At 40.1% G+C, this 57671-nt stretch carries 56 protein-coding genes and 1 tRNA gene (1 of these 57 running past the window's edge); 40 read left to right on the top strand and 17 right to left on the bottom strand.

Annotated features, from left to right (window positions below):
- The 7 genes in view from RMB13_RS00925 to RMB13_RS00895 are tightly spaced (at most 53 nt apart) and all read left to right on the top strand, a layout consistent with a single transcriptional unit that may run on beyond the window.
- Positions 1–960, top strand: the 3' portion of a protein-coding gene (locus RMB13_RS00925) for an acyl-CoA dehydrogenase (protein ID WP_311084209.1). The gene continues 816 nt to the left of window position 1, outside the view; only the last 960 of its 1776 coding nucleotides appear in the window; the start codon falls outside the window, past its left edge; it ends in the stop codon at positions 958–960.
- Positions 957–1217, top strand: coding sequence for an acyl carrier protein (locus tag RMB13_RS00920; protein ID WP_056483985.1), 261 nt, complete (start codon positions 957–959; stop codon positions 1215–1217). The genes RMB13_RS00925 and RMB13_RS00920 overlap by 4 nt, the downstream gene beginning before the upstream one ends.
- Positions 1214–5173, top strand: coding sequence for an amino acid adenylation domain-containing protein (locus RMB13_RS00915; protein WP_311084146.1), 3960 nt, complete (start codon positions 1214–1216; stop codon positions 5171–5173). Before RMB13_RS00920 ends, RMB13_RS00915 begins: the two co-directional genes overlap by 4 nt.
- 24 nt (positions 5174–5197) lie before the next feature.
- Positions 5198–8839, top strand: a complete 3642-nt coding sequence (locus RMB13_RS00910; RefSeq protein WP_311084145.1) for an outer membrane lipoprotein-sorting protein — start codon at positions 5198–5200, stop codon at positions 8837–8839.
- The gene (locus RMB13_RS00905; protein ID WP_311084144.1) at positions 8836–10110 is read left to right on the top strand and encodes a porin; all 1275 of its coding nucleotides are present in this window, start codon (positions 8836–8838) and stop codon (positions 10108–10110) included. The genes RMB13_RS00910 and RMB13_RS00905 overlap by 4 nt, the downstream gene beginning before the upstream one ends.
- A 53-nt stretch (positions 10111–10163) precedes the next feature.
- The gene (locus RMB13_RS00900) at positions 10164–12017 is read left to right on the top strand and encodes an alpha/beta fold hydrolase (protein ID WP_311084143.1); all 1854 of its coding nucleotides are present in this window, start codon (positions 10164–10166) and stop codon (positions 12015–12017) included.
- On the top strand, positions 12017–12766 hold the full coding sequence (locus RMB13_RS00895) for a 4'-phosphopantetheinyl transferase superfamily protein (RefSeq protein ID WP_311084142.1): 750 nt from the start codon (positions 12017–12019) through the stop codon (positions 12764–12766). Before RMB13_RS00900 ends, RMB13_RS00895 begins: the two co-directional genes overlap by 1 nt.
- A gap of 92 nt (positions 12767–12858) precedes the next feature.
- Here RMB13_RS00895 and RMB13_RS00890 read toward each other — a convergent pair.
- A tRNA-Gly gene (locus tag RMB13_RS00890) sits at positions 12859–12934 on the bottom strand.
- 229 nt (positions 12935–13163) lie between these two features.
- Between RMB13_RS00890 and RMB13_RS00885 the strand changes: the two genes are divergently transcribed.
- The 5 genes from RMB13_RS00885 (at position 13164) to RMB13_RS00865 (ending at position 15997) form a co-directional block, all read left to right on the top strand.
- Positions 13164–13472, top strand: a complete 309-nt coding sequence (locus RMB13_RS00885; protein ID WP_000051228.1) for a BolA family transcriptional regulator — start codon at positions 13164–13166, stop codon at positions 13470–13472.
- An 11-nt stretch (positions 13473–13483) separates the two neighbouring features.
- Positions 13484–13876 (top strand): SirB2 family protein, encoded by a 393-nt coding sequence (locus RMB13_RS00880; RefSeq protein WP_045437026.1) that lies wholly within the window; start codon positions 13484–13486, stop codon positions 13874–13876.
- A 76-nt stretch (positions 13877–13952) separates the two neighbouring features.
- On the top strand, positions 13953–14795 hold the full coding sequence (locus tag RMB13_RS00875) for a ParA family protein (protein WP_003655596.1): 843 nt from the start codon (positions 13953–13955) through the stop codon (positions 14793–14795).
- A gap of 10 nt (positions 14796–14805) precedes the next feature.
- Complete coding sequence (locus RMB13_RS00870; protein WP_004795328.1) at positions 14806–15192, top strand: hypothetical protein; 387 nt, start codon at positions 14806–14808, stop codon at positions 15190–15192.
- 214 nt (positions 15193–15406) lie between these two features.
- Positions 15407–15997, top strand: a complete 591-nt coding sequence (locus RMB13_RS00865; protein WP_005037489.1) for a LysE family translocator — start codon at positions 15407–15409, stop codon at positions 15995–15997.
- 7 nt (positions 15998–16004) lie between these two features.
- On the opposite strand, the gene RMB13_RS00860 is transcribed toward RMB13_RS00865, so the two are convergent.
- Positions 16005–16646 carry a DedA family protein gene (locus RMB13_RS00860; RefSeq protein ID WP_042898425.1) on the bottom strand — a complete coding sequence of 214 codons (642 nt, stop codon included), beginning with the start codon at positions 16644–16646 and terminating at the stop codon, positions 16005–16007.
- A gap of 194 nt (positions 16647–16840) precedes the next feature.
- Here RMB13_RS00860 and RMB13_RS00855 point away from each other — a divergent pair, with 194 nt between their 5' ends.
- Positions 16841–17278: a DoxX family protein gene (locus tag RMB13_RS00855; RefSeq protein WP_213033739.1), complete on the top strand. Its 438-nt coding sequence runs from the start codon at positions 16841–16843 to the stop codon at positions 17276–17278.
- Between the two features lie 68 nt (positions 17279–17346).
- Here the strand turns inward: RMB13_RS00855 and RMB13_RS00850 are convergent, their stop codons facing one another.
- Positions 17347–18564, bottom strand: a complete 1218-nt coding sequence (locus tag RMB13_RS00850) for a DUF445 domain-containing protein (protein WP_171058524.1) — start codon at positions 18562–18564, stop codon at positions 17347–17349.
- Between the two features lie 385 nt (positions 18565–18949).
- Here RMB13_RS00850 and guaA point away from each other — a divergent pair, with 385 nt between their 5' ends.
- The 8 genes from guaA (at position 18950) to RMB13_RS00810 (ending at position 26433) form a co-directional block, all read left to right on the top strand.
- Positions 18950–20518 (top strand): glutamine-hydrolyzing GMP synthase, encoded by a 1569-nt coding sequence (gene guaA, locus RMB13_RS00845; protein ID WP_004640513.1) that lies wholly within the window; start codon positions 18950–18952, stop codon positions 20516–20518.
- A 225-nt stretch (positions 20519–20743) separates the two neighbouring features.
- Positions 20744–22666: an acyltransferase family protein gene (locus tag RMB13_RS00840; protein ID WP_311084141.1), complete on the top strand. Its 1923-nt coding sequence runs from the start codon at positions 20744–20746 to the stop codon at positions 22664–22666.
- A gap of 218 nt (positions 22667–22884) precedes the next feature.
- Positions 22885–23412, top strand: coding sequence for a PadR family transcriptional regulator (locus RMB13_RS00835; RefSeq protein ID WP_311084140.1), 528 nt, complete (start codon positions 22885–22887; stop codon positions 23410–23412).
- Positions 23413–23425: 13 nt separating this feature from the next.
- A complete protein-coding gene (locus RMB13_RS00830; protein ID WP_311084139.1) occupies positions 23426–23815 on the top strand; it encodes a transcriptional repressor in 390 nt (129 codons plus the stop codon).
- A 22-nt stretch (positions 23816–23837) separates the two neighbouring features.
- A complete protein-coding gene (locus RMB13_RS00825) occupies positions 23838–24143 on the top strand; it encodes a DUF3861 domain-containing protein (RefSeq protein WP_311084138.1) in 306 nt (101 codons plus the stop codon).
- 157 nt (positions 24144–24300) lie between these two features.
- Positions 24301–25248, top strand: a complete 948-nt coding sequence (locus RMB13_RS00820) for a pirin family protein (protein WP_005037471.1) — start codon at positions 24301–24303, stop codon at positions 25246–25248.
- A complete protein-coding gene (locus RMB13_RS00815) occupies positions 25245–25652 on the top strand; it encodes an OsmC family protein (RefSeq protein ID WP_003655574.1) in 408 nt (135 codons plus the stop codon). The genes RMB13_RS00820 and RMB13_RS00815 overlap by 4 nt, the downstream gene beginning before the upstream one ends.
- Positions 25653–25764: 112 nt before the next feature.
- Positions 25765–26433, top strand: a complete 669-nt coding sequence (locus RMB13_RS00810; RefSeq protein WP_311084137.1) for a glutathione S-transferase — start codon at positions 25765–25767, stop codon at positions 26431–26433.
- Positions 26434–26472: 39 nt separating this feature from the next.
- Here the strand turns inward: RMB13_RS00810 and RMB13_RS00805 are convergent, their stop codons facing one another.
- Positions 26473–27087: an SPOR domain-containing protein gene (locus RMB13_RS00805; RefSeq protein ID WP_311084136.1), complete on the bottom strand. Its 615-nt coding sequence runs from the start codon at positions 27085–27087 to the stop codon at positions 26473–26475.
- A 156-nt stretch (positions 27088–27243) separates the two neighbouring features.
- Positions 27244–29034 (bottom strand): arginine--tRNA ligase, encoded by a 1791-nt coding sequence (gene argS / locus RMB13_RS00800; protein WP_311084135.1) that lies wholly within the window; start codon positions 29032–29034, stop codon positions 27244–27246.
- 495 nt (positions 29035–29529) lie between these two features.
- Between argS and RMB13_RS00795 the strand changes: the two genes are divergently transcribed.
- Positions 29530–31227 (top strand): NAD-dependent malic enzyme, encoded by a 1698-nt coding sequence (locus RMB13_RS00795; protein WP_311084134.1) that lies wholly within the window; start codon positions 29530–29532, stop codon positions 31225–31227.
- 43 nt (positions 31228–31270) lie between these two features.
- Here RMB13_RS00795 and RMB13_RS00790 read toward each other — a convergent pair whose 3' ends face one another.
- Positions 31271–32191, bottom strand: a complete 921-nt coding sequence (locus RMB13_RS00790) for a Dyp-type peroxidase (RefSeq protein WP_311084133.1) — start codon at positions 32189–32191, stop codon at positions 31271–31273.
- Positions 32192–32348: 157 nt separating this feature from the next.
- Here RMB13_RS00790 and RMB13_RS00785 point away from each other — a divergent pair, with 157 nt between their 5' ends.
- Positions 32349–32975 (top strand): LysE family transporter, encoded by a 627-nt coding sequence (locus RMB13_RS00785; protein WP_005037459.1) that lies wholly within the window; start codon positions 32349–32351, stop codon positions 32973–32975.
- Position 32976: 1 nt separating this feature from the next.
- Here the strand turns inward: RMB13_RS00785 and znuB are convergent, their stop codons facing one another.
- From znuB to RMB13_RS00770, 3 genes are read right to left on the bottom strand one after another with little or no spacing between them, the layout of a single operon-like run.
- Entirely contained in the window at positions 32977–33786 is an 810-nt protein-coding gene (znuB, locus tag RMB13_RS00780; protein ID WP_026057177.1) for a zinc ABC transporter permease subunit ZnuB, read from the bottom strand.
- Positions 33787–33789: 3 nt separating this feature from the next.
- The gene (gene znuC, locus RMB13_RS00775) at positions 33790–34578 is read right to left on the bottom strand and encodes a zinc ABC transporter ATP-binding protein ZnuC (RefSeq protein ID WP_311084132.1); all 789 of its coding nucleotides are present in this window, start codon (positions 34576–34578) and stop codon (positions 33790–33792) included.
- Positions 34551–35048 (bottom strand): transcriptional repressor, encoded by a 498-nt coding sequence (locus tag RMB13_RS00770; protein WP_311084131.1) that lies wholly within the window; start codon positions 35046–35048, stop codon positions 34551–34553. Before RMB13_RS00770 ends, znuC begins: the two co-directional genes overlap by 28 nt.
- Before the next feature lie 127 nt (positions 35049–35175).
- Between RMB13_RS00770 and RMB13_RS00765 the strand changes: the two genes are divergently transcribed.
- The 10 genes from RMB13_RS00765 to RMB13_RS00720 all read left to right on the top strand — a co-directional run bounded on the left by RMB13_RS00765 (position 35176) and on the right by RMB13_RS00720 (position 43352).
- Positions 35176–36015 carry a metal ABC transporter solute-binding protein, Zn/Mn family gene (locus RMB13_RS00765; protein WP_005037453.1) on the top strand — a complete coding sequence of 280 codons (840 nt, stop codon included), beginning with the start codon at positions 35176–35178 and terminating at the stop codon, positions 36013–36015.
- A gap of 170 nt (positions 36016–36185) precedes the next feature.
- Positions 36186–36584, top strand: a complete 399-nt coding sequence (locus tag RMB13_RS00760) for an ATP synthase subunit I (protein WP_003655545.1) — start codon at positions 36186–36188, stop codon at positions 36582–36584.
- 104 nt (positions 36585–36688) lie between these two features.
- Entirely contained in the window at positions 36689–37564 is an 876-nt protein-coding gene (atpB, locus tag RMB13_RS00755) for a F0F1 ATP synthase subunit A (RefSeq protein WP_005037450.1), read from the top strand.
- 84 nt (positions 37565–37648) lie between these two features.
- Complete coding sequence (gene atpE / locus RMB13_RS00750) at positions 37649–37894, top strand: F0F1 ATP synthase subunit C (protein ID WP_000424060.1); 246 nt, start codon at positions 37649–37651, stop codon at positions 37892–37894.
- Between the two features lie 38 nt (positions 37895–37932).
- Positions 37933–38403 carry a F0F1 ATP synthase subunit B gene (locus RMB13_RS00745; protein ID WP_003655537.1) on the top strand — a complete coding sequence of 157 codons (471 nt, stop codon included), beginning with the start codon at positions 37933–37935 and terminating at the stop codon, positions 38401–38403.
- A gap of 12 nt (positions 38404–38415) precedes the next feature.
- Positions 38416–38952: a F0F1 ATP synthase subunit delta gene (locus RMB13_RS00740; protein ID WP_003655534.1), complete on the top strand. Its 537-nt coding sequence runs from the start codon at positions 38416–38418 to the stop codon at positions 38950–38952.
- Positions 38953–38998: 46 nt separating this feature from the next.
- Entirely contained in the window at positions 38999–40543 is a 1545-nt protein-coding gene (atpA, locus tag RMB13_RS00735; protein WP_005037448.1) for a F0F1 ATP synthase subunit alpha, read from the top strand.
- Between the two features lie 77 nt (positions 40544–40620).
- Entirely contained in the window at positions 40621–41490 is an 870-nt protein-coding gene (gene atpG / locus RMB13_RS00730; RefSeq protein ID WP_003655530.1) for a F0F1 ATP synthase subunit gamma, read from the top strand.
- Positions 41491–41520: 30 nt separating this feature from the next.
- Positions 41521–42915 carry a F0F1 ATP synthase subunit beta gene (gene atpD, locus RMB13_RS00725; RefSeq protein ID WP_003655528.1) on the top strand — a complete coding sequence of 465 codons (1395 nt, stop codon included), beginning with the start codon at positions 41521–41523 and terminating at the stop codon, positions 42913–42915.
- A 17-nt stretch (positions 42916–42932) separates the two neighbouring features.
- Complete coding sequence (locus tag RMB13_RS00720; protein ID WP_003655525.1) at positions 42933–43352, top strand: F0F1 ATP synthase subunit epsilon; 420 nt, start codon at positions 42933–42935, stop codon at positions 43350–43352.
- Positions 43353–43415: 63 nt separating this feature from the next.
- Here the strand turns inward: RMB13_RS00720 and RMB13_RS00715 are convergent, their stop codons facing one another.
- From RMB13_RS00715 to RMB13_RS00700, 4 genes are all read right to left on the bottom strand, one after another.
- Complete coding sequence (locus RMB13_RS00715; RefSeq protein ID WP_198496881.1) at positions 43416–44012, bottom strand: hypothetical protein; 597 nt, start codon at positions 44010–44012, stop codon at positions 43416–43418.
- 141 nt (positions 44013–44153) lie between these two features.
- On the bottom strand, positions 44154–44699 hold the full coding sequence (locus RMB13_RS00710) for a glutathione peroxidase (protein ID WP_311084130.1): 546 nt from the start codon (positions 44697–44699) through the stop codon (positions 44154–44156).
- A 121-nt stretch (positions 44700–44820) separates the two neighbouring features.
- The gene (locus RMB13_RS00705) at positions 44821–45585 is read right to left on the bottom strand and encodes a helix-turn-helix transcriptional regulator (RefSeq protein ID WP_311084129.1); all 765 of its coding nucleotides are present in this window, start codon (positions 45583–45585) and stop codon (positions 44821–44823) included.
- 21 nt (positions 45586–45606) lie between these two features.
- Entirely contained in the window at positions 45607–46821 is a 1215-nt protein-coding gene (locus tag RMB13_RS00700) for an MFS transporter (RefSeq protein WP_311084128.1), read from the bottom strand.
- Between the two features lie 135 nt (positions 46822–46956).
- Between RMB13_RS00700 and RMB13_RS00695 the strand changes: the two genes are divergently transcribed.
- Together RMB13_RS00695 and RMB13_RS00690 are read left to right on the top strand one after the other, a co-directional pair.
- A complete protein-coding gene (locus RMB13_RS00695; RefSeq protein ID WP_080026137.1) occupies positions 46957–47610 on the top strand; it encodes a TetR/AcrR family transcriptional regulator in 654 nt (217 codons plus the stop codon).
- A gap of 105 nt (positions 47611–47715) precedes the next feature.
- On the top strand, positions 47716–48636 hold the full coding sequence (locus tag RMB13_RS00690) for a DMT family transporter (RefSeq protein WP_311084127.1): 921 nt from the start codon (positions 47716–47718) through the stop codon (positions 48634–48636).
- A gap of 389 nt (positions 48637–49025) precedes the next feature.
- Here RMB13_RS00690 and RMB13_RS00685 read toward each other — a convergent pair whose 3' ends face one another.
- The 3 genes from RMB13_RS00685 to RMB13_RS00675 are packed head-to-tail and all read right to left on the bottom strand — an operon-like array spanning position 49026 to position 51952.
- Positions 49026–49595 carry an L-threonylcarbamoyladenylate synthase gene (locus RMB13_RS00685; protein WP_005037429.1) on the bottom strand — a complete coding sequence of 190 codons (570 nt, stop codon included), beginning with the start codon at positions 49593–49595 and terminating at the stop codon, positions 49026–49028.
- A gap of 51 nt (positions 49596–49646) precedes the next feature.
- Positions 49647–50777 carry a DNA-processing protein DprA gene (gene dprA / locus RMB13_RS00680; RefSeq protein ID WP_311084126.1) on the bottom strand — a complete coding sequence of 377 codons (1131 nt, stop codon included), beginning with the start codon at positions 50775–50777 and terminating at the stop codon, positions 49647–49649.
- A 20-nt stretch (positions 50778–50797) separates the two neighbouring features.
- Positions 50798–51952, bottom strand: coding sequence for a LysM peptidoglycan-binding domain-containing protein (locus RMB13_RS00675; RefSeq protein WP_311084125.1), 1155 nt, complete (start codon positions 51950–51952; stop codon positions 50798–50800).
- Between the two features lie 122 nt (positions 51953–52074).
- On the opposite strand from RMB13_RS00675, the gene def reads away from it, so the two are divergent.
- From def to RMB13_RS00655, 4 genes are all read left to right on the top strand, one after another.
- A complete protein-coding gene (gene def, locus RMB13_RS00670) occupies positions 52075–52605 on the top strand; it encodes a peptide deformylase (protein WP_004795267.1) in 531 nt (176 codons plus the stop codon).
- A gap of 43 nt (positions 52606–52648) precedes the next feature.
- Positions 52649–53074, top strand: a complete 426-nt coding sequence (locus RMB13_RS00665; RefSeq protein ID WP_003655503.1) for a DUF2946 family protein — start codon at positions 52649–52651, stop codon at positions 53072–53074.
- Positions 53075–53146: 72 nt separating this feature from the next.
- A complete protein-coding gene (locus RMB13_RS00660; RefSeq protein ID WP_311084124.1) occupies positions 53147–55261 on the top strand; it encodes a TonB-dependent copper receptor in 2115 nt (704 codons plus the stop codon).
- 54 nt (positions 55262–55315) lie between these two features.
- On the top strand, positions 55316–55522 hold the full coding sequence (locus RMB13_RS00655; protein WP_017391506.1) for a hypothetical protein: 207 nt from the start codon (positions 55316–55318) through the stop codon (positions 55520–55522).
- 67 nt (positions 55523–55589) lie between these two features.
- On the opposite strand, the gene RMB13_RS00650 is transcribed toward RMB13_RS00655, so the two are convergent.
- The gene (locus RMB13_RS00650) at positions 55590–56804 is read right to left on the bottom strand and encodes an oxygenase MpaB family protein (RefSeq protein ID WP_311084123.1); all 1215 of its coding nucleotides are present in this window, start codon (positions 56802–56804) and stop codon (positions 55590–55592) included.
- Positions 56805–56893: 89 nt separating this feature from the next.
- Between RMB13_RS00650 and RMB13_RS00645 the strand changes: the two genes are divergently transcribed.
- A complete protein-coding gene (locus RMB13_RS00645; protein ID WP_311084122.1) occupies positions 56894–57490 on the top strand; it encodes a TetR/AcrR family transcriptional regulator in 597 nt (198 codons plus the stop codon).
- Positions 57491–57671: the final 181 nt, after the last annotated feature.

Here is a 57671-nt window from a genome sequence, read left to right as displayed (position 1 = left end):
AACAAAAAAGTAATAAGCATTCCGTTGGTGCGTGAGCAACTTGCTACAGCTTATGCCTATCTATTAGCAGCTGAGGTGTTATCACTCGTTGGTGCGCGCGGGTTACATGTCTGTATCAATCAGTTCAGCACATGGTCACCTATCATCAAGGTACTGGTACCTGAGTATGTAGAGTCACTGGCCAAAATTACTTCCTCAGTGCTTGGGTCGCGTTTTTTCTTAAGAAATGCATATGCTGATGGAATGTACCAGAAAGCTTTCAGAGATCATCTGATCGTTAGTGTATTTGACGGCAGTAGTACCGTCTGTCTAGACAGCTTAAGTTTTCAACTCAAATCTGCCAATAAAGGGCGTAGCAAAAAAGCCGACCATCTCGACCAAGCCGAAGCTAAAGAGCGCTATCGCCAGTTGTATGACTTGCAGGTGGAAACCGACGCTATTGATTTCCGCGAGCTTGAGATTTTCAACCGAGATGGTGACTTGGTGATGGAGTCACTGGGAACGATCATCGAGATGCTCAATGATGCTGACGTTACAGTGGGATTGACTGCTGAGACCCTGTTCATGCTACGTGAGCGTGCTGATCAGCTTCTTATCGAGCAGCGTACGCTAGATCAAAAAATCCAAGATTATTTCTCAAGTACAGAAGCAGCTAAAGAGTTCGAAACATTACGTTTCAGCTTAGCCCGCGACTATGCCGAGCTGTTTGCTCGCATTGCTGTGCTGGGGTTCTGGGTCTTTAACCGTCATGGCTTAAGACCTGCTTTGCAGGATGGTGCATGGCTGATCATTTTCCTAAATGCTGCTGAAGGGCAGACGTCCCCTCCAATGACATCACTACGTGAAAACACATTGGCAGATCTGCTAGACCGAATTTCAAACAACCATATGTTATCTGTCATCGATTTTGCACTGGCACCGCGTGATGCCAAACCGGTTAAAGAGGATATTACCCCATGAATAAGGATAAAGCTTACTGGAGCGAAATCATTCGTACGCTAGTAGCCAAAGAAATGCGTGTAGAGCCCCAGACTCTTGATCCACAGCAAAAATTTACCAGTTACGGCCTTGATTCTATCGTCGCTTTGTCGGTGTCTGGGGATCTAGAGGATCTAACACAACTGGAACTTGAGCCGACACTACTATGGGATTACCCAACCATTAATGCGTTGGCTGAATATATCGTTTCTCAGTTGGAGCAGGGAGTTGCTTCGTGAACAACCTTGTACGACTGGAACCTGCAATTATATCGCGCCATGCGATTTCTGCAGAACAGCTCGGCATCTGGTATATCCAGCGGCTTGAGTCAACTTGCAGTGCCTACAATATGGTGGTGGCCTTTGATGTGAAGGTCAACCAACCGTTGGGCAATAAGCCGATGGAGATTCTAGAGGCGGTAATGCATGATTATCCGCTGCTGCGTGTAAGCATGCCTGCCAATGATCAGGGTATTGAGCAACTTATCTGGGATCGTATCTATCCTAATATTATCGTGTCGGATGCCCGCCATGTCGATGCATCTGATTTGACGCAATTAGTCGAGCAGGATACGAAGCAGCCCTTTGATCTGACCCAGCCACCGCTGTGGCGTATTCATTGCTATGAGCGCGGTCAAAATCACTATGTGATTGCGGTTGTGATTCATCATGCCTTAATGGATTTCTGGTCGATTGGTCTCTTGTTGCGTGATGTTTGCAAACGTTTTGGACTAGTTACAGAGTCGGATACAGTGAACGGAATCGAGTTTGCACAGTATGCAGATAAGCAGCAGAGTACTGTGACCGATGATGCTGATGAGAGTCTACTCTTCTGGAAAAATGCGTTGCAACATGCACCACACGTGCATAGCATTCCGCTTGATTATCCACGTCCTGCTGTGCAGCAACATAAAGGCAGCTCACTGGTTTTCCGTGTGCCTGAGTCAGTGTCTTCTGGTCTTGTGAACTTGGCGAAAGATTATGAGATCACGCTGTTTGGACTCGTACTATCTGGCTTTTATATCCTGCTACACAAGCTATCGAATGAAAATGATCTTGTTATTGCCACACCAGTAGCTGGTCGACTTGAACGTTCTCTGCGCAATGCACTGGGACAGTTTGTCAATACGATTGCTATTCACATGAACATCGATGCTGATCAGACTTTACGTCAATTTACACAGCAGGTGCAGGAACAATTAAGACAAAGTCTCAAGCATCAAAAAGTTGCCTTTTCCAGAGTGGTTGAGGCTGTTTCACCAAAGCGTGATGGCAGTATTAATCCATTGGCGCAGGTGGGAATGTTCTGGGAACGTCTAGGTGGTATGGATGAGTTTAAAGAATTACTCTTGCCAATCCAGACTCCAGCGACTTTGGTCGGTCAAGACCTGACGTTAGGAAGTTTTCCGGTTCGCCAGCAAGAAGGTCAATTGGATCTTACACTGGAAATGGGCGGTGAATATCAAGGCGAACTCGTTGGCGTACTGAAATACAACTCCGAGCTATTTTCTGCACAATCTGCCGATAATATGGTGCAACTGCTGCAAGCTGTACTATCAGAAATGGTGGCTCATCCTGAGCGTAAGATCGTTGAGTTAGATATCGCACCTGATTATAAGGATGGTATCCAGTTCGATGCCCTACGTGGACAGGCTACTGATTATCCTCAACATGATCTATTAGGAATGCTTTTAAAGCAGATTGATGAGCGTGGTGACAATCATGCTCTGACCTCGAAGGATCATGCGGTTAGCTATCGTGAGTTAGGTCAACATATCGCTGGTATTGCTGAATATTTGCGTGCGCACGACGTTACCCATGGTGATCGTGTAGGTCTGATGTTAGACCGTACAGCTTTATTGCCAGCAGCAATCCTCGGGATCTGGGCGGCAGGAGCAGCTTATGTACCGCTAGATCCTAATTTCCCAAGTGAACGTTTGCACAACATCATCGAAGATGCTGAACCTAAAGTCATCTTAACTCAAACCGAGTTGATGGATGCTCTTAACGTTTCTGTGCCGCGTTTAGATATCAATCAAGCTGGCGTTGTGCCCCTTGAGCAAGTGCGCGAGACGCTGGCCTTTGGTGAAACCGCTTATGTGATGTACACCTCTGGCTCGACAGGTAAGCCTAAAGGTGTGCGTATTGGGCATCCTTCAATCATCAATTTCTTGCTATCTATGAATGATAGATTGCAAGTAACGACTGAGACTCAGTTGTTAGCAATCACCACTTATGCATTTGATATTTCAATTCTTGAGTTACTGATTCCACTGATGTACGGCGGTGTAGTACATGTTTGCCCACGAGAGGTATCACAAGACGGCAATCAATTGGTAGATTATCTAAATGCTAAATCTATCAATGTCTTGCAGGCAACACCTGCTTCTTGGAAAATGCTCTTAGACAGTGAGTGGAGCGGCAATGTAGGGTTGACTGCACTCTGTGGCGGCGAAGCGCTAGATACTATTCTGGCAGAAAAACTGCTGGGTAAAGTTGGCTGTCTCTGGAATGTTTATGGCCCGACTGAAACTACGGTATGGTCAAGTGCGGCTCGTATCACTGATGCAAAATTTATTGATTTAGGCGAACCACTGGCGAACACCCAGCTTTATGTCCTTGATGAACAGCAGCGTTTAGTCCCGCCAGGCGTTATGGGAGAGCTTTGGATTGGAGGTGATGGTCTGGCAGTTGATTACTGGTATCGACCTGAACTGACAGATGCGCAATTTAGAACTTTGCCATCTCTACCAAATGCTGGTCGACTCTATCGCACCGGAGATAAAGTCTGTCTGCGTACGGATGGACATCTGACTCATCATGGACGTCTAGATTTCCAAGTCAAGATTCGTGGATTCCGTATTGAACTAGGCGAAATCGAGAATGTTCTCAAACAGATCGACGGTATCACAGACGCAGTTGTGTTGGTTAAGACGACTACCAGCAATGATCAGAAACTGGTGGCCTATTTAACCGGACATGAGATTGACATTGCTAGTTTGAAAAAGACGATGCAAATCCATCTACCAGCTTACATGGTGCCAAATACGTTTATTACATTGGACCAGTTTCCAATGACGGCTAACAATAAGCTAGATCGTAAAGCGTTTCCTGAGCCTGTGTTTGAGCAAAGCAATGATTATGTTGCGCCACGTGATCCGATTGAAATTGAACTCTGTACTACCTTTGAGCAGATTTTGTCGGTTAAACGGGTTGGTATACATGATGACTTCTTTGACTTGGGTGGACATTCGTTACTGGCTGTGAAGCTTGTTAATCACCTCAAAAAAGCATTTGGTACCGAACTATCAGTTGCTTTGCTGGCCCAATATTCCACTGTGGCGAGTCTGGGCGAGATCATTCGTGAAAATAAAGAAATTAAGCCTTCCATCGTAATTGAACTGCGCCGTGGAACTTACGAGCAACCGCTGTGGCTCTTCCATCCAATTGGTGGCAGTACCTTCTGTTATATGGAACTTTCGCGTCATCTCAATCCGAATCGTACCTTGCGCGCTATTCAGTCTCCTGGACTGATTGAAGCAGATGCTGCAGAAGTGGCAATCGAAGATATGGCGACGCTCTATATTGCTGAAATGCAAAAGACACAGCCTGAGGGACCTTATTTCCTTGGTGGCTGGTGCTTTGGCGGTGCGATTGCATACGAGATCAGTCATCAGTTGCGTCAAATGGGGCAGCAGGTCACAGGGATTGTCATGATCGATACCCGAGCTCCAATTACAGAGAATGTGCCTGAAGATGCCGACGATGCAATGCTTTTGTCTTGGTTTGCCCGTGATCTGGCTGCACCTTATGGTAAGAAGTTGACGATCCCAGCGCAATACTTGCGTGAATTGAGTCCAGATCACATGTTTGATCATGTGCTTAAAGAAGCCAAGGCCATCAATGTTCTACCTCTAGATGCAGATCCATCAGATTTCCGACTTTACTTTGATACCTATTTGGCGAATGGCATCGCACTCCAGACTTATTTCCCAGAGCCTGAAGATTTTCCGATCCTCTTGGTTAAGGCTAAAGATGAGCTGGAAGATTTTGGCGAAAGTCTAGGCTGGGACCAACTGGTCAAAGACACATTTACACAGGTAGATCTGCCTGGTGACCATTCATCAATTATGTACGCTGAGAATGTCGTGGCTGTTGCCCAGACAATTGATCAGATGTATCCAATTCCCGCATAAGAAATACAAGAAGGTAGAACCACAATGGTGACCATAGAACATGCTTTCCTCATACCGGCCGAGATTGACAAGGTTTTCAACTATCTTGCAAACCCGGCCAATGATGCAGGCTGGCAATTGTCGTGTAAGCATTCTGAACTGCTAGACAATACTCCGCGTGTGGGCAGCAAGTACGAAATCGGTTTTAGCTTTATTGGACGTGAGATGTCCTTTAAAGGTGAAATCACCCATCTAGTACCGAATGAATTGTATGCGTTTAAAGTAGTGGAAGGACCTTTCCATTACACAGGTACTTACCGCTTCAAACCACATCCAGAAGGTACATGGATTGAGTGGGTATTTGAGGCAGAGCCAGGTAGCTTTTTTGGTGTATTGCCCCCAGCGCTGCTAAAAAAGATGGTTCTTGCCCAGTTCAAGAAAGACGTTGCTAATCTTGAAGCATTGGCTCAGAAGGGCGAAGCCTATGAGTCGGTTGGTAAGCAGACGCACGAGACCAATAAACCACGCCGTAAGACTCATCAGGTGATGGAACAATATGCGCGTTGGATTCTCAAACATCGCCGTATTGTACTGACGGTGGTGATGCTCTTGACGGTTGCACTGGCGTATCTCGCATCTGGCGTAAAAATTATTATTGATCCAGATGCGCTTGCGCCCAAAGGACATCCTTATATCACCTCGACCAAGCTGATAGAAAAGAAATTCGGCTCCAAGTACATGGTCGTGATTGGTATTACACCGAAGCAGGGTGATATTTATCAGCCGCAAGTGTTAGAAAAAGTCAAACGTATTACCGAAGAAGTGGATAATGCACCGGGTGTGGTTCGATCTACTCTGATGAGTCTGGCTGCACGTCAGGCCAAAGGGATCACGGCCAATTCGGATGGATTTGATGCCAAGAAACTACTGCCGAACAGTTCTGTAACTGAAAGTGATGTCGATCAGCTGAAAAAACTGCTGGCACTGAATCCAATCTACATGAATTCAGTCGTATCTAAAGATCAGAAAACTGCTGCTATTTTGCTTGAGCTTGAGGAAAGTCCAGAGGGCTTCCAAAAGATGATGGGCCCAATCAACAAAATCGTAGCGGCTGAACAGTCTAAGGATATGACCATCAGTGTCGGCGGCAATCCTGTTTATTTGGATAAAGCCGAAGATTACTCTAAACGGATCAATATCTTGTTCCCGATTGCCATACTGGTCATTGGGTTATTGCACTTCGAAGCATTCCGCAGTAAGCAGGGTTTGATCCTTCCACTCGTTACAGCTTTACTGGCTGTGGCATGGGGTATGGGTATAATGGGGCTGTTCAAACAGCCAATGGATATCTTTAACTCTCCTACACCTATTCTGATTCTGGCCATTGCGGCAGGGCACGCCGTGCAGTTGCTCAAGCGATACTATGAAGACTTTGATCGACTGACTGCCCAAGGTATGGAACCTAAAGCTGCGAATAGCGAAGCCGTGGTGCAGTCTATGGTTCGTGTTGGTCCGGTTATGATATTGGCTGGCGGAATTGCAGCGGCTGGATTCTTCTCGCTGTTGACCTTTAATATTCCGACCATCCGTTCATTCGGTATTTTTACAGGAATCGGGATTATCAGTACGCTGATCATTGAGATGACTTTTATTCCTGTACTTCGCTCAATGTTACCACCACCTTCGGTTACTAAGGTTGCACGCAAAGGTTTGCCGATCTGGGACTGGATTCCAAAACGCATTGGTGATGTCATTTTGTCAGTTCGTCCGCGAATGATGCTAATGACTGTGATTGCAGTACTGGGCGTTTTTCTTGCTCTCGGCACGAGTCGTATTGTGGTGGATAACGATAGCCGCAACTTCTTCTCGCGCGATCTACCAATGCAGCAAGACGACAGATTTTTGAATCAGTCTCTTGGTGGCACAAACAGTCTCTACATCATGGTCGATACCAAAGTTCGTGATGGTATTGAAAACCCAGAAATCCTAAAAGCGATTGATAATACAGAGAAGTTCGCGAATTCAATTCCAGAAGTTGGTAAAACCATCTCTATTGTGGACTATATCAAGAGAATGAATCAGGCAATGAATGCCGATCAGCCACAGGCATTTCAGGTTCCAGCAACTAAAGATGTTGTTGCTCAATATCTGCTGTTGTACTCAATGTCTGGAGAGCCGACTGATTTTGAATCTTACATTGATACAACTCAGCGCTATGCCAAGATCACGATTCTGCTAAAAACAGGTAGTAATCACCGCATCAAAGAAATCCTTGAGTCGCTAAAAACATATATGGCGGGTCAGTTGGGTGATAAAGCAGTCGTGAGTTTTGGTGGTGATGTGACTCAGACTATTGCTTTAACTGAAACGATGGTTCACGGCAAACTCATGAATATTCTACAGATTTCATTTGCCGTATTCTTTATCTCTGCCTTAGTTTTCCGTTCGTTCTCTGCTGGACTCATTGTCCTAACACCACTTCTATTCTCGATTCTTGCGATCTTTGGTGTGATGGGCTGGCTCGACATTCCCCTCAATATTCCGAACTCTCTGATCTCAGCCATGGCGGTTGGTATTGGTGCAGATTATGCCATTTACTTCCTCTATCGCTTGCGAGAAATCTTGAGTGAAGAGGGTAGTGATATCAAAGATGCTATTCGTAAAACTTTAAGTACTGCTGGTAAGGCTTCGCTTTTTGTTGCGACTGCTGTTGCTGGTGGGTATGGCGTATTGTCCTTATCGCAAGGCTTCCATGTGCATCAATGGCTAGCGATGTTTATTGTGATTGCGATGCTTTTCAGTGTATTTGCAACCTTAATTATGGTACCTACAATGATTCTAATGTTGAAACCTCGTTTTATCTTTCCCTCAAATAAGAAGAACATTACCGTTGCACAAACTGTTGTGACAAGTCTCTTGTTGGGTACAGCGCTTACAATGTCGATGCCTAAAACATCTCATGCAGATGAAGTTCAAGACATTGTTAACCGTAGTGATGATGCCTCTAAGTTCTTGTCTTCAAGTGCTAGTGCTAAATTTGTGCTGACATCTAAAAGCGGCGAGCAACGTGTACGTTTGACTAAAAATATGACTAAGCTTGCTGGAAATACTCAGAACAATATGCGTTTGACTGAATTCATCTCACCAGCAGATGTACAGGGAACCACGACGCTGTTGATTGAGAATGCAAAAGGCAGTGATAGCATGTTTGTCTATTTGCCTGCATTGAAAAAAGTACGTCGTTTGGCATCAGCGAATAAGGGCGATGCTTTTATTGGTACGGACTTTAGTTATGGTGATGTACTTGGTTATAAGCTAAGTGACTGGAAGTACACTAAACTGGCAGATGGCAAATTTAATGGCAAAGATTGCTACACGATTGAAGCAACGCCAATCAATAATACTGTGAAGAGTGACTTTGGTTATAGCAAACGTCGCATGTGCATCCTCAAAGACAACTTTGTTACAGCAACCATCGACATTTGGGATACAGCAGGCAAGCCTTTAAAACACATTGAATTCACCGATATCCGTCCTTATGGCAAAGTGAAACCAAGATGGCAGGCCATGAAATCTATGGCAAAGAATCTACAAACTCAGCATATGACACAAGTTATCGTCAGTGATTTTGTCGCAGAAAAAACCTTATCTGATAAGATTTTCTCACCGCAGAGCCTTGAAAAATGACGCAAGGTGCCTATTGGGTATTTGCATGCTGCAGTAGCTTTATGCTACTGCAGCATGCTTATGCAGATGACAGCGAAATTAGTTTTGTGAGCCAGAACTCAGCCAGATTCGATGTATGGTCATCGGATCGTGATCTAAGCTCGTTAAAAAACATTGGGCAAGCAAGTTTCTGGTCCAATGGTACACTCAAGTTTAACCCTGAGTTTAAGATCCATTACGACATAAATATTGGAGACGAAACGGACTATACTGTAAACCCTGATCAGGTAAGTAAGGTGAATCGCAACTTACGTGAGTTGTACGCATCTTATAACTGGGATCAGACGTTTTATCTCGACGTTGGTCGCCAGATTGTAGTCTGGGGGAGAGCTGACGGGATTAACCCAACGGATAACCTATCGCCCCGTGACTATACGCGTCTAGTGCCAGATGAGACAGATCAACGTCTTGGAAATGATGCTCTCAAATTGACGTATATTCCTGAATCTGGAACCAATAAATGGACCGCATTGTGGTATCCGCGTAGTCGTTCAGATGTGATTCCATTGCGTCAGATTGCTGGTGTTCAGTATGACATAGACCGTAAGAGTCGTCCTGCGTTTGCAATGCGTTGGGATTATTCTGTGGATGGTCTAGATGTTGGGGCATCGTATTTCTCAGGTTTGGATCATATGCCCGATCTGTCAGTTCTTTCAGCATCTCCAACAGGGGAGGCAACATTGCAACTGAAAAATAATCCGATTTCCGTCTATGGCTTTGATTTTAGTTATAACCATAACGATCTCGTGTGGCGAGGTGAAGCTGCGTATACAAAGACAGACTCGGATGGCAGTGAAGATATTTCACATAAGAAAAATAATTTAACTGTGGTCATGGGACCGGAATTGTCATTAAAGAACTCCACGCTGAGTTTAGTAGGCGTGTACAAACATACGGAGGACTTTAGATCTGCCGACAGTCTAACAAATCCATTATGGAGAGAAGTTTACCGTTATCAGCAAACAATCAGTGACCAATATGAGCAGGATCAGTATGGAGCTATGCTGCGCTATGCACTTAACTTGCTGAACGATAATCTAAAGCTGGAAGTAACAGGATTCTATTTTGCACCAGAGCCTAATGAATTGTTGAGAGTACGTATTAATTACAGCCTCAATGATCACTGGCAGTTGAATGCAGGTGGAGATCGCTTCTGGGGTAAAAATGATACGGTGTTAGGACAATTTAGAGATAACAGTCTGGTGTATGCCCAGATTCGATATAATTTTTAAGATAATTCGCTCCAAAACAATGCTGGAGTGCCCAGTCCCTAATAAGGTGATTTATGGATAATTTAAATAACGCAAAAAAAGATAATTTTTCACGGAAGACCATATTAGTAACAGGTGCAGCAGGTTTTATTGGCAGCAGACTGATCGTTGAACTTTTACGTGAAGGTCATCAGGTGATTGCTGCGCTGCGTAATGCCGCAACCAAGAAAGATAAGCTGTTAGGTTTCATTGCAACGCAAGGGTTAGTTGATCCCTCTATTTCGTTTGTCGAATATGATTTAAGCCGCGATTTTAAGCTGGACTCTCTGCTAGCGGATGCTCAGGCAAAGATCCATGTGATTTATCATCTTGCCGCATCATTTAATTGGGGCATTAGCAAAGCTGAAGCTGAGCGTACCAATATTAAGTCAGGACTTGCCTTAATTGAATGGGCTGCAACATTGAAGCAGCTTGAGCGATTTATCTGGATTGGCGGATATCGTGTGGCTGCTCCACCGCAAGAATCGGCTGATCAGTTGTATTGCAAACATGGTGGCTATGAGGCTTCGAAAATTTTGGGTTATCAAGCTTTTATTGAGGCCTGTAAGCGTTTAAATGTACCATGGACTGCGATAAATCCAGCGACAGTCATTGATGGTTTTTATACTTATGGCGATATGCAGTATATAGGTGTCGCCGACATGATTGATAAGCTATATCAGGGCCGCTTGCTGGCATTGCCAGGTGGGCGTGACACATTCCTGCCGCTGTGCAATATGCAGTATATCGTGAGCTTTCTGATCCGAACGATGTCTTATCCTGAGACCATTGCTCAGGAGTATATGCTGCTTGATCCTGCGACACCGAAATTTCATAGCCTAGTTCATCTAGCTGCCGAGCACTTGGGAGTCAGCTCACCACATTTACAGGTACCCAAAGGTCTGCTCGAGAAATTACCTGAGGTATTACTTGACGGTTCTAAAGAGCAACTCTCTTTCATTTCTACCGAGCACTATCATGTTGCTGGGGCAGAGGCGATGGCGGCGAAGATGGGTATCGCTGACCTGATCAATATCAGTCCTTATTTCTCTCGCTGGATTGATCGCTTGGTTCTTACACGTTTTGGTCGCATGCAAGTACCTACACCTAGTGGTTTTGGCTATCAGAGTCGATATTGGACAGAAATTTATACTAAACAGCCAGTTAAATCAGAAAAATCATCTGCATTATTTTTACATGGGATTCCATTCGATAGTGCATGCTGGTCTCCAATAATTAATAAAATCACATACGATCAAGTCGCTATGATGGACTTGCCGGGACTTGGGCGTTCAGGCAGTTATGAGGTGGTGGAGGATAACAACCGTCAGTTTATCGACACTGCTGCAAAGCTTTTAGCGCCAAATAGTGTTGTTATTGCACACTCGCTAGGGTGTCTCTTTGCATTGAATCTTGCAAAGAAATATCCAGATAAAGTTGCACGCCTTATCCTCATATCGCCTTATTTTGTTCAGGCGCAGGCCGCTAAAATGTTTCAGATACAAGCTATATCTAATCTGATTTTCCGTTTTGTGCCAAAAGATATGATTGCTAAAGACCTACATCCAGATGGACAACAAAATCCGTCTGTTGGTTATGCGATGGATTCATTACGTCGAGTTTCGGTAGCCAAACATATTAGTGAATATATGCACCGTATTAGTTTGCCGCAGCAGCGAGCAACTCAGACAGCTTTGTTAAATGAGCTTAGCTCTAAAGTTGAAATCATTGTGGGAGATAAAGATCCAATTGTTACCACAATAAGCGCAAATATCCCTATACATATTATCGCTGGCGCAGGCCATAATCCACACGTTACACATGTAGATGCGGTTTCTGACTACCTCGCGCCGGTTCTGACGAAATACATCAGCACTACAGCTTCCTAATGCAAGTACAGGTTTATGTCTGCCCAGTTTCACGGGTACCACAAGACCATTTGGTATTGAGTCATTATCTCGGCTTTCTTAGTTCGGCAGAGAAGCTGAGATATGATCAATATCACCCTAAGGCAGCTCGCCTTTTCTTGATCTCTCGTGTATTAGTGAAGTCTGTGTTGGCAGATAAACTAGGTATCGCACCCTATAAGGTCAACCTCCAATTTCATCCCAACGGCAAGCCTTTTGTGCAAGGCAGCAAGGCTGTGTATTTTAATCTTACTCACTCAGCGGACGTTATTATCCTTGCTGTGACTGAAGAAGGGGAAATAGGAGTTGATATTGAACGAGTAGATCGTGAGTTCGATTGGATGCGTGTTGATAGTGTATTAGCACCAAGTGAAATTGAATGGATTAAGGGGAATGAACTTATTGATCCAATCAGTGTATATCAGCGGTTTTTTCAAATTTGGACGCTAAAAGAGGCTTATATCAAATGTACTGGTGATGGAATGAGTCGTCATTTAAAGATGCTCAACTTTCATGTGTTGTCCGAACATATACAGTTTCTCGACTCAACCAATAATGCTCAAAAAACAGAAGAGTATTATTTTAAAAGCTATATCTACGATTCTAACTTCATCTTTTCCATATGCTTACAGCAGAGCCACAATATAGAATGCTTTAATCTGGATTGTTTTCAATTATTACCATTTATATCTATGCATCGGATAACCCCAACACCTTGCAAATATAACTAGATTAAATCACTCCAATGGGTGATTTTAAAAGTATAGATATAAAGAAATCAAAAGAAAAAGGCCCCAGTCTTTCGACTAGGGCCTTTTAAATTTGGAGCGGGAAACGAGACTCGAACTCGCGACCCCAACCTTGGCAAGGTTATGCTCTACCAACTGAGCTATTCCCGCGTGCCGCTTATAATACATTAAGCGAAACATGGGTCAACAACTTTATGCAAATAAATATGCTGATTGCATAAAATAAAATCAGAAATGAGCAATTAGATGTATTTTTATCGTTAAGTTGCCGAATAAATAGACATTTTGTTTGAGGCCAAAGCATACAAGAGCAACTTTTGTTTGTGTGCAGACAGGGTATACTAGGTTCAAATATACGAATAATCGTAAAGGAAAAGCTATGAGTCTTGAACAACAATTGATTGAACGGTTACAAACCCTTGCACCTAGCCATTTGGAAGTTATCAATGAGTCTGCTGGACATGGTGGTTATTTCCCAGGTAAAGAGTCACATTTTAAAGTGATTGTAGTGAGTGAAGAATTTAACGGATTACGTTTGGTTCAACGCCATCAAAAAGTTTATGCCTTAGCTTCAGATTTAATGAATCCAGGGCAAATTCATGCTTTAGCAATTCATGCTTATTTACCAAGTGAGTGGCAAGGTCAGGCACCTGCTAGCCCAGAATGTGCACATGCACCTAAAAGCTAAGGGTTAATTTCATGGATGCACATTTACTGACTAAAATTATTCACATGACCGCGGTGGCTGCCGCACTTATAGTTTTTGTATTACGCGCTTCAACTCTGTTTGTAGGCGTGCAAGGTGAACAACCAAATCCGGCGGGACGTAAAATATTAGTTGCCTTACAACATCTATCATTTACCGTAGTTTTTATTACTGGCGCAATTTTATTGGTCATGAAAGACTTTCAGGTACAGCCGTGGTTTTACGCTAAAATTATTCTATTTTTAGTCTTGTTATCTTCCCTTATGAAAGCCTTTAAAAAAGATGACACTCTTTTATTAGCGCAACGTAGGGCCGGTTTAATGATTAGCGCTATCGCATTTATTGCTATTATTATTTTAGTGATTGTGAAGCCTGTTTTTGCTTAATTGTTCTACATTCTTTGCCTTTTTGCTTAAGCTCTAGGTTAAACTGCGTACAGTAAAAAAATATGCAGAGGGAAACATGTTAACTCGTGTGGTGTTTAACCAAAAAGGCGGTGTAGGGAAATCAAGTATTACTGTAAATTTGGCCGCAATTAGTGCCAAACATGGCTTAAGGACATTGGTCATTGATCTTGATCCTCAAGCCAATTCTAGTCAGTACCTTTTAGGGGATGACGCAACCTATTCTGCTGAAAAATCAATTATAGAACCAAATATCGAAAATTTCTTTGATGATGTGTTGGGAAACAATCAACAAAAGGGTTTAATCGGTAATGCGTTAGGTTCGATTTTAAAAGCCCCACGAAATAAAGATATTGATAGCTTTGTACACTCAACTCCCTTTGCAAAATTAGACGTGCTTCCTGCCAGCCCAACACTTGGTGCTCTTGAACATGCACTTGAAAGTAAACATAAAATTTATAAATTACGTGATTCAATTCAAAACTTAATTGGACGATATGATCGTATCTATATAGATACACCACCTGCATTTAACTTTTTTACTTTGTCAGCACTGATAGCCGCAGATAAAGTCTTAATTCCCTTCGATTGTGATGTCTTTTCAAAGCGCGCGTTACAAACATTGATTGAAAATGTTCTCGAAACGCAAGATGATCATAATGATCGCTTGGAAATTGAAGGAATTGTCGTCAACCAATTTCAAGCTCAAGCAAAATTACCTCGGGAAGTGGTTCAGCAGTTGAAAGATGAAGGGTTGCCTGTACTTAATAGCATGTTACCGCCTTCGGTTTTAATGAAAGAATCACATCAGAAAAATTTACCTTTGGCTCATTTGGCACCAGAACATAAATTGACTCAAGCTTATGAGACATTGTTTGGTGAGATTGAGCCAAAACGATAAGAGAAAAATGATGAAAGGCTTATATATTGCGCCTTTGGTGGCAGCCACTTTATTACTAGGCGCTTGTGCGACGACGGTAAAACCGACTTACGTGTCTCCGACACAATATCAATCTTTGGGCTGCCAGCAGCTACAAAGTGAATATAACCGTATTCAACAATATATCGATAATGGAGTACAAACTCCGAAAAGTACCGGTATGGGTGTTGGACTTGGACTCGGTGGCGGCTGGGGACGAGGCGGTTGGGGATTCGGTCCATCTATCTCTGTAAATATGGGACAATCTTCTTCAACCAAAAATACTGAACTTTCACGTGTTTTAGGTCAGCAAGAAGCAATAGTTCAGGCTGCCCAGTTTAAGAATTGCCCGATTATTGTTCGAAAAAAGACGAATTAATAGTCAGTTTTGCATCGCAATATGCTAATTAAGGCATATTGTGATGAATAAAGTTTAGCAAAATGTTTCATAATAAAATGAATATAAATCAATACATTTTAAATTTTCAAGCTTCATAAATCCTGTATTTTATATAATCAAAAGGCCTCATCAACTTGCTATATTTTGCCTATTTCGTTTAAGGTGGCCCCATCTTGGATGTTGTGGAAATTTTATGATTGAGAGTTGGTTTTTTGTATTGGCAATGTTGGCTGTTTTGCTCATTCCGGGGCCGACAAATGCTTTACTTGCAACCGCTGCTCATTCTCAAGGTTTATCTAAAGCATTCTGGCTTATTCCAATGGAATGGTTAGGCTATGCCTACGGGATTAGCTTTTGGGCTGTATTTATTCATTTAGCTGCTCCAATCTGGCCAGCATTGCTGCTCATTTTGCATATTACGAGTGTGTTTTATGTATTCTGGCTTGCTTTTCACTTATGGAAAAACACTCACCTACAACAGTTTAGTCAAAGTCACCGTAATATTCGCCCCCGCCAATTATTCTTATCTACCTTAAAAAATCCTAAAGCTTTGCTGTTTGCAGCGGGTATCTTTCCTGCTGAAGCATGGAATTCGCCTGAAAATTTTCTCATAGTGTTTGGTATTTTTACTTTAATCCTAATTCCGGCTGCAAGTTTCTGGATGATTTTTGGACGGGCATTGTTAACGGGTCCAATCAAAAAAATAAAAGCCGATCATTTATATAAAGGATCGGCCATGTTACTTATTTTATGTATGCTTCCAGTAGTATTCCGGTTTTTCTAAATTAATCTCAAACGTTGGCTTTTCGATTTTTTAGTTTTTCACGTATAAATGCGATGATGCCTGGTAAAACGCTAATAATAATAATGCCAAAAATAAGGTGGGTAAAATTATCTTTAACGATTGGCATATTTCCAAATAAGTAGCCTAGAGTTACAAAAGAAGCGACCCAACAGAATGCGCCAATAATGTTATAAGTTAGGAAAAACTTATAGTTCATGCTACCAGCCCCAGCAACAAAAGGTGCAAAGGTACGGGCAAATGGTATGAAACGAGCAAAGATAATGGTTTTGCCGCCATGACGAGCAAAGAATTCTTGAGTTTTAACTAAGTGCTGTTTATTGATGAATCGAGAATTCATTTCAAACACACGTGGACCAATAAAACGTCCAATATGGTAGTTTACCGTGTCACCTAAAACAGCGGCAATGAAGAGTAGAGTGCCTAATACCCATGGATCCATCGCACCTGTAGATGCAGCTAAAGCACCTGCCGCGAATAGCAAACTATCTCCCGGCAAGAACGGCATAACCACTAAACCGGTTTCAACAAAAATAATTAAAAATAGAATGCCATAAATCCACGTCCCATAATTTATAATAAATTCGGAGAGATGTTGATCAACGTGTAGAATAAAATCAAGAAGTTCCATGATAAGAGCAAGTGGTAAACCGTGCTCAAATCCTAGCAGTGAGCCTATAGAAAGTCAGTATAAAACATCAAAAAAATACAAATTGATCATCTCGTTTATGCAACGATATATATGGATTTTGAGTATTTAATTATCAATGTCCTAAACCTAGAATGAGCTCATCAATAAATAAGCATTTAAATAAAGGTGGCAATATGTTTAATCCAAATGTAGTTGTTAAAAATATCGTAACGCAATCAGGCGCAGACAGTTTCATTAGCCTTGTTGCGCGTCTTCTTATCGCCTATATCTTCCTTATTGCGGGTTGGGGGAAAATTACCGGTTATGCAGCAACTGCTGGATATATGGAAGCAATGGGGGTTCCAGCTGGAATTCTTCCTTTGGTTATCTTGGTTGAGTTCGGTGGTGGTTTAGCCTTGTTATTTGGTTTTCAAGCACGCTTTGCGGCTTTTGGGCTTGGGATCTTTAGTATTCTTACTGCATTTTTATTCCACCAAGGTGGTGCTGATGCAGCGGCGCAATATAACAATGGCATTCATTTTATGAAAAACCTTGCAATGGCAGGTGGCTTATTCTTCTTGATGCTTCATGGTGCTGGTCGTATTAGTCTGGATCATGCAATCGAGAAATAATATTTAAGACAACAATAAAAAACCGGATGATCAATTCATCCGGTTTTTTTATTTCTATGATTTGAAAATTAGAGCATGAACTGGATTTGTAATTCCCCAACAACAAAACCAAGTACTGCACCAACTGCAATGAGTGCCCATTCATCTTCTTTAAATGCAGGGCGTAACATGCCTTCAAATTCAGAAGGCGTTAATTTCTGCATGCGTTCAATTAAAGTACTACGAATATTCATGGCATCTTCTGCATAAGACTCTACGTATTTCATAGTCTCTGGAAGCCGTTGCATAATGCGTTCAGCAACTTGCGATTTCATATCCTGATATTTTTCTCCGCCAATTGCATATACGACCAACGGGCGAATAACGCCTGCTTGCATATCAATTTCTTGTTTTACATGACGGTTAACTAGATCAATAACACGATCAGAATGTGTACCAGAAAATAATTCTTCCATCATATGACGTGAAGTCAGAAGCTGTTTAGAAATGAGCGCAGCATAATCGGCCGCAACTTCATTTTGGCGTTTAATGAATAAACCTTGCCATGTATAACCCAATATTTTTTTAGGATAAAGTGGTCTAAACATCATTTGTAATGCAATCCAGTCACTGAAAAAACCCACAAAGCCGCCAAACATTGGAAGCATCCACGGGTATTTTCCTTGTGTGACGATCCAGCAAAACATTTGGATCACACCAATACCAAAACCGAAGAAAAATCCGACATTACTGAAAAATTTAAATTCCTGTTTTCCTACTCGTTTAAAAATATTATTGAGTAGGCGTTTATCTTTAAGCAAGTTGCTAATAACCAGATGTTTAATATCAAAATATCGGTTCACATCACGTTGTACTTCACCCATGATATGTTCAACAATCTCGGGTGCTTTTGATTGCACACGACGAATCAGTCTTTGACGCGCAAACTCTGGCATGCCTTCCCATAACCCAGGCTGATATTCTTGCGCAACATCACGGGTAATATCTTCAGCTGCGGCCAGCAATGGTTTTTCTATTTCTTTAGCAATACGTTTAGGATCTAGGCGGGCAAAAATTTCTTCAGGTTTAATGAGCTTGGCTGTCATCAGTTCAACGGCGATTGTTGCCATTTTCTCGGCTTTGCGTGGCACGATGCCTTGCCAACCTAGAAATGGTTTAATGCCTTTAAATTCAAGTGGTGAAAACATCATCTGAATGGCAATCACCTTGGTGATGTAGCCAATTAAACCACTCATAAAAGGAATAGAGATATACAACCAAAAATGTTGCTGGAAATCTGCAATCATAGTTTGAAGCATTGTTGTTCCTTGGATTTCTATTGATTTTGATAGGGGGCAACAAGCCATAAAAATGGATAATTGTTTAAGCACAGACAAATATCGCTTATGGTATTTACCTTTCCATGGTAATGCCTGTTTTATCGGGTCATCTTAACATCAAATTCATGGTGATGCTGCATAGAATGTGATGAATTTATCAATACGTGTGAAGTTTTTAAGATTAACTCAGATTATTGATAAATATAACTAAATATTGATTTCTGTCACAGAATCTAGCTATAGAAATGATTCAGAAATGAAAAAAATAAGATATATGATGATTTGCGGTGCGCCGAAGCGTGAAAAATGTTAAAATGGCGCGCTTAATTCTTTTGCCATTTAGTGGTTTGTCATGACTACCAATACTCAAATTACTGAAGATCGTATCCTGATTCTGGATTTCGGCTCTCAATATAGCCAGCTCATTGCACGTCGTGTACGTGAAGCCGGTGTTTACTCTGAAATGTATGCTTTTGATATGTCTGAAGAAGACATTCGCGCTTTTAAGCCAAATGGCATTATTTTGTCAGGTGGACCTGAGAGTGTGCATGAAGAAGGCAGCCCACGTGCACCACAAGTGGTGTTTGAGTTGGGTGTTCCAGTATTGGGTATTTGCTATGGTTTGCAAACCATGTCTGAACAGTTAGGCGGTAAAGTTGAGCCGGGTACTGTACATGAGTTTGGTTATGCCGAAGTTGATATCGTTAAACGTGACCAACTGATTGGCAACCTACAAGACCGTGAAGACCAACTTCATGTCTGGATGAGTCATGGCGACAAAGTGAGCCAGATTCCAGAAGGTTTTAGCATTACTGCAAGCACGCCAAGTTGTCCAGTTGCTGCTGTAAGTGACGAAACACGCCGTTTCTATGGTGTGCAATTCCACCCAGAAGTAACGCACACGGCAAAAGGTGAAGAATTACTTGCAAATTTTGTTCATAAAATTTGTGGATGTGGTGGCCTTTGGACACCTGAACACATCATTGATTTACGTGTAGAACAGTTACGTAAGCAAATTGGTGATGAAAAAGTTCTTTTAGGTCTTTCTGGTGGTGTTGACTCATCTGTAGTCGCTGCGCTTTTACACAAAGCAATTGGCGACCAGTTAACATGTGTATTTGTTGATAACGGTTTGCTTCGTTTGAACGAAGGCGACCAAGTAATGCAAATGTTTGCTGAAAACATGGGTATCCGTGTAATTCGTGCAGATGCTGAAGAACGTTTCTTAACTGCATTAGCTGGTGAAGTTGATCCAGAGAAAAAACGTAAAATCATTGGTCGTGAGTTTATTGAAGTTTTTGCTGAAGAAGCACGTAAACTTGATGGCGTGAAATTCTTGGCACAAGGTACGATTTACCCAGATGTGATCGAATCTGCTGCAAGCAAACAAGGTAAAGCACACGTCATTAAATCTCACCACAACGTGGGTGGTTTACCAGACGATTTGGAATTTGAATTGGTTGAGCCTTTACGTGACTTGTTTAAAGATGAAGTACGTAAATTGGGTACAACACTTGGCTTGCCACACAGCATGATTTACCGTCACCCATTCCCAGGCCCAGGCTTAGGTGTTCGTATTTTGGGTGAAGTGAAAAAAGAATATGCAGATATTCTTCGTCTTGCTGATGACATCTTTATGCAAGAGCTTCGCGACAGCGGCTGGTATGATAAAACAGCTCAAGCATTTGCTGTGTTCCAACCTGTTAAGTCAGTTGGGGTCGTAGGTGATGGTCGTCGTTATGCATGGGTTATTGCACTTCGCGCAGTTGAAACAGTTGACTTTATGACAGCTCGTTTTGCACATTTACCATACGAATTGGTTGATAAAATCTCAACGCGTATCATGAATGAAATTAAAGATGTATCACGTGTTGTATACGACGTGTCATCTAAGCCACCAGCAACGATTGAGTGGGAGTAATTCAGGGATTTCAAGAAGCAGCGCTTCTTGCCTGAATTACGACATGAACGAACTTAAAACATTGTTTTAAGTGAAGTGCAAGATGCCTACGGCAGTGTGGTATTTCTAGAATGGATTAATAAAAAGCCGACTTGGAAAAGTCGGCTTTTTTCTTTTTTAAATTAATCACTAACTCTGATTGAAGCTATAGAATATACAAACTTATAGCTTTATCCCTTACTCTACATGCAATTTAGACACGATATAAATGGACTAAGAGCAATTGCTGTTCTTGCAGTTGTCATTTTTCACTTTACTCCGAAATGGTTACCAGGTGGATTTGTAGGAGTAGATGTTTTCTTTGTTATTTCTGGATTTCTAATGACAGCTATTATTTTTAATAGCGTACAAAAAAACACTTTTAATTTGTTTGAATTTTATATAGCTCGTGCCAATCGTATCATCCCAGTTTTAGCTACAATATCTGCTGTGCTTTTAGTATTTGGCTGGTTCTATGTACTACCTACAGAGTATAGAGATTTAGGACAACAAATTGAGAAAGGCTCTTTATTTACTTCAAATCTTCTTTTTGCAAAAGGTGGTGGGTATTTTGATACTGCAGAACATACAAAATGGCTACTACATACATGGTCTTTATCAGTTGAATGGCAATTTTATATATTTTTTCCAATCATTATTATAATATTAAAAAAATATTTAAGTTTTAAAAATATTAAACGTGTGATTATAGTTTTATTTTTTATAAGTTTTATATACTGTATTTATGCTACCTATGAGAACAGTAAAACAGCTTATTTCTTGTTAACAAGTCGTGCTTGGGAAATGCTTATAGGAGGGTTAGCATTCATTTATCCTTGGTCATTAAAGAAAAAAGATATTAAAATTATTATCCAATGTCTTGGCCTAATATTAATTTTGGCGTCTTATTTCTTAATTTCTAAAGATATTCTCTGGCCTGGTTATATGGCTTTAATCCCTGTATTGGGTACATATTTGATTATCTCAAGTAACTATCAAAATAATATTGTAATAAGCAATCCGGTTTTTAGCTATGTTGGTAAATGGTCATATTCTATCTATGTGTGGCATTGGCCTTTAGTTGTTTTTGGATTTTATTTTGATTTAGTTAATTGGTGGATTTATGGAGTTCCACTTTCAATTTTACTAGGTTTTTTAAGTTATGAGTTCATTGAAAAACTTAAATTCACGCGCTATTCATCATGGAGAGAGATTTATAAAGTTAAACCTCTTTATATTTTCTTAATTATTTTTGGATGTGTATATACAATTCAAAAAATGGATGGATTTACCTCACGGCTACCCGATAGTGTGAAAATTGCACAGAATGAAATGCAGAATTCTAATCCTTACAATTGTAAAAAAAATGAATTATATGAATGTATTATTGGAAATAAGAATAATATTAAAGCAATTATTATAGGGGATAGTCATGCGGATTCTTTAACAACATCTTTAGCTTCTATTTTTAACTTAAAATCTCAAGGGATTATTTCTTTAACAACATCCTCCTGCCCTTTAATAGCTGATATCAGATTTTATAGCGAGAGAAATATTTGTTCACAGATTAATGAGAAGCGTTTTAAATTAATTAACTTAAAAAAATATGAAAATATTCCTATTATTTTAGCAGCAAGATATTCAAATTATTTAATTGGAGAAAATGATCCGGATCGTATGTCTACTAATGATTCAAAACCATTAATTTATTTTGGAAATAATCCAAATTTATCTAGTGAAAATAGATTTATACTATTTGAGAAAAATTTAAAAAATACTTTATGTAAGATTTCTAAAAGAAATCCTACTTATATTATTCAACCAATTCCGGAATTAGGTTTTAATGCCCCAAAGAGAATAATTAAAAACGAATTTTACAATTCTAATAAAGAAACATCAATTTCATATAGGGATTATTTAAGAAGATCTGAAAAAACTCGTAAAATTATTAATAGAAGTGCAGTTGATTGTAACGTAAAAGTACTGGATCCTTCAAAAATTTTATGCAAAACAGGAAAGTGTATTTCCGAATATAAAGGACGACCTATTTATCGTGATGGTGATCATTTAAGTGAGTATGGTAATAAACTTTTAAAGCCTATGTTTAAAGAGGTAATTGAAAAATATTGATTTAATATATGTTTTTTTATTTAACCTAATAGGTATTATATTAAATGAAATATAAAGGTAAATTTTAATATAAGAAGTTTGCTTTATAAATAATTTTAATACTCCATTTCAACAAAAAGAGCAGCCGATTTGCTCTTTTTTATTACTTACACTTGATAAAAGATATATTAAGATATATCTTAATAACTATAAATTAATCATTTTTAGGTTTTTAAAAGATGAAACAGCAATCAGAACATCATCATGATGAACACCACGAACATCATCGTGGCCACCACCGTTCAGGGCGTCGTGGGAGGCTTTTTGAAGCGGGTAGAATGAAACTTTTAGTACTTCATCTCATTCAGCAAAGCCCAAAGCATGGCTATGAAATTATTAAAGAAATAAGTGATTTGGTGGGCGACGGCTATACACCAAGTGCAGGTACCATTTACCCAACTTTAACTAGTCTGGAAGAAATGAATTTCATTAGTTTGTTAGACGTGGAACGTAAGCAGTATCAAATCACAGAATTGGGTAAAGCTTACTTAACCGAACAACAAGACAAGCTGATTGAGCTATTAGAAAAATTACGACTTAGACGTGAAATTCACAGTAATGATGAATTAATTGAAATTCACCGTGCGATGGAAAACCTAAAAACAGCCTTACGTTTGAAGTTGAACTCGGCGAGCTTACAGCAAGAGCAGATTTATCAAATTGCTGAAAAAATTGATCAAGCTGCGGTTTCGATTGGGCGATTATAAGTTGGAAATAGAAATGTTAGAGCTACAGCATAAAATCAAAGAAACGGGCCTAAAAGTCACTCATCCAAGACTTGCTGTTTTGTCTTTAATTCAACAGCAAGCAGAAGATCTAACTGTCAAACAGATTTACCAAAAGTTATATGCTCAAAAACAGAAATTAAGCTTAGCCACAGTTTATCGGGTAGTGAACGACTTAGCGGGAGCGGGTTTAATTTCAAATCGTCAGCCACAACGAGATGAAGCTAAATTTAACTTAACAACAGTCGAGAATAATCAATTATTGCAAATTCGCTGTACAGATCTAACAGCCGCTAAACAAGAGCAATTTTTAGCATCTTTACAGTCAGTATTTACACAATTTCAAATCGATCTTAAACAGGTCGAAATCATCCAAAGTCATTAAATTTTTAATAGAGAATTTATATATGAAACAACATCAATATCATGTCACTGTACAACATCTAAAGAATGCAAAAGGAGAGACCTCTACATATACTGAGCGTCTTGAGTTCTATACGGGTAATCATGATGATATCTTTGAAATTGTTGAGCGCTTAAAAAAAGCAGATTTTTTTGATGATGAAACTACAAAATCTTTTGGTGTTGGGCTAAAACTTTTTAGTGAAGTTATGTTGGAAAATCGAGACCACCCTCTATTTCAAGAGTTTTTCCCACAATTTGGATTGTTCATGAAAAATCTAAAACAACTCGTTAAAACACAATCATCGTAAGCTGCATCATGCAGCTTTAATTTTTCTATAATTAAAAATGGATTGTCTCATTCATAACACCCTGTGTATTACTAAAAGACTATATTGAATAATGAGTGTATTGTTAAGATCACTATAACAACTCATTGCAAAAGCATAGGTAAAAGAGAGTAATATCATGAGCAATAATAATGATTACGATATTTCTGATTCAAACGATTGCGAAAAATTTGCCAATCAGTTTATTCAGGAATTTCCAATTCGCTCTGCTGAAATTGGACAGGGGACAGTGATTAAGCGGGCTTTACCTAGCCGACAAAAGCGAATGATTGGTGCGTGGTGTTTTCTAGATCATGCAGGCCCAGTGTCTTTTCCTGCAGGAGATGGTTTAGATGTTGGCCCTCATCCTCATATTGGTTTGCAAACCTTCACTTGGATGATTGAAGGGACCATGATGCATACCGATAGTTTAGGTTCAAAACAACTGATTCGCCCTAAACAAGTTAACTTGATGACAGCAGGTCGCGGAATTTCGCATACAGAAGTTGCGCCTGATACTGAAACTCAAATGCACGCTGCTCAGCTCTGGATTGCTTTGCCTGATCATAAGCGCGATATGGATCCGAAATTTGAACATTATCCTGAGTTGCCGGTTGTTGAAAAGGACGGTCTAGAATTTACTGTTCTTGTGGGCGAATATCTGGCAACTACTTCTCCAGTAGTGGTACATACGCCTTTAGTGGGTGTCGATTTAATTGCTACCGAAGATACGAAAACCCGTATTCCATTAAATCCTAATTATGAATATGGTTTTATGGCATTAGAAGGTATTGCCCATGTGAATGGTCATGAGTTAACTGCTGATAACATGGTTGTTTTGGATACTGGACTAAGTGAAATTGAGATTGAAGTAAAAAAAGGCAATCGTGTTCTTTTAATTGGTGGTGAACCGTTTGAAACGCCGATTTTGCTCTGGTGGAATTTTGTTGCGCGTACAATGGATGATTTAAAAGAAGCCCGTGAGCAATGGATTAATCATGATGCGCGTTTTGGTGAAATCCCAGATTATGTTGGTGCACGCTTAGAAGCCCCTGTTCTTCCAGATCAAATGAGAGCATCAAAATGACAGCAGTAATCGCAAGTAGTAAAGCAAAGCCCCTTGCTGAGCAATGGAAGGGTGAAATTACCAGTGGTCGCCATCAGTATTTTTGTGATGAGCCTGAAAAGCTAGAAGGGCAAGATCAAGGCCCAGCGCCTTATGATTTGCTTACTGGAAGTTTGGCAGCTTGCACGCTCATCACTTTAAGAATGTATGCGAAGCATAAAGGTTATGATTTTGGTGAATTCTCAGTTGAAATTGATTTTCATACCAATAGAGAGCATGAAGAACATATAGAACGTCGTATTGTTTTTAAAGACTTACCAGATGAAGAGCTCCAACAAAAAATCTTAGTGGTATGCAGTAAAACTCCGGTCACTAAAACTTTGTTACGTAGTTTAGACATTCATACTGTGCTTGTTACAGTGTAAAAATGCTATTTTGTGGAGGTGGATGATTTTATATCCATCCCACAAATGGAATAAAACAGCATGTTCACATGCTGTTTTTTATGTAAAAAGAAAAATAAAAGCAGGCAATAACATGATTAGTTTACACCACCTGGAATGTTCGCGATCATTTCGAATTTTATGGGCTTTAGAAGAATTAGGCTTAGATTATGATATTCATTATTATCAGCGCCTACCTAACTATTCCGCTCCAGAAACATTGAAATGTATTCATCCTTTGGGTAAGGCTCCAATTCTGACAGATGATGAGCAAGTCATCGCAGAATCTGCTGTGATCTTGGAATATCTACAGCAACGTTATGATCAGAATCAACAATTTAAACCTACACAGCCCCAAGATTTACAGCAGTATATTTATTGGATGCACTATGCAGAAGGCTCACTCATGCCACTCTTAGTCATGACTTTGGTCATGAATAGTGTAAATAAGCATGTGCCGTGGTTAATTCAACCAGTAGCAAAAAAAATCACGGAAGGGGTGAAGGCAAATTTTGTCCGCCCACGTATGAAAGATCATATTAGTTTTTTAGAAAACTATTTGGCAGAGCATGAATATTTTGCAGGCGACTTTTCATTTGCAGATATTCAAATGAGTTTCCCTCTAGAAGCTTTGCAATCACGCTTGCAAGGGAAATACCCTAATATTCAGGCTTTTTTACATCGTATTCGGCGAAGGATAGCGTTTCAAAAAGCGAAAAAAAAGGGAATTGGTTCTAATGAAAGGAATTGTGCTGATATTTAAAAGAAAAGGAACAAGTACTTGTTCCTTTTTATTTTCACTTTACTTGCGTTTGATCACGATGGAGTCAATGCCGCTGTGTTGTAAAGTCTGTTGAGCAGCCAATGCAGCGTCTTGAGTGTCATAAGGTCCTGAAATAACACGGTACCATATTTGCCCATTTTCGGTACTCTTAACTACATCTGCAGATAAGCCATTTAAAATGATTTCTGCACGGCGAGCATCAGCCTGATCTGGGTCATTATAGCTGCGAACCTGTAAAATATAAGTAGGTTGCTGAGGAGCGGTGACTGATGGATTCGTATCAATTCCTGCACTTTCTGAAGCAGCTGGTTGAGTTGCACTTGGTGCCTCAACAATCATGGCTGTGCCTTGATTTTTGCTTTCAGGAATCGCTTGTTCCGGAATAGGCGTTACTTGCTGTTGGGGTAATAAATCGTAGAAACGATAGTCTTTATTGGTATCTTCTTCTTGATAATGTTCAGAGGTAATCTGATTTTTTGCAGGAACAGGTTGCCAAGGTTTCCAAAGCATAAGCATTACAGCGATACATAAGACCGCCAAAATAGCGACAAGTGTCCCTAACCATTTGGGAATTAGGGGCTTTTTAGGCTTGTTAGGTCTTTCAGATACACCGCGTTGCGTTTTGCCAAACACGTGGATTATTCCTCTGTATTTTGATTGTTTTAATTCGAGTTTGATTCTCGTATTACGATGCTAAAAACAGTGGCTTGTATAAGCTATTTTAACTCTACAAACCACTGCTTACTATATGTTGCATGACCTTTATGTCAATGCCATGCAATATAATTTTTACATAGATTCTGGTGCAGATACACCAAGTAATTCTAAACCATTATGCAATGCTTGTTGTACATTGATTGAAAGCAATAAACGTGCTTGTGTAAGCTCAGCATCATCGCTTAATACTTTATGTTCATTGTACCAAGCGTGGAACAAGGCAGCTAATTCTTTTAAGTAGTTACCCACCTGATGTGGTTCATACGCATTTGCAGCACGCAACACTGCATCTGGATAAGCTGCCAGTTTAGCAAGAATCTCAGTTTCAGCATCAAGAGATAGGCGAGTAGCATGTGTACGTGCAGCGTTTACATCGAATTGTAAGCCTGTGCTTAACGCTTTTTCTAACATACGGCAAATACGTGCATGTGCATATTGAATGTAATACACAGCATTGTCTTTACTTTGTGACACAGCAAGGTCAAGATCGAAGTCAATGTGTTGTTCACTCTTACGCATCACGTAGTAGAAACGAGCTGCGTCGTTGCCCACTTCTTTACGCAAGTCACGTAAAGTCACGAACTGACCTGAACGAGATGACATTTGAACCATCTCTCCGCCACGCCATAAACTTACAAACTGAACCAAAAGCACAGTCAATTTTTTAGAGTCGTAACCCATTGCATCAATTGCCGCTTTTACGCGAGAAATATAGCCGTGGTGATCAGAACCCCAGATATCAATCAGGTCGGTATAACCACGTTGTAATTTATTTAAGTGGTAAGCAATGTCTGATGCAAAGTAGGTGGTTTGACCGTTACGACGTTTAACAACACGGTCTTTTTCATCGCCAAATTCAGTCGATTTAAACCAGATGTTGCCATCTTTTTCATAAAGGAAGCCACGTTGATCAAGTGTTTCTAAAGCTTCGTCAATTTTTGCACTAAGAGATGCTTCACTAAACCATTGGTTGAACGTTACACCAAAGTCAGCAAGGTCATCTTTAATATCATCTAAAATGGCATGAAGAGCAGCTTGATGGAATACGCGGTAGCCTTCACCTAGTAATTGTTGAGAGTTGGCAATAAGACCATCAATATGTTTTTCTTTGTCGCCAGATAAAACGACTTTATTGCCGTCGCTATCTAGTTCTTCTGCATATTGCACGTCTTCTGGCACATCTTTATAGACATCAGCCACTTCACGAAGATATGCATCGCCATCTTTATCAATAATAGTCTGTGCTATTTCTTTAACGTAATCGCCTTGATAAGCATTTTTTGGAAATACAAGGTTTTGACCTAGTAATTCTAAATAACGTAAATAAGTAGAAGTCGCCAAAATATCCATTTGACGGCCAGCATCATTCACATAGTATTCGCGGTCAACTTTAGCACCAGTTGCTTCAAGTAATTTGGCAACAGTCATACCATATGCAGCACCACGGCCATGTCCTACATGTAGACTAGACGTTGGGTTTGCAGAAACGAATTCGACTTGGATCTTTTTCGCTGCATTTGCCTGACTACGACCAAAAAATTCTTTTTGTGCTTGAATCTGGTCAAGAATAGCAAAGCGCTGATCTGCATTTAAAAAGAAGTTAATAAAACCAGGTCCTGCGATTTCAGCTTTGCTGATATCTGCAACTTCTGGTAATGCAGCTAGAACTTTCTCAGCTAAATCACGTGGTTTCATACCAGCAGCTTTCGAGCCGATCATGGCAATATTAGAAGCAAAGTCGCCATGGCTTCGGTCTTTGGTGCGTGTTAAGTTGCTTGTGTTATTCCAGTCGGAAGGAAGCACCCCTTCTTGTTGAAGAGTTTGCACTGCATGGTCGAGAGCTGCTTGTATTGCCGTATTCATATCAATCGAAAATAGATGTCGCAGAAAAACGTCAAATATAGCAAATTTCCTATGAGTTAGGGGAGTGGATTTAATATTCCAGTAATTCTTTTTGTGCAATTTACTGAGGATTATTTTTTAAATGAATATTGCAGGGTAAATCACTTCACTATTCTAAAAACAAACAAATACAAGCCTTCTAAGAAGTTTTAAAAAGTAGATTAGCTTTTAATCTCACCATTATTTCTTATAAAAATGGCTATGTAAGTAAAAATATATATTAAAAGCTTTTGAAATTAGATAAATAAAAGATTTTTTAAAAATATAAAATTATTAAGATATTGATATTTATTGTTTATTTTTATATATGTTTTAACTAAATAGTCTTTAATTTTAACATCACAGTTTAAAATACCTATTTTGAACGAATTAGGCTTAAGCTTATACGCACAAAGAGTTTTAGAGACCATACAAAACGTGTTTTTCTCTACTCTAAGCTGGAAAATGAGATAGGCAATGATATCAGGACACCCAAGTAAACATCCCCTTTATATCCCATATGCAGGTTTTACACTTTTAGAGTTACCACTTTTAAATAAAGGTTCGGCTTTCACTGAAGAAGAAAGAAGTAACTTTAACTTACACGGTTTACTCCCCCATATTATTGAAACTATTGAAGAGCAAAGCCAGCGCTCTTATCAGCAATATTGCGCTTTCACTGATGATATCAATCGACATATCTATTTGCGTAATATCCAAGATACCAACGAAACCTTGTTCTATCATTTAATTGAAAATCATCTCGAAGAAATGATGCCGATTATTTACACCCCAACCGTAGGTGAGGCATGTCAGCGTTTCTCTGATATCTATCGTCGTCACCGCGGTATCTTCATTTCATATCCAGATCGTGATGTGATTGATGATATTTTGCAAAACGTAAATAAAAACAATGTAAAAGTTATCGTCATTACAGATGGTGAACGTATTTTAGGTCTTGGTGATCAAGGTATTGGTGGAATGGGAATCCCGATTGGGAAACTTTCACTCTATACGGCTTGTGGTGGTATTAGCCCAGCCTATACATTGCCAATCACAATTGATGTTGGTACGAATAATCCACAATTGTTAAATGATCCGATCTATATGGGTTGGCGTCAGCCACGTATTAGTGGCGATGAATATTATGCATTTGTAGATATGGTGATTGAAGCTGTGAAGCGTCGTTGGCCAAAAGCATTAATTCAGTTTGAAGATTTTGCACAAAAAAATGCGATGCCACTTTTAGAAAAATATCGCGATAAAATTTGCTGTTTTAACGATGATATTCAAGGAACAGCAGCGGTATCTGTAGGTAGCTTGATTGCTGCGAGTCGTGCAGCCGGCAAGCAATTAAAAGATCAAAAAATTGCTTTCTTAGGTGCTGGTTCGGCAGGTTGTGGTATTGCAGAACAAATTGTTGCACAAATGATTGCAGAAGGTTTAACCGATGCAGAAGCGCGTGCTCGCGTTTATATGGTAGACCGTTTTGGTTTGATCACTGAGAATCAACCAAACTTGCTAGACTTTCAGCGTAAGTTAGCACAAAAAGCTGAGGTGGTTGATCAGTGGGGCAATATCGAAGAAGTCATTTCACTACTCGATGTTGTTAAAAATGCTAAGCCTACAGTGTTAATTGGTGTTTCTGGTCAGCCGGGCTTGTTCACAGAAGAAATTATTAGGACTTTGGCGGCAAATTGTGAACGACCAATTGTAATGCCATTATCTAATCCGACTTCACGTGTTGAAGCTGTACCTGCTGATATTGTGGAGTGGACTGAAGGTAAAGCATTAATCGCAACAGGTAGTCCGTTTGCTCCTGTGAATCATCACGGCAAACTTTACAATATTTCGCAGTGTAATAACTCGTACATTTTCCCAGGCATTGGTTTAGGTGTGGTGGCATCGGGTGCTAAGCGTGTTACAGAAAATATGTTAATGGCATCAAGTAGTGCTTTAGCAAATTGCTCTCCATTACTTAAAGATCCACAAGCTGATTTATTACCGCCGTTGGGTGAGATTCAACAAGTTTCTAAAGTTATTGCGTTCGAAGTTGCAAAAGCTGCTATGGCTGATGGTGTCGCTGTAACAATTAGTGATGATTTGTTGAAACAGAAAATTGATCGTTCGTTCTGGAAACCTGAATACCGTAAATATAAGCGTATTCCTTTCTAGGAATGGGAATGTAAAAAGAGGAGCTTAAGCTCCTCTTTTTATTTTAGTCTTCTAGAATTTCTTCTAGCAACTCTTCACTAGGTGCAAAGTAATAAGCACCATCAAGTGGGGTCACGAAATGCAATAAACGGTCGTGAATACCATCTCCACTTGTACCGAACATACGCTTTAACATGGCATCAATAATAGTGAGATCTTTCGTGTAGGCAATGAAAAATAGACCTTGATCACCTCTACCATCTCCATAAGGTAGGCTATGACGTAGAATTTCCATTTCTTCGCCTTCATCATCTTCAACAACAGTACGGGCAACATGGGCGTTTTCTGGTTTAACGCCATCATCTAATTCAATAGATTCAAGTTTGGTGCGCCCCATAACATTTTCTTGCGCATCAACTTTCAATTTTTTCCACTTTTCTAAATCATGGGCATAGCGCTGCGCGAAAATGAAACTGCCATCTGCAAATACTCCAGCGCTTTCTGGTAAGAGCGCTGTCTCAGCTCGGTCATCTGGAAATTGAGGGTTTTCGGTTCCGTCTATGAAGCCGGTCATATCTCGACCATCGAAATAACGGAAGCATACACGCTCATCAAGAACCTCAACTTTATCTTGAATACCTTCAAAAAATGCTTGGCTTAATGCAAAACAAATATCAGAGCGCATGCTGGCGATATGAATGAGAACATCAGCTGGTACAGCGGGCATGTTGAATGCACCTTGTTCAGGCGCAAGTTGCTTAAAACCTACAGGGGGTTGCGAATATAGCTGTTCCCATAATTCAGGACCAAAAGCGACTGCTGTTTTAATTTGAGCATCTGAATGTTGGGTAATAAGGCGGTCACGTGCTTCAAATAAAGCATTAAGTTGGTTTTTTAATTCATCAATAGTTAAGTCTTTTAAGCGAAGAACAATAAAGCGTGCATGGTCTGATGGCAACGGCAAAATGACAGATTGAGCACTCATTGGAAGGAATCTCCTCGATTATAATTTGATATGAGTTTTAATTATTGTGCCTGATGCACAGAGCTGTTAGTAGTCTATTTCTTGATTTTATTGTTTGAATTCTCATCAAGATAGTTTTATAAAACAGTAAATTCCACTTTTATTCTCTATTTTTATTATGTCTTTGCAAGTTTGGTTTGCCTATATGTTGGCCTGTTGGGTAATTAGTATCTCACCGGGTGCGGGAGCAATTGCTTCAATGTCGAGTGGTTTAAACTATGGCTTTAGACATGGTTATTGGAATGCAATCGGTTTACAAATTGCTTTGCTCCTTCAAATTATGGTGGTGGCAGCGGGTGTTGGAGTTTTATTTGCAACGACACCTTTGGCTTTTCAGTTTGTGAAATGGTTTGGTGTGATTTACTTGTTATATCTTGCTTATTTACAGTGGACAGCACCTATAAAAGATATAGAAATTCAACAAGAAAAAAGAGATAAATCTGTATTTGCGCTATTGCTAAATGGCTTTGTGGTCAATATTAGTAATCCCAAAGCGATTGTATTTCTATTAGCTGTGCTGCCGCAGTTTTTAGATTTGAGTAAGCCTCAATGGATACAGTACCTGATTATGGCTGTGACTATGATTAGTATTGATTTGGTTGTCATGGCTGGATATACAGGGCTGGCATCAAAGGTTCTAAGATTACTTCGTTCCCCTAAACAGCAAAAATATTTGAATAGGGGGTTTGCTGTTATGTTTAGCTGTGCGGCTTTATTATTAAGTACAGTTCATCAGGCGTCCTAATTCAGGCCGCCTGTGTTTGATTTTTTAGCTTTTGAGTTATAAAAATAATAGCGAAAGTTAACGCCATACATAAAACAATACTCAAGCCTGTAGAGATATTCAGTGCTGCGCTTGACCATAGGCCGACACTCACACCAAGCTGGGCTAACACGAATGCCCAAATAACCATTTGCTTTGGTGAGTTTGCCAGTAAGCGAGCGCTTAAAGCAGGTATTACCAGTAATGCACCCATAAGTAAAGAACCTACAGCACGCAAAGCTAAGACAGTAAATAAAGCCAATAAAAGCATAAAAATAAGACGTTGCCAGTTCGCATTTACCCCTTCACTGACTGCAATGTCTGGATCAATTGCAAACTGTATTTGCGGCTGCCAAAAGCGGTAAAGAATTACGAGTGATATCGCAATAACTAAAGTGAAAACAGGTAAGTCAGGCCAATCAATACTCAGCAAATCACCAAATAAGTAACTTAAAAGCTCAGGTCTTAAACTTGGAACATGTTGAATAAACAATAAACCACTACACAGTAATGTCGCTGAACATAAGGCTAAGAGAGCATCATTGGGTAAGCGATTGTCATGTAGCGCCCATAAAATTGCGACCAATAAAATGGCAGTGCCTGCAACACCAAGCCAAAGTGGGAGACTTAAAGCACCTGCGATAGCGACCCCAAGTAGGGTGCCGTGTGCCATGGTGTCAGCGAAAAAAGACATCCGTCTCCAAAGCATTAGACAACCAAGAGGTGCAGTCAAAAACACCAGCAAGGTTCCCATAATCCATGCGGGTAACAATAATTGTAACCATTCCATCATGGCTTAAGCTTCCGGTTCTGGGTGGATGTGAGGGCGGTCATTATGAGGGCAGGGGTGTGCAGCATCACCGTGAGCACAGTGATCATGATGATGTTGATAGAAAACCCGTTGAGTTCCAAATATTGCCTGATATTCAGGATGTTGTTGAATGTTCTCGGGTAGTCCACTACAGCAAATATGTTTATTTAAACACACTACGCGGTGTGTTCCTTCCATCACCCATTGTAAGTCATGGGAAACAATTAAAATTGCACAGTTATATCGTTCCGGCAAACTGCGGACATACTCATAAAGTTCAGCCTCAGACTGAATATCTAAGCCTTGCATCGGTTCATCAAGAACTAAAATATCTGGCTGGCGAAGTAAGGCACGCGCTAGTAGTACCCGTTGGCGCTCTCCACCAGAAAGTTGTTGTACTTTTGATTGTTGTAACTTGGAAATGCCTGTGTCTTGAATAATTTCCTGACGCAGGGCAGGATTGCATTTTTCTAAATCAAGTAAATCCTGAACGCGCAAAGGTAAGCTATGTGAAGGATTGAACTTTTGTGGCACATAAGCCATTCTAAGTTTTTTATGATGGATAACTCGGCCACTACTCGGCTGGAGAATACCGAGTAGAACTTTAATAAGTGTTGATTTACCTGCACCATTGGGACCAATCAAAGAAACAATTTCATTTTGATGTAGAGCAAAATCAACTTTTTTTAAAATATCCCGATTATCGCGATGAACAGAAACCTGCTCAAGCTGAATTAATACAGGATTTAAGGAGTTGTGCGGCACTGTTGGCATTTCCCCGAAATTTCAATAATGCTGTGTTGAGCCACGAACTCATCTGACGCTGCAAGTTGGTCCAGCTGGTAAGTTAAACCTTGAGAAGAGGCTTCTTTAACCATGTGGCATTCGGTACAAATCAAGAATGCTGCTTGATGGCCTTCACGAGGGTGGCAACAGGGAATATAGGCATTAATAGAAGTTAGGCGATGGATCAAACCTTTTTCTAATAAAAAATCTAAAGTTCTATATACAGTTGGAGGAGCAGCCGGGCGATCAGTTTGACTTTTTATACGTGCGAGTAAGTCATATGCACCCATTGGACCCGAAGCATTTAAAATGAGTTCCAAAACTTCTTTGCGCAAAGGCGTAAGTCGTGCGCCAGTCGCAGAACATAAATTTTCTGCTTCAGCTAAACGGTTTGCGACATTATGGTGATCATGCACACCATGCAAAGAATCATGATGTTCATGCGAGCAGGAACTCATAGAAATAACCTCGAATTTTTAACGGAATATTAGCATGAAGCGGTGCTTCATTCGATTAATCTTAGGTATTTTTGTAACTTTGTTATATTATAACATGCTTCGAGCTAATTTAAATTGATGGTCTAGCATGTTCCGTTTTTTTGTTTTCAGTATGTTCTCGCTTTTGAGTACGTTAGGGTGGAGTCAGGGTTTGGTGGTTTCTACACACCCGATTTATCTGATTGCAAAAGAAATCACTCAGGGTGTTGAAGAACCTCAGCTTTTGCTTAAAGGTCAGACAGGTCATGACGTACAGTTGACTCCGGCTCACCGTAAAGCAATTAATGATGCATCTTTAGTGATCTGGTTAGGTAAGGCTCATGAAGCCCCTCTAAATAAATTGTTAGGTAATAATAAAAAAGCGATTGCCTTATTAGATAGTGGCATAGTTTCTGTTTTACCCCTGCGTAGTACACGCGGCGTGGCTTTACCTAATACAGTAGACACCCATGTGTGGTTAGAACCAAACAATGCAGTTCGAATCGGTTTCTTTATCGCTGCTTTACGTTCTCAGCAGCATCCTGAAAATAAGGCTAAATATTGGAATAATGCCAATATGTTTGCCCGTAAGATGTTTCAGGCTGCACAAGTTTACGACAGTACAAGTAATGGTAAGCCCTATTGGTCATATCATGATGCCTATCAATATTTAGAGCGCTCGTTAAACTTAAAGTTCGCAGGTGCTTTGACGGATGATCCGCATGTTGCACCAACAGCAGCTCAAATTAAGTATCTTAATGATAATCGACCAAAAAATCAGATGTGTTTGCTCGCAGAAAGTTTTACTACTAAAAGTCAGTATCAAAAATTAGGTAACATTACTTTTCAACCAGTAGACGAGAGCATGAATAACGAGGATGATTTCGTCACTGCATGGAAGAAACTGGCTATAAAAACAGATAAATGTGTATTAAGTACGCAAAAGTAAGATAAAAAATAAACAAAGGCTGACTGTAGCGTCAGCACCACCGGTCATGAAAAACCCCGACTAAAGTCGGGAAAAGATTGCATGTTCAGGGGTGTAACTCTATAATGCCTGCGATTAAAAGCGATCATCAGCTAAACTTGTCAAGCATTTATGCTGTGAGTGGATAAATAATGAGCCGAACTAGTCGCTTGATTGACCGACGATTAGCAAAAGCTTTGGTCTTCTTACAAGCATGTATGATCCCTGTTTCCGCCCTCGTGGCGTGGAGCATAAAAGACATGACAGCAGCATTAAGTGCGGCACTTGGTGCACTGGTTTGCTGGCTTGCTATGAGTTATTTCTCGTGGCAATCCTTCAGAACAGCAGGTGCGAGAGCATCAAAACAAGTGCTGTCTAACATGTATAGGGGCATGTTAGGCAAATTTGCAATCATGATCGTTGGATTTATTTTGATTTTGAGCAATGTTAAACCTTTATCACCGTTAGCATTGCTGTTTGGTTTTATTCTCGTTCAGGCAATGTCGTGGGTCGCTCCATTTTGGGTGTCACGTCTAGAAAAACGGGTATAGAAACAAGAAGAATTGAAGATTTTTTGGAGGGTGGCGAGATATCGACAGTACGCCGATGTTCGTAACCCTTCTTTTTAGTAATTGACATTGACCAGGTGTGATTTATGGCTGCTGAAGAACATGCCCTCACTTCGACAGAGTATATCAAGCATCACTTGACCAATATGACCTATGGCAAAATGCCAGACGGTACATGGAAATTGGCTGAGACTGCTGAAGAAGCTCATTCGATGGGGTTCACTGCAATTCACTTGGATTCAATGGGTTGGTCAATTGGCCTTGGTGTTATTTTCTGTTTGTTATTCTGGATGGTTGCGAAAGCTGCAAATGCAGGTGTTCCAACTAAATTCCAGTCTGCAATTGAAATGATCATTGAGTTTGTTGACTCAAGTGTCCGTGACACCTTTCATGGCAAATCACGTTTAATCGCTCCGCTTGCATTAACTATTTTCGTGTGGATTTTCCTCATGAACTTAATGGACTTGTTCCCAGTTGACTGGATTCCTCAAGTTGCAGCATTTGTGGGTGCAAACGTATTTGGTATGAACCCTCACCACGTTTACTTCAAGATCGTTCCATCTACAGATCCAAACATTACTTTAGGTATGTCTTTATCTGTATTTGTACTTATCTTGTTCTACAGCATCCGCGAAAAGGGTGTTAGTGGTTTCGTTGGCGAGTTGGCACTTAACCCATTTAACCCAAGTAATCCAGTTGCAAAAGCGTTGCTTATTCCAGTGAACTTGATTTTGGAATTGGTAACATTCCTTGCTCGTCCGATTTCATTAGCTCTCCGACTATTCGGTAACATGTATGCAGGTGAGCTGATCTTTATCCTAATTGCTTTATTGCCGTTCTGGATTCAATGGGCGTTATCTGTGCCTTGGGCGATCTTCCACATTCTTGTAATCACGTTGCAGGCATTCATCTTTATGATGCTTACCATCGTTTACTTGAGCATGGCAAGCGAAAAACATTAATGGTATTGCCTAACTATCAAACGATGGTTGGGCTGAATTTTTTTAATTTAATTTGGTAATAACCTAACCTCTGAGGAATTTTTCATGGAACTCACTTTAGGTCTAGTTGCAATTGCATCTGCTATCTTGATCGCTTTCGGTGCTTTAGGTACTGCGATTGGTTTTGGTCTTTTGGGTGGTCGCTTTCTAGAAGCTGTTGCTCGTCAACCAGAATTGGCTCCACAACTTCAAACTCGTATGTTCTTAATCGCGGGTCTTCTTGATGCTGTGCCTATGATCGGTGTTGGTATTGGCTTGTTCTTCATCTTCGCTAATCCATTTGTAGGTTAATCATCTTAATTCCTAAATCCACTATTTGAGGAATTGCAATGAATATCAACCTCACATTGATTGGTCAAGCGATTGCGTTTGCATTCTTTGTTGCATTCTGCATGAAGTTTGTTTGGCCACCACTAATCAATGCGATTAGTGAGCGTCAGCGTAAAATTGCTGATGGCTTAAATGCAGCAGAAAAAGCGAAAGCTGAACTTGCCGATGCACAATCGCAAGTAAAGCAAGAGCTTGATGCAGCTAAAGCACAAGCGGCTCAATTGATCGAACAAGCGAACCGTCGTGCAGCACAATTGATCGAAGAATCTCGTACTCAAGCTGCGGCTGAAGGTGAGCGTATTCGTCAACAGGCTAAAGAAGCTGTTGATCAAGAAATCAATTCTGCTCGCGAAGAATTACGTCAACAAGTAGCTGCTTTGGCAGTAACTGGCGCAGAAAAAATCCTGAACCAGCAAGTTGACGCAGAAGCTCATAATGCCATGCTGTCTCAGCTGGCTGCTAAACTTTAAGAGAGGCGAATCATGGCTGAACTCTTGACGTTGGCACGTCCGTATGCCAAAGCAGCATTTGCTTATGCTTCTGAGCAAGGTGCAACAGACAATTGGTCGAATGCGTTACAAGTGCTCAGTGCTGCGGTGCAAGACGAAGCATTTTCCGCTTATTTAAATCGCCCTGAACTTACTCCTGTGGAGCAAGTGAAGCTTTTTGCTAAAGTTTTAGGTGAAGATCAGTCTCAAGCAGTGTCTAACTTTTTGACACTTCTTGCAGATAACGATCGTTTAATGTTGTTACCTGAAATTGAAGCAGAATATGAACAGCTTAAATCACAGAATAACAACAATGTGGATGTCGTGATTGAATCGGCTTTCCCATTAACTGCTGAGCAAGAGCAATTGTTGAAATCTGCTTTAGAAAAGCGTTTTAACAGTACTGTAACTGTTTCAGTTGAAGTTAAACCTGAGCTTATTGCAGGTGTTGTAATTCGTGCAGGCGATCAAGTGATAGATGATTCTGCGCTTAACAAGCTTGAAAAAATGCGTACTCGTCTTCTTGCATAATGCAAATGATGAAGACTGAACTATTAAAAGATTGAGGAATAGCGCAATGCAACAACTGAATCCATCCGAGATCAGTGCGCTCATTAAACAGCGTATCAGCGATCTGGACACCAGCGCGACCGCTAAAAACGAAGGTACCATTGTTATGGTATCCGACGGTATCGTGCGCATTCACGGTCTTGCTGATGCAATGTACGGTGAAATGATCGAATTTGACGGCGGCTTATTTGGTATGGCACTGAACCTAGAACAGGATTCAGTGGGTGCCGTTGTCTTAGGTAACTACTTAAGCCTTCAAGAAGGTCAAAAAGCTCGTTGTACAGGTCGTGTACTTGAAGTTCCAGTTGGTCCGGAACTTCTTGGCCGTGTTGTCGACGCTTTGGGTAACCCAATTGATGGTAAAGGCCCAATTGATGCAAAATTAACTGATGCTGTTGAAAAAGTAGCACCAGGCGTAATTTGGCGTCAGTCTGTAGACGAACCTGTTCAAACTGGTTATAAATCAGTTGATACCATGATTCCTGTGGGTCGTGGTCAGCGTGAGTTGATTATTGGTGACCGTCAAACTGGTAAAACAGCGATGGCGATCGATGCGATTATCGCTCAGAAAAATTCTGGCATTAAATGTGTATACGTTGCGATTGGTCAAAAACAATCAACAATTGCAAACGTTGTACGTAAGCTAGAAGAAACTGGTGCTATGGCGTATACAACTGTTGTCGCTGCTGCGGCTGCTGATCCTGCTGCAATGCAGTACTTAGCTCCGTACTCTGGCTGTACAATGGGTGAATACTTCCGTGACCGCGGTGAAGACGCTCTTATTATTTATGATGATTTGTCTAAGCAAGCTGTTGCTTACCGTCAAATTTCATTGCTTTTACGTCGTCCACCAGGTCGTGAAGCGTATCCGGGTGACGTATTCTATCTTCACTCACGTCTTCTTGAACGTGCTTCTCGTGTATCTGCTGACTACGTTGAGAAATTCACTAATGGCGCAGTAACTGGTAAAACTGGTTCTTTAACTGCATTGCCAATTATTGAAACTCAAGCAGGTGACGTATCTGCATTCGTACCAACGAACGTAATTTCGATTACTGACGGTCAGATCTTCTTAGAAACATCATTATTCAACGCAGGTATTCGTCCTGCTGTGAACGCGGGTATCTCTGTATCTCGTGTTGGTGGTTCTGCTCAAACTAAGATCATCAAAAAATTGTCTGGTGGTATCCGTACTGCTTTAGCACAATACCGTGAATTGGCTGCGTTTGCTCAGTTCGCTTCTGACCTTGACGAAGCAACTCGTAAGCAACTTGAACATGGTCAACGTGTAACTGAGTTAATGAAGCAAAAGCAATATGCTCCTTACTCAATTGCTGACCAAGCTGTTTCTGTTTATGCATCTAACGAAGGCTATATGGCTGACGTAGAAGTTAAGAAAATCGTAGACTTTGATGCTGCGTTAATTTCTTACTTCCGCTCAGAATATGCTCCGTTGATGAAACAAATCGATGAAACTGGTGATTACAACAAAGACATCGAAGCAGCAATCAAAGCAGGTATTGAAAGCTTTAAAGCGACTCAAACTTACTAAGTTTAGTTTTAGTTAAGTTTGGTTCACGGATCAACCTTCGGAAGCTCGAAAGGGCTTTCGAATACTAGGTTAAGCGTATGGCAAATTTAAAAGAAATTCGCGCCAAAGTAGCTAGTATCAAGAGCACGCAAAAGATTACTCGCGCGATGCAAATGGTAGCTGCTTCTAAAATGCGTCGTGCGCAAGAGCGCATGGCTCAGGGCCGTCCGTATGCCGATAATATGCGCCGTGTAATTGCTCACTTGGTTCAAGCAAACCCTGAATACAAACACCGTTATATGGTTGACCGCCCAGTTAAGCGCGTTGGCTATATCGTAGTGTCTTCAGATCGTGGTTTGGCCGGTGGCTTGAACATTAACTTGTTCAAGAAAGTTGTGCAGCATGTCAAAGCACAACAACAGCAGTCAATTGAAGTTGAATTTGCTTTAATTGGTCAAAAAGCGGTTTCGTTTTTTAAGAATTACGGCGGTAAAGTGCTTGGTGCAACTACCCAACTTGGCGATGCGCCGAGTTTGGAACAGTTAACTGGCTCAGTCCAAGTTATGCTTGATGCATTTGATAAGGGCGAATTAGATCGTATCTACCTCGTATCAAATGGCTTCATTAATGCAATGACTCAGCAGCCTAAAGTAGAACAACTTGTTCCTTTAGCACCAGCAGAAGAAGGCGATGATCTCAACCGTACTTATGGTTGGGACTATATCTACGAACCAGAAGCAGAACAATTGTTAAATGGTTTGTTGGTTCGCTATATCGAGTCTATGGTTTATCAAGGTGTGATTGAAAACGTTGCATGTGAGCAGTCAGCTCGTATGGTCGCGATGAAAGCAGCGACAGACAACGCAGGACAACTGATTAAAGACCTACAACTCATTTACAACAAGCTGCGTCAAGCCGCGATTACTCAGGAAATTTCTGAGATCGTTGGCGGTGCCGCTGCCGTTTAACATTATTAAGTTTGAATTGAGGAGACAGCAATGAGTAGCGGTCGTATCATTCAGATCATCGGCGCGGTTATCGACGTCGAGTTTGAGCGCAATAGCGTTCCTAAGATCTATGACGCTCTCCAAGTTGACGGTACTGAAACTACATTAGAAGTTCAGCAACAGCTTGGCGATGGTGTTGTTCGTACCATCGCAATGGGTTCTACAGAAGGTCTTAAACGTGGCCTTAATGTAACTAGCACAAATGCACCGATTTCTGTTCCAGTAGGTCCAGCTACGCTTGGTCGTATCATGGACGTTTTGGGTCGCCCAATTGATGAAGCTGGTCCAGTTGCAACTGAAGAACGTTTGCCAATTCACCGTCAAGCGCCTTCTTATGCTGAACAAGCTGCTTCTACTGACCTTTTAGAAACTGGTATTAAAGTAATTGACTTACTTTGTCCGTTTGCAAAAGGTGGTAAAGTTGGTTTATTCGGTGGTGCTGGTGTTGGTAAAACCGTTAACATGATGGAGTTGATCAACAACATCGCGAAAGCTCACTCAGGTTTATCTGTGTTTGCTGGTGTTGGTGAGCGTACTCGTGAAGGTAACGACTTCTATCACGAAATGAAAGATTCTAACGTTCTTGACAAAGTAGCAATGGTCTACGGTCAGATGAATGAGCCACCAGGTAACCGTTTACGCGTAGCGTTAACTGGTTTGACTATGGCTGAATACTTCCGTGATCAAAAAGACGAAAATGGTAAAGGTCGTGACGTATTATTATTCGTCGACAACATCTACCGTTATACTCTTGCAGGTACTGAAGTATCAGCATTGTTAGGTCGTATGCCATCTGCGGTAGGTTACCAGCCTACACTTGCAGAAGAAATGGGTGTTCTTCAAGAGCGTATTACGTCTACTAAATCTGGTTCGATCACATCGATCCAAGCAGTATACGTACCTGCCGATGACTTAACAGATCCATCGCCTGCAACTACATTTGCTCACTTAGATGCAACAGTAGTATTGAGCCGTGACATCGCATCTTCTGGTATCTATCCAGCGATCGATCCACTTGACTCAACTTCACGTCAGTTAGACCCATTAGTTGTTGGTCAAGAGCATTATGAAATTGCGCGTTCTGTACAGAACATTTTGCAACGTTATAAAGAGCTTAAAGACATCATCGCAATCTTGGGTATGGATGAGTTAGCTGAAGAAGATAAATTGGTTGTTTACCGCGCGCGTAAAATCCAACGTTTCTTCTCTCAACCATTCCACGTAGCTGAAGTGTTTACTGGTGCTCCTGGTAAATTAGTATCGCTTAAAGAAACGATTCGTGGCTTTAAAGGTCTATTAGCTGGTGAATACGATCACATCCCAGAACAAGCGTTCTATATGGTTGGTGGTATTGACGAAGTGATTGCTAAAGCTGAGAAACTCTAATTTAAGGAGATCATCTCATGGCGACTATGCAATGTGATGTCGTAAGTGTTAAAGAGTCTATTTACTCTGGCGCAGTAACGATGTTAATCGCGAAAGGCGCAGGTGGTGAACTTGGTATTTTGCCAGGACACGCACCACTTGTGACTTTGCTTCAACCGGGCCCGATTCGTGTTCAGTTGGAAAATGGTACAGAAGAAATCGTCTATGTATCTGGCGGTGTTTTAGAAGTTCAACCTCATGTTGTAACGGTTCTTGCAGATACTGCAATCCGTGCTGACAATTTGGATGAAGCTGCAATTTTAGAAGCACGTAAAAATGCTGAACAATTGCTTGCGAACCAAAAGAGTGATTTGGACTCAGCTGCTGCATTGGCATCTCTATCAGAGATTTCAGGTCAGCTTGAAACTATCCGTAAGATGAAGAACCGCGCATTATAATTTGTGCAGTGTTCATCAAAAAAAAGCCACCGTAAGGTGGCTTTTTTATTATTTGGATATAACTTAAGAATCAGTTTTTGGATCAGGTTTTTCATCTCCAGCCATAATCATAGCTGCGAGTTTAACCATATCCATTTGAATGGTATTAAGCTGTTTTTCAATTTGTTCAAAATTGATTTGATCTAATTTCCCATTTAGTAAAGGCATGCTTAGAGCTTGTTGATTGGCATGTAATAAACTTTGGCGAATATTCTCAATTTCCTGACTTTTGATATCTAAGGTGAGAAGAGCTTGATTTAAACCTTGTAATTGCTGTTTTAAAGTTGAAACAGTTGTTTTTAATTCATTTTGATTTTTATCTTGAATCGCTTGTTCAACGTCAAGTTGAGTGTCTTTAAGTTGTTCAACATAATCTCCAGCTTTAAGCTGTAAATTAGCAGCATCTCGAACCATATAAAAAATATTGCCGCTTTTAAATTCGGTTTTACTCGGAGCAATATCTGACTCTTGTCGTTCAATAGTTTGATCAGATGCCTGTTCGGTTATTTCAGTATTTTCTTGTTCAGTAGCATGGTCTTGTGCCTGATCACACCCGAGTAAAAGCATGCCTGAGGCAAAAATTACAAAAGGAAGAAACGCACCCTGTAAAACTTTTTTCATAACTACAAACAACATTAAATAAAGCAAATAGGTACTATAGGCATAAAATATGGAGAAAGATTGTATTTTTGCAAACAAACAACATTTTGACCAGATAATAAAAAAGAGCGTAGAAAACGCTCTTTTTTACGTTTTTAAACGTTATTTTGCTAACTCTGCTTCAACTGCTTTAACGATTTGTTCATCATCCGCAGTTAGGTTTGGAGCAAAACGAGCCACTACTTCGCCATTTTTATTAATTAAGAATTTTTCGAAGTTCCATAAAACTTCTGGAGCTGGATTAGTTGGAATACCTAAGCCTTCTAAACGCTCACGGAAAGGTCCTTCACCAGTACGTTCTGGTTGAGCTGCTGTCAAAGTTTCATAGAGTGGGTGCTTATCTTCACCGACAACAGACACTTTAGAGAATAAAGGGAAGTGAACATCGTAATTTAATGAACAGAATTGTTGAATTTCTTCATCTGAACCTGGTTCTTGCTCTTTAAAGTTGTTTGCTGGAAAACCTAAAATTTCAAGACCTTGATCTTTTTTTGCTTGATAAAGCTTTTCTAAGCCTTCGTATTGTGGAGTTAAACCACATTTAGAAGCAGTATTTACAATAAGTAAAACCTTGCCTTTATATTGTTCAAGGTCAACCGTTTCGCCTGAAATAGCTTTTACTGGAATGTGATATATAGATTGTGTCATAAGTATTTCCTAAAGATTGTAGTTGATATCAAGTAACGCATTTGTTTTAACTGCTATTGAGGGGTAGTGCAATAATATTCGTGTTCAAAAAAGAAAAAGATTTTAAAAGATAAAGCGAATTCTAGTTATTTCTAATTTGAATAGGTGTTTGCCCAGTATAACGTTTAAAAAACTCAATAAAACTTGAGCTATGTTGATAACCTAAATCATATGCTAAACGCTTAATGGGTGTCCCTTGTCGTATTTGATGAATTGCATAAACAATTTTGGCTCGATTTCTCCATTCAGATAAAGAGAGTTGTAGCTCTTGTTGACTCAAACGTAACAGGTGGCGGTCACTTACCGAGAAATTTTGAAGTAACTGTTGTAACGAGTGATCAAAAAGTAATGGGTCGGAAAGCTTTTCTAAAATAGGCAATAAAACTGGATGCCGCGTTTGAGGCAAATAATGCGAATAGGCTGGGGCTTGTTGTAATTGGTCGAATAAGACTTGTAAAAGATGTTCTAAATATTCAGGTTTTTTATTCTGCTTCTGTTGTTCCAGAACTTGGAGGACCAACGTCCGAAAAAAGGGCTGGATACTAAAACACTGACAGACATCTCCTAAAACAGAGCATAGGCGGGGATGTAGACGAATACAGATATAGTGAATTTCGTGATCAATATCAGTCGATTGATGAACCGTTTGAGGTGGAATCCAAAGTCCATAACTAGGTGGAGATAGATATAGCTGTTCTTCCACCTGCATTTCTAAAATGCCATTTAAGCTGAAATTAAAATCTCCCCAGAGCGAGGCATGAGGACGAACAATATCTTCTTTTTGATATAGAAATTCATGAACCTCTATACTGTTCAATAAAGAAAATTGTTGGTCCTCATTTTTCATCTTTGTACTCAGACTAATATTTTAATTTTCACAGGTCGCTTTAGGGTTGTTTAAGCCTTTTGCTAAGGTAAAAGTACTTACGAGTGCTAAAGCAACAAAACTTAATACGCCATAAATTAAGGTATTTTCATTGAAATGATCAACCACATAACCGCCTAATAATGAACCTGTGGCAATCATGACCTGAAACATACCTACAAAAAGAGGCATACCTTTTTCAACTGCATGTGGCGCATGTACAAACATCCAGATATTGGCTGAGGTAGGAAAAGCACCAAATGCGAAGCCCCATAAAGCAGTTAAGACAATAGCACCAAATTCATGAATGGCAAAAAGCGGGAATCCAAAAAATACAATTGCAAAGCAAGCACTAACAAAGGCAAGCGTATAACGAACATTCAAATTACCACTATATCCAGCAAATGCATTTCCGAAAATACCTGCAATTCCATAGAGCAATAATAATGAACTAATCGTTGTTCCGTTAAAGCCAGCAATATTCTTAAAGAAAGGTGCTAAATAGCTATATGCACAAAAATGAGCAAGGCCGATAAGTAGAACAATCAGCATGCCGCTACGTGCTTTAGGTGTGCGTAATAATGCTGGTAAGTCCATCATATGGATTGGCGAGTCTGGAACAAGTTTAGGTAAAAAGATTAATTGTAAGATTAAAACAATTAAGCCAATTCCTGCTGTAATTCCAAAAGCACTGCGCCAGCCATAAAATTCACTTAACCATGTTCCAATAGGAACACCCAAAACTGTCGCAAAAGTTACGCCTGCCATTACAACAGCCGTTGCTTTAGCAATAGGGAGATGGGCGGGAGCTAATTTTCCACTTAAAGCGATTGCCGTGGCCCAGAATCCGCCAATTGAGATTCCTAAAATTAAGCGACTAAGTAATAGAATATGAAAGTTTTCAGCAAAAGCAGTAATGGTATTGGCAATAACCATAATTGCTGTCAGTAAAATGAGAACATAGCGTCGATCAAGTTGTTTCACTGAAACTGGTAATAAGGGGGCAGCAATCGCGGCCATAATGCCGGGTACAGTAATAATAAGACCGGCTATACCTACAGAAATATTTAAATCTGTTGCAACACTATTTAAAACACCAACAGGTAAAAATTCACTTGTTACTAATGCAAATGCTGCAATGGCAACGGCCAAAATGGCAAACCAGCTTCCCTGTGGGGAGGTCGTGGGTCGCGCTTTAGAGATAGAAGATTGGTCCATAGGAAATCCTTACTTGGCTAAATTTGGAGTGAGGAAAGGCAATTTATTAATTAACTAACGATCATTATGAAAATAAAATAGTTGATAAAAAATCGAACGTCAATTAATTTAATAACGATTGTTATAAAAATAGATGTGATCTTTATGACAAATACGCATGAAACGAATTTGATCGCTGCTGAAGACACGCTGAAAAAAAAGCGTGGGCGGCCTAAATGCTTTGATGAACAGCAGGTTTTGCAAAAGGCAATGCTGCTTTTTTGGGAGCATGGCTATGAAGCAACGTCGATCAGTGATTTAACACAGGCTTTGGAAATTACAGCACCAAGCTTATACAGTGCGTTTGGAGATAAGGCGGGGCTCTTCTATCAAAGTATTGATTACTACTTGGCTCATGAAGCATGCCCTATTGAAACCATCTTTTTAGAAGCAAAAACAGCAAAAATCGCTTTTGAACTTTATCTATACGATAACGTTAAAAGACTCGTCCAGCCAAATAAGCCCGCTGGTTGTATGCTCGTTGTTGCAGCTATGAATTGTTCTGACGCTACTCATAATGTGCAGCAAAATCTTCTCGATAAAAGAATAAAAACCAAAGAAAAATTATTCAAACGTCTTCAACAAGGTGTAGAGCAGGGTGATTTGTCTCCAAATGCACCGTTACAGGAAATGACAGACTTTTATGCAACTGTCATTCAAGGGTTAACGATTCAGGCAAGAGATGGTGCTAGTACCGAGCAATTACACAAAGTTGTGGAACATGCCATGAAGACTTGGACATTATTCTAAAAAATTGATGATGTCCTAAGTTCAATATCGATGTCGGAAATGCGATATTTCAATTTATTAAGACATTCTTCAAAATAAACTCTCTTTTACAGATGGCGTATTACTATGAGTCAGGTCATGAAATATCATAAATGGGCATTTATATTCCCCATTTTGGCAGTACTGATTTGGTCTTTAAATATTGTAGTTACCCGCTATGTTTCTGATTATATCTCTCCTGTCAGTATCAGTTTTTATCGGTGGTTAATCGCCTTTATTATTTTAACCCCATTTATGTTGCTACCAGTTTGGAAACAGCGACACTTATTAAAACATTATTTGCCTAAATTAGCAGTATTAAGTGCATTTGGAATGGTGCTTTATCAAGGGCTTGCTTATACGGCTGCACATTATACCAGTGCAACTAATATGGGAATTGTGAATGCATTTATTCCCATCTTTACTATTTTTGTTTCTCTTGCCATTTTAAAAGATGTGCCTAATCGCTTTGCAGTTTTTGGCAGTATTTTGTCTTTTGCAGGTTTGCTCTATGTCATGTCCCAAGGAGATATTGGCCACTTATTAAGTTCTGGTGGACATCTTGGTGATGCCTTAATGATTATCGCTGTGTTCTTTTATGCATTTTATGGGGTCTTTCTTAAAAAATGGCAGTTGCCACTTCCAATCATGACGAGCTTATATGTCCAGATTGGTTTTTCTGTAATATTTCACCTTCCTTTGATTTTCTGGTTCGGACTGGATGCTTTAAATGCACAAAATGCTCCGAGTGCTATTTATGCAGGAGTATTTGCTTCACTCATTGCGCCTTTAGTTTGGATGTTGGCTGTTCAGCAATTAGGTCCTAATAGAACAAGTATCTTTATGAACTTAGTTCCTGTGTTTACAGCAATTATTGCGAGTGTCTGGTTATCTGAGCAGTGGACCATTTATCACACACTAGGTGGTGTAATAATTTTAATTGGTATCATCATGGCTCAAAAGAAGGTCAGTTCTAAAAAGAGTGAACTCATACAAGAGCAAAACTAAGACCACTAAAAAAACTATGGCATATTTTGAAAAAAATTAATGAAAATATGCCATTTTTTATTAGTTAAAGCTTTTCTATATGATTTATAAATAGATTATAAAACTAGGTTGAAATATAAATATTAAAAAAGCCGAATAAAAATATTAATATAATTTTAATTTTTAAGCGAAAAACCGTAAATTCCCTACACTTTTCATGCTTTTTTTAGAGAAATTATATATTTCTCTCATTTAGTCTATTGCCACATAATAGCGACCACTACGAAAGACGCTCTTTTTTGCAAATTATCTTTCGTTGCAGAGATATCCAAACCCTCTGGATGCGGTATATACCCATCCTTTTTTATGCTCAGTTATCCCTATATAACTGAGCTTTTTTTTGTCTGAAATTAAGCGCGGATAATCTCGCCTGTGAGAGCATTAATAATTCTACTTGGCTGCTGGCTTTGGCCTAAATCACCATTGAGATAGTTTAATTGTGAACCAAAGTATTGGCAGGCATCTTGTAGTGAATGAGCGGGTTCTTGTCCACTCGGATTGGCACTAGTCGAGACAATAAAACCATGAAAAGCATTGCATAATGCCACACACAAAGGATGTGTGGTGACTCGAACAGCGACAAGCGGATGTTCACCTTTAATCCATGAAGGAATATGTTCACCAGCTGGCAAGAGCCAAGTTGTGGCTCTTTCTGAGGGTTGGTGATTCGTCCAACAATCAATAATTTCTTGTTGGGCTGTTTGAGGTAAAGAGGTTAATAGGTGCTCAACTTGGCTAATATGGCCGGCTAATAAAATGACACCCTTCTCAATAGGTCTTTGTTTCAGCTCTAGAATTTTTTGAAAAGCTTGTTCGTTAAAAGGGTCGCAACCTAGCCCCCAAACTGCCTCAGTTGGATACGCCAAGACTTGACCTTGATGTAAACTTTCGGCGGCTTCGGTAACTGAGGTGGTAATCATGGTAATACTCTTCCTTTCAATCAGACAGAATTGCTATTGTGTGCTCCAGTACTAAGAGCGACAACGTAAATACAGCCCTGATTGTTGCATACATAAACCAAGTAGTTCTAGTTCCATGAGTGAAGAGGTGAGTTCTGCAACAGGTTGTGAATGGTGCACAACAAGCTGATCGATATCTTGACCGACCCAGTCTAAAGATTGATATAGTTTAATTAAATGTTCAGGAATTTCTGGCGCGCCTGTTTCAGTTGCTTCACTTTGGCTTTGTTGTTGACTCTGCCACTGTGTTGGGAGAGCAAGGTCCTCAATAATCTGTTCAGGATGATCGACTAAGATTGCACCCTCACGAATAAGCTGATGGCAGCCCTGATGAAACTCACTATAAATATGGCCAGGAATAGCAAATACCGTTTTACCTTGCTCAGCAGCTTTGTTGGCAGTAATCAGAGAGCCACTTTTTAAAGTTGCTTCGACCACGAGTACTCCTAAACTCAAACCACTAACAATTCGGTTCCTACGTGGAAAATGCTGCTGTAATGGTGGCGTACCGGGTAGAAACTCAGTAATGATGGCGCCGTTTTGAGCCAAGATCTGTTCTGCAAGTTTTTTATTCTGCGCAGGGTAGGTGCTGTCTAGACCTGTTCCGGTTACAGCAATAGTTCGTTGATGTACTGAAGCTCCTTGGTGAGCAGCTTCGTCAATTCCATATGCCAAACCACTACTCACATAAAATCCTTTTTCACTTAAGTAATAGGCAAAGTCATAAGCAACCTGACGACCATGCGGGCTTGGTTTTCGACTACCCACAATAGCAATTTGTGGCTGTAGCAAAGCTTGAGCTTGGCCTTTTCCAAAAATGATGGGCGGATGATCTGTGTAAGGTAGCAATTGCGTAGGATAACCAGAGTCATCGGGCGTTAAAATAAAGTCGGTATATTGCTGGATCTGCTCAATTAGTTTTTCAAAATGAGCCTGACCTTGAGCAGTTTGAAATTCATCTACGCGTTTTAAATGATTGGCATGTAAACCGAGATTAGACCATTGGGCTAACCCAGCAGGTTGGACAGCCTTTTCACAGCTACCGAAATAGTCGACAATTTTTTTAAAGCTAACTAAAGAGTGCTGCACCAAATACCACACTTTAAGGGTGTGGTAATGGTGTGAAGAAAGTTGAGTAAGCATTGTAAAGTGTATATCCAGCGTTAATCATCAAGACGAGGTGGCTGAATGTTTGAACCTACTTTAATAGGTAAGTCACTTTCTAATACATAGGCATAGCTAAGCTGATCAAAAGTTCTAAATACCATCAGGCTACCAATTTGTTGACCAGGTAACTGTATTGGTTCTTTGGTTTTAGGATCTCGAATGGTTTCACCTTGTTGGGTAATATCAAAGACTTGACCCACCTGAACGCCTTGAGCTGTACCTCCGTCTAAAGTCACTACACTATTTTTGGCTGCTCTACCAATTGAACCCATCACACGAATGATCTTGCCACCATCCGTCACTTGTTTAGCATCCACTGGATAAAATAGAGTGGGCAAAGTCGCATCTTCTTCTGGCATGACCCGATCACCACGACGCACTTCGGAATTGTAGCTATCAGTTAGCTCAAGTGTTGTTATGTCTTTCTCAGAAGAAATCGCAATACCTGAAGCAACTTGTTGTAGTTCAATACCTAGGCTGTGTTTTTTACCCTTACTATCCATAAAATAGTACGGTTCACCTTCACGGTAGACTGCATAACGTTGACCATCAATTAAACCTTGTCCGCGTGCATAAATCGTTTGGCCCTTTGCAGCAAGTACACGTTGATCCGCAGTGCCAACAATATAAGGCGTATGTTCAATTGCATCGGCTGGCAAAATTGTGCTGTGTTCTAACCACTGTTTGATATGTTCAAGTGGAATAACAGGCACATTATCGTTGAGCGACTCCACACGAACTTGAGGTTGTAAGTTTGCTGTTTGGCCTGTGTAGCGACGAATAATGCCGACACAACCATCTCCCTCATCTTTACCTATCAATGGTCGACCAGCTAAACTGCATAACAATAAGCGGTCACCCGGGTAAATCCAGTGTGGATTTTTGACGTGCTGATTACTTGCCCAGATTTCTGGCCAGCGCCAAGGTTTACTTAGGAAATGACCAGAAATATCCCACAGCGTATCTCCTCGTTTTACAACGTAGACATGTGGTGCATTACTTTTTAGAGAGGGTGGATTATGGTTCGGACTAGCAGCATGAACCTCTGCTACTGTACCTATTGCAACCCCTGTAAAAAGTGCGAAAGCAAGTAAATGCTTTTTTATCCCCAAAGCATGAAATTCACCCATGCCGTTAAAAACCTTTTTCATTATGATAATTCCTAAAAATTATGTGTGCAGATGCGTTATAATGAGCGGCTTACACACAATTTTTCGATGAAGTATTTCCTTCATTTGGTTTTTCAATCAATGGCATAAGTGAGGACGTCAGTATGGCCTTATTACCTATTTTAAGTTTTCCTGATCCCCGTCTTCGTACCATTGCTAAGCCTGTTGAAGAAGTTACTGATGAAATTCGTCAACTTGCAGCAGATATGCTTGAAACCATGTATGCCGCACCAGGTATTGGTTTAGCAGCTTCACAGGTAGATCGTCATATTCAGTTAATCGTTATAGATTTATCTGAAGCTAAAGATGAACCCTTGGTTTTTATTAACCCCAAAATCACTCCGCTGACAGAAGATAAGCAGCAGTACGAAGAAGGCTGCCTATCGGTGCCACAAATATACGACAAAGTTGAGCGCCCGTCACGTGTGAAAATTGAGGCAATTAACCTTGAAGGTCAAGCATTTGAGATAGAAGCTGATGGACTTCTCGCTGTTTGTATCCAACATGAAATGGATCACTTAAATGGCAAATTATTTGTGGATTATTTGTCGCCACTTAAACGTCAGCGTGCGCGTGAAAAAGTCGAAAAAGTTGTTCGTCAACGTGAGCGTGAAAAAGTTGCAGTAAAACGTTAAAAATTTCTATTCTTCAAATATTAATATAGTGTGGATGTGATTTTTGGTTTTTCGTAGTGGTTTACTGCTTGCATGTGCAGCAGTATTTTTACAGGTTGCGGTATTTCTACAGCCGCTATTACCGAAGCAATATCAAATTGCTCCGGTCTGTGAAACTATTACCCGTGCTTTGCTGAAGCCTAAAGCACAGACGGAAGCCATGTCACATACCATGCATTCACATCATGAACATCATATTGAACAGGCTCAAGTACCTGAACACCATGACCATCATGATGCAAATCATCAGTGTCAATATTGTACCGTCTATGCCAATCTGGTTTTACCGCCTGAATTCGGCGTAAAAGAAGTTTTAGTTCGCATACAAGTTCGCTTAGTCGCCTATCAACAAGCATTCAAACATGTTTATTTTGCGCTACAGCGACTTTTCCTACTCCCGCAAGGGCGTGCACCGCCTCTATTTGCATAAATAAAAACAGTTTTTTGTTGGGGTCTTGATTGACTTCAATATCACTTTATTTATGTTTTAGAGCGTATAAAAATGCCACATTCTAAATTCTTATTACAACCTCTATGGGTTGCGATGCTTGCTGTCTCTCATTCGGGTCTAGTTTTTGCTGATTCAGAAAAAAATGATGCCGATACCAAAACACTTCACTCATTAGCACCTATTGTTGTTACAGCACAGCAAGGTAATGATGCAAATGGTCTGATTGTACATGCCGACCCGAAACAACCCATTCAGCCAGTACCTGCTACAGATGGGGCAGATTATCTGCAAAGTATTATGGGTTTTAACTCAATACAAAGCGGTGGAACAAATGGTGATGTGACCTTCCGAGGCATGTTTGGCTCACGCATCAAAATTCTAACTGACGGGACTGAAAATTTAGGCGCATGCCCAAACCGTATGGATGCTCCAACTTCTTATATCTCTCCAGAAAGTTATGATCGTATTTCTGTGATTAAAGGTCCGCAAACGGTTCAATATGCCAATACGGGTTCGGCAGCGACTGTCCTTTTTGAACGTCAGCCTGAAAAGCTCACTACAGAGAAACCTTATCGTGGGCAAGCGAGTGTCTTATTGGGTTCATATGGACGTATTGATCATAATGTTGAAACGGCAATTGGCGATGAGAAGAAATATATTCGTTTAAATGCCAACCGTTCAGAGTCTAATAGTTATCAAGATGGTGATGGCAATACCGTGCCTTCAGCATGGAAAAAGTGGAATGCTGATGTAGCACTTGGCTTCACTCCAGATGAAAACACTTGGGTTGAACTCACTGGTGGAAAATCTGATGGTGAATCGCTCTATGCTGGACGTTCAATGGACGGTTCTCAGTTTGCGCGTGAAAGCTTAGGACTACGTTTCGAAAAGAAAAACATCACTAATGTCATCAAGAAAATAGAAGGGCAGGTGAACTACAGCTATAACGACCATATTATGGATAACTTTAGCTTGCGTACACCGCCATTAGTTGAAATGACACATGGTGGTATGACTATGCTGATGCCGAATCCAATGGCAATGCAAGTGACGCGCCGTACATTAAACTCGCGTTTGGCAATGACTTCTGAATGGAATCAATGGAGCCTGATTACAGGTATAGATTCTCAATTCAATAAACATGGCGGTAGCATGTCATCGCCAACGATGCCTTCTATGAATATCCCATATCGTCAAGATATGCGTTTTCAATCTTATGGTGCTTTTGGTGAACTCGGTTATCAATGGAACGATCTCAATAAACTGGTTACAGGTGTGCGTTTAGATCGAGTAACAGTTGAAGATGAGCGCGCAGATTCTCAAGCAAAAGGCTTTAATACTAAACTTGAAAAGACTTTACCAAGTGCATTTGTCCGCTGGGAAAATCAACATCCTGAGCATGACTTAAAGAGCTATATCGGTTTAGGCTATGTAGAACGTATGCCTGATTATTGGGAACTTTTTTCGCCTAAACATGGTAATGCTGGTTCAACCAATACCTTTAACGGTGTGAATCCTGAGAAAACACTTCAGTTGGATCTGGGCTTTCAGCAACAACATGGCGCTTTAAATACATGGGCTTCTGCTTATGCAGGCTTAGTAGATGACTACATTTTAATGAGTTACCACCACCACCCAAGCACGGGAATGGGTGGACATGATATGAGCCATGATATTACCGCGGGCGCTAAAAATGTCGATGCAACCATCGCAGGTGCAGAAGCAGGTATTGGCTATCAATTTACCGACCATATTCAGGCAGATTTAAGTGCGATGTATGCATGGGGTAAAAACACCACAGATGACAAACCTTTACCTCAAATTTCACCTTTAGAAGGTCGACTAAATGTCCGCTATGTGGCTGACAAATATAATTTAGGTCTCTTGTGGCGAGCTGTTGCTGAGCAAAATCGCGTGAGTCTACATCAAGGTAACATCGTGGGATATGACCTAAAACCAAGTAAAGGTTTTTCAACTCTTTCTATAAACGGAAGTTACAACCTTCGTAAAGATATTGATGTCTCTATCGGCATCGATAACGTATTAGATAAGAGTTATACCGAACACTTAAATAAAGCGGGTAGTGCAGGCTTTGGATTTGCGAGTGAAGAGCAGTTTAACAATATCGGAAGAAATTACTGGGTTCGTATGAGCATGAAGTTTTAATAAGCTGTAGCGAATTAAATGGAATGAAAATATTAATTTAACGTGAGAAATCAAATGACAAATAAATTATCGCCTGAACAGTCTTGGTGGGGATGGAAGTTACTTATTGTGGCTTCTATCTTGAGCTTATTATTTATGATTATTTTTTACTTGGCGATCAACAATGAGCCTGACTACATGCCAAGTCAAAAAAAGAAGCAGATGGTGGAGTCACACGAGCAAATGAATCACGCTGAAATGCATAGTTCATCATCTCAATAAGCCTTTAATATTTAAGAATGGAAGTTTGATATCCAGACTTCCATTCTTTATTTTTAGGCTTAGAAAATTATTGATGCATACTCGCCAATTTTTTTGCTTTACCTTGATTTTGATAAAGACTTAGACCAAGTTTTTGTATATTACGCCCTGATTTGGATAAGAAGTTTTCAACTTTTGGTGAAAGCTTTGCACCACTGTAAAGTAATGAATTACGCACAATAAGATAATAAGCAAACCATGAAGCTGACTGACGAGGCAATCCGAGTAGTTTCATCCTTTTCTTGCCAATAAAAAATTGGGTAAGTTCTAAATGTTGACGGTAAGCAAGCTTCTGTTGCAAAGAGCGTAAATGCAGATACTTTCTCTCAAAAGGTTCTTTAGATAAGCTCGATCCTAATTCAATACTGCTGTGATCGGAGCGAGGGTGAGCAAATTGCATCCAGTAAAGTAATCGCCAGCCTTGAGTTTCAGATTGAATAAGCCATTTTTCATCAATACCCATCAACCAGCCAACATAACGCCAAAAATGTAAAAAATTCTTAGTTTCCTGTTTTGTCGGCCATATACCTAAAGCTCTAATACCGAGTAAAACCACACTGCTAAACGCTAAATTGGTCATTGCTAAATCAAACTGATTAAGAGGAATTCCCCAAACTTCGCTATTCCAACGATCAGACTTTTTCAATTGCCGGCGAACGAGTGCATGAATAAAGCGAACATAAATTGTTGAGGTAAAGCCTGAAACCAAACGAGAAAGCCCTTGAGGTTCAGTAATATCAACCCACCATTTGGTAGTCTCTGCTAAACGTGTTCCTGCTTGTTTCTTCAATGTGCCAGTTAAAATTAAAGGTTGATTAAACCCCGGATATAAATATCCCGCCATCAAAGATAAATCTCTAAGAATAAAACCATTATTTATTCCTAAACGATGAGTAAATTTAATAGCCTCATCAATTTGGTGTTGGTCTAACCATTCAGGCTTTTGTTCAATGTAATTAAAGAAATTTTCTAACTCGGTGGGCATCGGCTCAGATAGGTCATCGCGGCCTTGAAATAATATCTTCTCAAAAATCATGCGGTGATCTTTAGGATTTTTCATAACCCAATCAATTACTTTATCCATTTCAACGTCCCCTTCATAAAGAGCACGTTGTAAAGACACATATTCTGCATAGTTTGGCTGTGCTGGTTTTTTGCAACAGACATTTAAAAACTGAGTAAAGAAATTACTGTCTTGCATGTCATTAAAAGAGGCAAGTCGAGTCGGGCTACTTATTTGCATTTTGTCACTTACTTATTGAACTGAATAATAAATAGGCTAATATGAATAATTATTCGCATTCAATTCACATTTAAAGAATAAAAAAACCAATGAGAAAAGCCCCACAGCAACAGCGTTCAAAAATTATTGTTGACCATATTTTAGAGGCGACACAGTACTGTATTGCCCAATATGGATTGCTCCATACCACGACTCCTAAAATTGCAGAGAGATCTGGAGTAAGTGTGGGTTCAATTTATCAATACTTTGAGAATAAAGATCAAATCATTGAAGAACTGTTGCGCCGTAAAAGCGAACTATTGGGGCAACAACTCAAAGAATTAGTTATGCAGCAAGGAAATATTCCTTTGGATATCCTTATCCCCTTAGCAATAGAACTAGGATTTGCTGCATTAAAAGCCGATCATGGATTTTTTATAGAGGTACTGAAGCATTGGCATGACTATAGTCATTCGCAAGCTGCTCAGATTTTAGAAAAACATTTTTTTGAAGTTGGACTATATACATTTAGTAGAAATCCCCATCAATGGGACTTCGAACAGGTGAAGCATAAATCCTTTGTAATAATTAATAGTACGCTTTTTACAATGATGAGATATGTTAGTCAGAACAATTTTCTTATATCGGAACAACAACTTAAACAAGAATTAGCGAGCATGATACTGGCGTATTTAAGTCAAAAATAAATAATTAAAATAATTATTGATATAAAACAACTGGTTAGTTTGGTTGTTGTTTTAAAAATGAACGCTCAAGTCATAAGTTTTTAATTTTCGCTTGCAAAGGGATCTTAATCCTCTATAATGCACATCCATCGGCGGTGATGCAGATAGAAACTTGTTGAAAAACAGTTACTTGGAATTGAGT

It is taken from the genome of Acinetobacter sp. V102_4 (assembly GCF_031799005.1).
Taxonomy (GTDB): Bacteria; Pseudomonadota; Gammaproteobacteria; order Pseudomonadales; family Moraxellaceae; genus Acinetobacter; species Acinetobacter calcoaceticus.
Note: the sequence above shows the minus strand (reverse complement) of the source record. Positions and strands in the feature narration are given on the sequence as shown.

What these genes read in the sequence shown, in the direction of transcription:
- RMB13_RS00700 (WP_311084128.1), bottom strand. Translation starts at nt 46,821, where the DNA reads ATGGACCAATCTTCTATCTCTAAAGCGCGACCCACGACCTCCCCACAG.
- znuB (WP_026057177.1), bottom strand. Translation starts at nt 33,786, where the DNA reads ATGATGGAATGGTTACAATTATTGTTACCCGCATGGATTATGGGAACC.
- RMB13_RS00745 (WP_003655537.1), top strand. Translation starts at nt 37,933, where the DNA reads ATGAATATCAACCTCACATTGATTGGTCAAGCGATTGCGTTTGCATTC.
- RMB13_RS00885 (WP_000051228.1), top strand. Translation starts at nt 13,164, where the DNA reads ATGAGTCTTGAACAACAATTGATTGAACGGTTACAAACCCTTGCACCT.
- RMB13_RS00660 (WP_311084124.1), top strand. Translation starts at nt 53,147, where the DNA reads ATGCCACATTCTAAATTCTTATTACAACCTCTATGGGTTGCGATGCTT.
- RMB13_RS00900 (WP_311084143.1), top strand. Translation starts at nt 10,164, where the DNA reads ATGGATAATTTAAATAACGCAAAAAAAGATAATTTTTCACGGAAGACC.
- RMB13_RS00910 (WP_311084145.1), top strand. Translation starts at nt 5,198, where the DNA reads ATGGTGACCATAGAACATGCTTTCCTCATACCGGCCGAGATTGACAAG.
- RMB13_RS00905 (WP_311084144.1), top strand. Translation starts at nt 8,836, where the DNA reads ATGACGCAAGGTGCCTATTGGGTATTTGCATGCTGCAGTAGCTTTATG.
- RMB13_RS00880 (WP_045437026.1), top strand. Translation starts at nt 13,484, where the DNA reads ATGGATGCACATTTACTGACTAAAATTATTCACATGACCGCGGTGGCT.
- RMB13_RS00920 (WP_056483985.1), top strand. Translation starts at nt 957, where the DNA reads ATGAATAAGGATAAAGCTTACTGGAGCGAAATCATTCGTACGCTAGTA.
- RMB13_RS00770 (WP_311084131.1), bottom strand. Translation starts at nt 35,048, where the DNA reads ATGAGTTCCTGCTCGCATGAACATCATGATTCTTTGCATGGTGTGCAT.
- atpD (WP_003655528.1), top strand. Translation starts at nt 41,521, where the DNA reads ATGAGTAGCGGTCGTATCATTCAGATCATCGGCGCGGTTATCGACGTC.
- RMB13_RS00830 (WP_311084139.1), top strand. Translation starts at nt 23,426, where the DNA reads ATGTTAGAGCTACAGCATAAAATCAAAGAAACGGGCCTAAAAGTCACT.
- RMB13_RS00790 (WP_311084133.1), bottom strand. Translation starts at nt 32,191, where the DNA reads ATGAGTGCTCAATCTGTCATTTTGCCGTTGCCATCAGACCATGCACGC.
- def (WP_004795267.1), top strand. Translation starts at nt 52,075, where the DNA reads ATGGCCTTATTACCTATTTTAAGTTTTCCTGATCCCCGTCTTCGTACC.
- RMB13_RS00795 (WP_311084134.1), top strand. Translation starts at nt 29,530, where the DNA reads ATGATATCAGGACACCCAAGTAAACATCCCCTTTATATCCCATATGCA.
- RMB13_RS00895 (WP_311084142.1), top strand. Translation starts at nt 12,017, where the DNA reads ATGCAAGTACAGGTTTATGTCTGCCCAGTTTCACGGGTACCACAAGAC.
- RMB13_RS00850 (WP_171058524.1), bottom strand. Translation starts at nt 18,564, where the DNA reads ATGATTGCAGATTTCCAGCAACATTTTTGGTTGTATATCTCTATTCCT.
- RMB13_RS00690 (WP_311084127.1), top strand. Translation starts at nt 47,716, where the DNA reads ATGAGTCAGGTCATGAAATATCATAAATGGGCATTTATATTCCCCATT.
- RMB13_RS00815 (WP_003655574.1), top strand. Translation starts at nt 25,245, where the DNA reads ATGACAGCAGTAATCGCAAGTAGTAAAGCAAAGCCCCTTGCTGAGCAA.
- RMB13_RS00765 (WP_005037453.1), top strand. Translation starts at nt 35,176, where the DNA reads ATGTTCCGTTTTTTTGTTTTCAGTATGTTCTCGCTTTTGAGTACGTTA.
- argS (WP_311084135.1), bottom strand. Translation starts at nt 29,034, where the DNA reads ATGAATACGGCAATACAAGCAGCTCTCGACCATGCAGTGCAAACTCTT.
- RMB13_RS00785 (WP_005037459.1), top strand. Translation starts at nt 32,349, where the DNA reads ATGTCTTTGCAAGTTTGGTTTGCCTATATGTTGGCCTGTTGGGTAATT.
- RMB13_RS00860 (WP_042898425.1), bottom strand. Translation starts at nt 16,646, where the DNA reads ATGGAACTTCTTGATTTTATTCTACACGTTGATCAACATCTCTCCGAA.
- RMB13_RS00705 (WP_311084129.1), bottom strand. Translation starts at nt 45,585, where the DNA reads ATGAAAAATGAGGACCAACAATTTTCTTTATTGAACAGTATAGAGGTT.
- atpA (WP_005037448.1), top strand. Translation starts at nt 38,999, where the DNA reads ATGCAACAACTGAATCCATCCGAGATCAGTGCGCTCATTAAACAGCGT.
- RMB13_RS00685 (WP_005037429.1), bottom strand. Translation starts at nt 49,595, where the DNA reads ATGATTACCACCTCAGTTACCGAAGCCGCCGAAAGTTTACATCAAGGT.
- znuC (WP_311084132.1), bottom strand. Translation starts at nt 34,578, where the DNA reads ATGCCAACAGTGCCGCACAACTCCTTAAATCCTGTATTAATTCAGCTT.
- RMB13_RS00865 (WP_005037489.1), top strand. Translation starts at nt 15,407, where the DNA reads ATGATTGAGAGTTGGTTTTTTGTATTGGCAATGTTGGCTGTTTTGCTC.
- RMB13_RS00710 (WP_311084130.1), bottom strand. Translation starts at nt 44,699, where the DNA reads ATGACACAATCTATATATCACATTCCAGTAAAAGCTATTTCAGGCGAA.
- RMB13_RS00840 (WP_311084141.1), top strand. Translation starts at nt 20,744, where the DNA reads ATGCAATTTAGACACGATATAAATGGACTAAGAGCAATTGCTGTTCTT.
- atpB (WP_005037450.1), top strand. Translation starts at nt 36,689, where the DNA reads ATGGCTGCTGAAGAACATGCCCTCACTTCGACAGAGTATATCAAGCAT.
- RMB13_RS00720 (WP_003655525.1), top strand. Translation starts at nt 42,933, where the DNA reads ATGGCGACTATGCAATGTGATGTCGTAAGTGTTAAAGAGTCTATTTAC.
- RMB13_RS00675 (WP_311084125.1), bottom strand. Translation starts at nt 51,952, where the DNA reads ATGAAAAAGGTTTTTAACGGCATGGGTGAATTTCATGCTTTGGGGATA.
- RMB13_RS00650 (WP_311084123.1), bottom strand. Translation starts at nt 56,804, where the DNA reads ATGCAAATAAGTAGCCCGACTCGACTTGCCTCTTTTAATGACATGCAA.
- RMB13_RS00715 (WP_198496881.1), bottom strand. Translation starts at nt 44,012, where the DNA reads ATGAAAAAAGTTTTACAGGGTGCGTTTCTTCCTTTTGTAATTTTTGCC.
- RMB13_RS00855 (WP_213033739.1), top strand. Translation starts at nt 16,841, where the DNA reads ATGTTTAATCCAAATGTAGTTGTTAAAAATATCGTAACGCAATCAGGC.
- RMB13_RS00760 (WP_003655545.1), top strand. Translation starts at nt 36,186, where the DNA reads ATGAGCCGAACTAGTCGCTTGATTGACCGACGATTAGCAAAAGCTTTG.
- RMB13_RS00655 (WP_017391506.1), top strand. Translation starts at nt 55,316, where the DNA reads ATGACAAATAAATTATCGCCTGAACAGTCTTGGTGGGGATGGAAGTTA.
- dprA (WP_311084126.1), bottom strand. Translation starts at nt 50,777, where the DNA reads ATGCTTACTCAACTTTCTTCACACCATTACCACACCCTTAAAGTGTGG.
- atpG (WP_003655530.1), top strand. Translation starts at nt 40,621, where the DNA reads ATGGCAAATTTAAAAGAAATTCGCGCCAAAGTAGCTAGTATCAAGAGC.
- RMB13_RS00875 (WP_003655596.1), top strand. Translation starts at nt 13,953, where the DNA reads ATGTTAACTCGTGTGGTGTTTAACCAAAAAGGCGGTGTAGGGAAATCA.
- RMB13_RS00820 (WP_005037471.1), top strand. Translation starts at nt 24,301, where the DNA reads ATGAGCAATAATAATGATTACGATATTTCTGATTCAAACGATTGCGAA.
- atpE (WP_000424060.1), top strand. Translation starts at nt 37,649, where the DNA reads ATGGAACTCACTTTAGGTCTAGTTGCAATTGCATCTGCTATCTTGATC.
- guaA (WP_004640513.1), top strand. Translation starts at nt 18,950, where the DNA reads ATGACTACCAATACTCAAATTACTGAAGATCGTATCCTGATTCTGGAT.
- RMB13_RS00740 (WP_003655534.1), top strand. Translation starts at nt 38,416, where the DNA reads ATGGCTGAACTCTTGACGTTGGCACGTCCGTATGCCAAAGCAGCATTT.
- RMB13_RS00810 (WP_311084137.1), top strand. Translation starts at nt 25,765, where the DNA reads ATGATTAGTTTACACCACCTGGAATGTTCGCGATCATTTCGAATTTTA.
- RMB13_RS00835 (WP_311084140.1), top strand. Translation starts at nt 22,885, where the DNA reads ATGAAACAGCAATCAGAACATCATCATGATGAACACCACGAACATCAT.
- RMB13_RS00825 (WP_311084138.1), top strand. Translation starts at nt 23,838, where the DNA reads ATGAAACAACATCAATATCATGTCACTGTACAACATCTAAAGAATGCA.
- RMB13_RS00870 (WP_004795328.1), top strand. Translation starts at nt 14,806, where the DNA reads ATGAAAGGCTTATATATTGCGCCTTTGGTGGCAGCCACTTTATTACTA.
- RMB13_RS00645 (WP_311084122.1), top strand. Translation starts at nt 56,894, where the DNA reads ATGAGAAAAGCCCCACAGCAACAGCGTTCAAAAATTATTGTTGACCAT.